Raw genomic sequence first — 57,671 nt, 5'->3', positions numbered from 1 at the left:
CCGGCGCCCAGTGCGGCGCCGAGGCCCGCGCCGATGCCGGATTTGCCGGCTTCGGATTCACCGGTGTAAGGGTTGGTGGTACAGGCCGACAGCGCGAGCGTGAGGCTCACGGCGCCGGCAATAATTGCAATGCGTTTTTTCATGTTCTTGTCCTTAATGGCATCAGAATCTGTACGCGCCGGCCCAAAACGGGGACGCAAAAAAAGTGGGTGACGCAGGGAGCCTGCGTCGCCGCGCTACCTATGACGCGCGCTTTCGCCGGCAGTTCCGGAGAAAAACGTGACAAATGATGAGCGCGGGAAAAGCTGGGGGAGTTATGCGGCAAAACGCCGGGCGGCGCTATGCAGCGGATTCCGAATTGTGCGCATCCGGGGTGCGGATGCGCCTTTTTTAAGCCTAATGGGTTGAATTTTCGACTGCCGACCAGTTCATGATCAGCGTATAGGCCTGGGTTTCTTCATTGAACAGGCGCTGTGTTATCTGAAAGCCGCGCCTGTGGTAAAACGCGCAGGCGCGCAGGTTCTGCTGGTACACCTCCAGGCTGAGCCGGCGGTAGCGCTGCTGCACGTGCGTCATCAGCGCCTGGGCGACGCCGCGACCGTGAAACGCCCGATCGACAAACAGGGCGCCGATGAACTGCTCATCCAACACGCTGATAAAGCCGACGATCTCGTCGTCATGCCAGCAGGCCCAGCTTTGTGCGCGCGGCAGGTAGTTTTCCCGCACCAGCGCGGCGCTCTCACGCCAGTACTTTTCCGCCACGAACGGATGGGCGGCGATGGTGCTGGGCAGCCACAGCGCCATCAGCCGTTCGATATCCTCCGGGCCACAGGGGCGGATCACCGTGGCTTTGGGTAGCACATGCACCCCGTCAGATGATCGTTCACCAGCCCGCTGGCCTGCATGAAGGCGTAACAAATGGTGGAGCCGATAAACTTGAAGCCGCGCTTCTTCAGCGCTTTGGACATGGCGTCGGACTGCTCGGTTTTGGCCGGCACCTGGTTCAGCGCCTGCCAGCGGTTGAGCTGCGGTTGGCCGCCGACGAAGTCCCAAATGAAGGTAACGAAATTCTCACCGGCCGCCTCCATCGCCAGATAGGCTTTGGCGTTGGTGATGATGGCTTCTATCTTGCCGCGGTGGCGGATGATGCCGCTGTCCTGCAGCAGGTTTTCCACGTCCTGTTCGGTCATGGCGGCGACCCGCTGCGGATCGAAACCGTGGAAAGCGCGGCGGTAGTTCTCGCGCTTTTTCAGAACGGTGATCCAGGAAAGGCCCGCTTGCTGCCCTTCGAGGCACAGCATTTCAAACAGCTCGCGCGCGTCGGTGGTGGGCGCGCCCCATTCCTTGTCGTGATACTCGAGATACAACGGATCGGCCGTCACCCAACCGCAACGTTCGTCTGCCATCCTGACTGTCCTTATGCTGTATTTATGAACAGTAATCATCGCTCGAAGCGCCGAACTTGGCAAGCCTCTGATTGTTTTGTCATCAGCCCGCTTGACGTGACGAAAAAGCCGACAATAGTTACTACATGGCCGGTGGAAAACCGGCCAACGATAAAAACGACATTGCCTTCATTTGCAGGCTCTCAGGAGTCGATTCATGCCTCTAAAAATAACGTGCATGCCCCGCCCGGCGGCGCTTGCAGTGGCGTTGCTTTGCAGTGTGACCCTTCCGGCTCAGGCGTACGATCAACTCTACGTCTTTGGCGACAGCCTGAGCGATACCGGCAACAACGGCCGGTTCACCTATGACGGCAGCCAGCACCTGCTGTACGACGAAGCGTTGGCGCAACGCATCGGGGCGGCGCTGGTGGCTTCGGACAACGGCGGTGAGAACTATGCCGCCGGCGGCGCCGTGGCGGTGCCGGGCCTGAACCCGGCCGGCAACACCCAGGACCAGGTGCAGAGTTACCTGAACCGGGTCAACGGCCAGGCCGACGGCGACGGTTTGTATATTCATTGGATCGGCGGCAACGATCTGGCGGCGGCGGCACTGAATGCCGCTACCGCGCCCGGCGTGGCCTATAACAGCGCCGCCGCGGCTGCCGCGCAGGTGCATTCGCTGCTGAACGCCGGCGCCGGCACGGTGATCGTGCCGACGGTACCGAATATCGGTTCCACGCCGCAGCTGATGGAATTGATCATTCAACAGGCGCTGTCACCGGTGCAGGGGGCGGCGATTCAGGCGGCGTATGCCACGCTTAATTCGGTGGCGACACCGGACAACGCTTCACGCACGCAGGCGATCCATGCGGCATTGGCCGCTGCGGCGAAGCAGGGCAGCGCCATTCCTCAGGTGCAGCAGGCGATCGCCACGCAGCTTATCGCGGCGTATGACAGCCTGAGCGCGCAGGCCGCCCAGTTGACCGATTTCTATAATCAAAGTGAAGACCGTTTGTTGGCGCAGAGCGGCGGTAATATCGTGCGGGTGGACGTCAACAAGCTGTTCGCCGAAGCGATCGCCAATCCGGCGCAGTTCGGCTTCGCCAACACCGCCGGCATGGCTTGCCCGCCGGGCATTTCCTCGGCGGTCTGCCGCTCCGATATGCCCGGCTTCGACGCCAGCCAGTCCTATCTGTTCTCCGATCACTTCCACCCGAGCCCGCAGGCGCACCTGCTGATTGCGGATTATATCCAGGCGGTGTTGGATGGCCCGGCGCAGGTGGTGGCGCTGAATCAGGCGACGGCGGCGATGGCGCGCGACAGCCGCGCCACGCTCGACAGCCGCTTTCAGCAGCTGCGCCACGGCGACAACCCGCAGGGCTCGCTGGGCGTGTTCGGCGGTTATGCCGGCCAGCACTACGACTATGCCGATAACCGGGCGGCGGGGGACGGCAACGCCACTACCCACAACCTGACCGTCGGCGTGGACTATCAGTTGACCGACGGCTGGCTGATCGGCGCGTTGATCGCCGGTTCCAACGACGATCAGCATCCTTCCAGCCGCTTTGATTACAAGGCGCGCGGGCTGCTGCTGTCGGCTTTCAGTTCACTGGCGCTATTCGAGCATGGCTGGGTTAACGCCGATCTACACTATGCGACGATGGATTATGACGACATCCGCCGCAGCATGCGGCTGGGGCCGCTGACGCGCACCGAAACCGGTTCGACCACCGGCAAGCAGTGGGGCGCACGCGTGACCGCCGGCTATGACTTCCCGATCGCTTCTTACCTGACTACCGGGCCGGTGGCGCAGTTCGCCTGGGATTACAGCCGCGTTTCCGGCTACAGCGAAGACGGCGATGACAGCACCGCCATGCGCTTCAACGATCAAACCTACCACTCGCAGATCGGCGCGTTGGGCTGGCGGCTGGATACGCAATTCGGCGTGTTTAACCCTTATGCGGAAGTGAGTTATCAGCACCAGTTCGGCGACGACGTCTACCGCGCCGGTGGCGGCCTGAAATCGACGCAAACCTCGTTCACCCGCGACAGTGCGGGCCAGGACAAAAACTGGGTGGATGTCACGCTGGGGGCCAACATGCCGTTGACGGACAGGGTATCGGCCTTCGCCACCGTCTCGCAAACCGGCGGGCTGAGCAGCGGCGAGCAGTTTATGTATAACGTCGGCGTCAGCGCGCGTTTTTGAACGACTCGGACAGAGAATGGGGCTAATGGAAGGCGGGGTGGCAAGGCGGTGCCTGTGAGTGAGACTGTACTTTAGTACAACTATCATTTGTCGCTAAAAGCTCTTATCGTTGTTGCATAACGATAAATTATAGCGCCACAAAAAAAAACTGATCCTATAAAGGATCAGGTAGCCACTTGGCCAACACCAGGGAAAATTTTGGTTATTATTGTATATCCAAATCTCCACTGTCAATGGCTTTCTCCCTTCATCCTTGGATGAGGGGCGTTTTCGCCTGCCTGCCTTATCCCCCCATCCTCAACTCGACAGAGCACTTTTTGTCAGATTCATGTCATGATGCGGAGTTGTTATGGCTTTGTTTTGTTTATGTTTATTCGCTGTACCATGCCTTCTATCGGCCCTTCTTCAGTGAAGCGCTTATTTTACGATTAAATTAATTTCCCCTCCGAAATTATTTAAATTTACTCTTTAAGACGTATGGCCATTATTAACGCTTCCTATTATGCCTGCCAGATTAATTTACTTGGCAGCGCAACCGGGTTATACTCTTCTCCGTTTTATAGTATTGTTATTTCTTGAAGAGGATGGGTGAGTGTCTAACTTTTTTTTCAATAATGAAACCATTAATGCCTCTATAAAAGAAGAGTTAGAACGTGGTCTGAGTAAATACAATAATATAAAATATGCCTATGCTATAATGAATAAAAGAAATCCGGCTAGTTTCTCAATCATTTCCAATAGAACGGAGTGGTTTGAGTTTTATATTAAGAATAACTATCAGTTTATTGATCCTGTTTTGATTACCGCCTCACATAGAATTACCCCGTTTACCTGGGATAAAGATTTGGAAATAGGCGCAGGATTAAAGTTGCCAAAGATTTTTGATATGGCTAAGAACTACAATATTATTAATGGATATACTTTTGTCTTGCACGATCATCATCATAATCTGGTGGTGTTATCCATTATGCTAGATAAGCATTGCGATGCAGATGTTGAACAGCAGATTGACAATAATAAGGCCGAAATTCAAATGCTGCTGATCACCATGCACGGAAAAATGACGACGCTCTACCAGGAAATGAGCACGCCTGCTGACTTTGAAAAGATGAATCAGCGGGAGTTTTTCTCCAAGCGTGAAAATGAGATTATTTACTGGGCGAGCTTAGGTAAGTCCTACCAAGAAATTGCGCTTATCCTGGGAATAAAACTCACCACTGTAAAATATCACATTGGCAACGCCGTCAAAAAGCTTGGCGTCACCAATGCCAAACATGCCATCAGGTTAGGTGTGGAGCTGCAACTCATCCGGCCGCTTCTCGCTGACACGGAAGGATAATGGCCATGAATCCAAAGGGTTATCCCATTTTGTGGCGTGTTGATTGATGCGTGCTAGCAATCTGTTTCGGTTGGCATCGTCTATCGGCATGTAGATCAGGTAAATATTTTTATTCTTTTCGGAACATCCGGTTTTTACCACCGAGATATGCCAACCGGAACGTTGGAAAATGATGCGCATCGGGTGACTGATAATGGCGTAAATGCCTTCGTAGCCGCAGTTTCTTGCATAATTTATCATCGACAGAAAAAGCATGGCGCTAATCGGCGCTTGATGGAGTTGAAGTGCTTGAATGCGCGCCTTATCTATAAATAATCTGCTGGCTTCAACGTAATTTCCATCGGGGAGCTTTATATCGTTAAAATAAGTGTCGAACACGCCATCGCTGATCATGTTTGGGTATTTCGTTTCAATAAATCGCAAACTGCAAATGACGTGATTTTGGTAGGTGCCGAAAATATAGGTGGCGTGACGATTATCGTATTCGTCAAACTCCATGTTATTTTCACAATTAACGAGCCAGTCTAAACGGTCTTTAAACGTTTTTTTTCTTAAAGAGAACAGTTCTTTCGATCTGTTATCTGGCAGCAAATTATAGTCTACGTCAAAGAGCTCTATCATTTTCAATCTTTTTCCTAAGCGACTTAAATGGTTTTTTAGCTGCGGCTGTCATTTGTTCTCATTATACTACCAGAGTCACTATGGCAAGTAAATTTCAGCCGGTGCGGCATCGGCGAAAACAAAGTAAATATATAACACTGAATTATGTTTTTTTTCATTCCATTCACTTATTTGAATGTTTTTCAACACGTCTGTTGTATGGCGAAGAGGCGTTAAGCTGCCGGTAGTTAAAGCATGCAGGGTATGAAGCGGCATCTCTCTCAAGCAAGCCGATACCCGAGTCTGCCTCGCCCTCTGAGGACGGTGGCGGCGGTGCCGGGGATTTACCGCACTGATGTCGCCGGCGGTTTCCGTGGCTGAAGGGTAAAAATTCAGCGCTTCTCGCCCCGATTCGCACTTGTTGCCGGATTCTGGCTGTATATCTTACGGTCAAAGGGTATACTGGCGCATTCCATCTAAATCCACTTGTATCGCGTGCGAATTCAACATGCAAAAGTTTGATACCAAGACCTTCCAGGGCCTGATCCTGACACTGCAGGATTATTGGGCGCGCCAGGGCTGCACCATCGTTCAACCATTGGACATGGAAGTCGGCGCGGGAACCTCACACCCGATGACGTGCCTGCGCGCACTGGGGCCGGAGCCGATGGCTACCGCCTATGTGCAGCCATCCCGTCGCCCGACCGACGGCCGCTACGGTGAAAACCCGAACCGTCTGCAGCACTACTACCAGTTCCAGGTGGTGATTAAGCCATCGCCGGACAATATTCAAGAACTCTACCTGGGCTCGTTGAAAGAGCTGGGTCTGGATCCGACCATCCACGACATTCGCTTCGTGGAAGACAACTGGGAAAACCCGACGCTCGGCGCCTGGGGCCTGGGTTGGGAAGTGTGGCTGAACGGCATGGAAGTGACGCAGTTCACCTACTTCCAGCAGGTCGGCGGCCTGGAGTGCAAGCCGGTAACCGGTGAGATCACCTACGGTCTGGAGCGTCTGGCGATGTACATCCAGGGCGTGGACAGCGTATATGATCTGGTGTGGAGCAACGGCCCGCTGGGCGTTACCACCTACGGCGACGTGTTCCACCAGAACGAAGTGGAGCAGTCCACCTACAACTTCGAATACGCCGACGTCGACTTCCTGTTCTCCTGCTTCGAGCAGTACGAGAAAGAAGCCCAATCGCTGCTGGCGCTGGAAAAACCGCTGCCGCTGCCGGCTTACGAACGCATCCTGAAGGCGGGCCATACCTTCAACCTGCTGGATGCGCGCAAGGCGATTTCGGTGACCGAGCGTCAACGCTACATTCTGCGCATCCGCACGCTGACCAAAGCCGTTGCCGAGGCCTACTACGCTTCCCGCGAAGCGCTGGGCTTCCCGATGTGCAACAAGAAGAACGAGAACTAAGAGGCAGCCATGACTCAACAGACTTTCCTGGTGGAAATCGGCACGGAAGAGCTGCCGCCGAAGGCGCTTCGTTCCCTGGCGGAATCTTTCGCCGCCAACTTCACCGCCGAGCTGGACAACGCCGGCCTGGAACACGGTGACGTGAGCTGGTTCGCCGCACCGCGCCGCCTGGCGCTGAAAGTGGCCAACCTGAGCGCGGCGCAGGCCGATCGCGAAATTGAAAAACGCGGCCCGGCGATCGCCCAGGCGTTCGACGCCGAAGGCAAACCGAGCAAAGCGGCCGAAGGCTGGGCGCGCGGCTGCGGCATCACCGTCGATCAGGCTGAACGCCTGGTGACCGACAAGGGCGAGTGGTTGATGTATCGCGCCCACGTCAAAGGCCAGTCGGCGCAGCAACTGCTGGCTGGCATGGTCAGCACCGCGCTGGCTAAACTGCCGATCCCGAAACTGATGCGTTGGGGCGACTCCGACGTGCAGTTCGTGCGTCCGGTGCACACCGTCACGATGCTGCTGGGCGCCGATCTGATCCCGGGCACCGTGCTGGGCATCGACTCTGCGCGCACCGTGCGCGGCCACCGCTTCATGGGCGAAGCCGAGTTCACCCTCGACAACGCCGACCAATACCCGCAGATCCTGCTGGAGCGCGGCAAAGTAGTCGCCGACTATGAAGCGCGTAAGGCCCTTATCAAACGCGATGCCGAACTGGCGGCGCAGAAGATTGGCGGCAAGGCCGATCTGAGTGAAAGCCTGTTGGAAGAAGTGGCTTCGCTGGTGGAATGGCCGGTGGTGCTGACCGCCAAATTCGAAGAGAAATTCCTGGCGGTGCCGGCGGAAGCGCTGGTGTACACCATGAAGGGCGACCAGAAGTATTTCCCGGTGTACGACGCCGCGGGCAAACTGCTGCCGAACTTTATCTTCGTGGCCAACATCGAGTCGAAAGACCCGCAGCAGATCATCTCCGGTAATGAGAAGGTGGTGCGCCCACGTCTGGCTGACGCCGAGTTCTTCTTCAACACCGACCGCAAGAAACGCCTGGAAGACAATCTGCCGCGCCTGGAAACCGTGCTGTTCCAACAGCAGCTGGGCACCCTGCGCGACAAGACCGATCGTATTCAGGCGCTGGCGGGCTGGGTTGCCGGCCAGATCGGCGCCGACGTCAACCACGCCACCCGCGCGGGCCTGCTGTCGAAGTGCGACCTGATGACCAACATGGTGTTCGAATTCACCGACACCCAGGGCGTGATGGGCATGCACTACGCGCGCCACGACGGTGAGGCGGAAGACGTCGCCGTTGCGCTGAACGAGCAGTATCAGCCGCGCTACGCCGGCGATGCGCTGCCGCAGTCGCTGGTGGCCTGTTCCCTCGCGATCGCCGACAAGATGGACACCCTGGCCGGCATCTTCGGCATCGGTCAGCATCCGAAAGGCGATAAAGACCCGTTCGCGCTGCGCCGCGCCGCGCTGGGCGTATTGCGCATCATCGTCGAGAAAAACCTGCCGCTGGATCTGCAGACCCTGACCGAAGAGGCCGTGCGCCTGTACGGCAGCAAGCTGACCAACGCCAAGGTGGTCGACGAGGTGGTGGAATTCATGCTGGGCCGCTTCCGCGCCTGGTATCAGGAAGAAGGCCACGCGGTCGATACCATTCAGGCGGTGCTGGCGCGCCGTCCGACCAAGCCGGCCGACTTCGACGCGCGCGTCAAGGCGGTGTCTCACTTCCGTACGCTGGAAGCGGCGGCGGCGCTGGCTGCGGCCAACAAACGCGTCTCCAACATTCTGGCCAAGTCAACCGAAACGCTGAACGACAGCGTGCGCGCCTCGGTGCTGAAGGACGCAGCGGAAATTCAGCTGGCGACTCACCTGGTGGTGCTACGCGACAAGCTGCAGCCGTACTTCGCGGCGGGCAACTACCAGGAAGCGCTGGTGGAGCTGGCTGCGCTGCGCGAGCCGGTGGATGCGTTCTTCGATAACGTAATGGTGATGGCGGACGATGCGGAAGTGCGCGTGAACCGTCTGACGCTGCTGAGCAAGCTGCGCGAACTGTTCCTGCAGGTGGCGGATATCTCCGTGCTGCAGTAAGCGATTAACCGCTGTGAAAAGGCGCCTGCGGGCGCCTTTTTTTATTTCCGTTTCCTGGGTGCGAAGGCAAGGTCGCCTGGCGACTTGGGGGGCGACTTGGGGGGCGACTTGGGGAAATTGAAGCGTCCGGTCGCCGACGGCAATGAACCTCAGTGCGTTTTGCGCACGATTTTCAACCGCATCCGGCCGGGGCAATGCTCATCGCAAGCGGAATCGCGTATCGGAACGCCGCCAGTTGATCTATTCTTATAGGCGCACGGAGTGCGGAAAAAGGGGCGGAGTCCAATGAAAAAGCAGGTTTATAACAGGAGTTATGTCACATGGCGGTAGGGATCCAGAGCAGAGGTTTCGCGCGTTGGTTGGCACCGGTATTGGCATTGTTGGTGGTCATGCAATTGACCGCCTGCGGCGATAAAGAGCCGGAACAGCGCAAAGCATTTATCGATTACTTACAGAATACCGTGATGCGCAGCGGGGCGAACATCCCCACGCTGAGCGAAGATCAGAAGCAGAAGTTCGGCAACTATGCCGGTGACTACGCGATTTTGGTCGGTTTTTCTCAGCAGCTGTCCAAATCGGTCGGCGCCAGCCTGACCCCGGCGCTGGATCAGATTAATCAGATCCGCACCGCGCAGGACTACCTGAACAAACGCGACGCGCTGCAGCAATCGGTTGGGGCGTTGAACCTGCTGGGCCAGCAGATCCAGTCCGCCAAATCGCAGGCGGATACTGCCCACGCGGCGCTGAAGCAGCCCGACGATCTGAAAGCGGTGTACAACCAGGCCTACGACAAGATCGTTACCGCACCGGCCAACGCCTTGATGCCGGCGATCCCGACCACTGCCAGCTTCGTGCAGGATCTGGTGCAGGTCGGCGATTTCCTGCAGAGCCAGGGCAATCAGGTCAGCTTCAACAACAACGGCGTGCAGTTCCGCACCGCGCAGCAGGTGGCGCAGTACAACACCATGATGTCGAATCTGGTGGCCAAACAGCAGAACCTGGTAAACGCGCAGAAAACCATTCAAAGCGTGACGCAATAACGCCTCCACGCACGCAGCAGGCCGGCATTGCCGGCCTGTTTTATTTCCCCTCAGCGTTTCCAATAGCTTGCTGGTTTATTGCTCAGGCTTCTGTACTACACTTCAATTAATCCATTCATTCGGCAATGTAGTTTTCTTTCATTCATCACTTCGCTAGTTCCCGGCGGGATGAGTGCTCACAGGGAAGATCAAACAGAGCGCCGCGATCGGGCGCTGCAGCCAAAAATAAATTGTGATGTTTATCACAATTTAAAAATAAACCACCAAGTTAAAATTGTGATGTTTGTCACGTTATTGTGGGTTTTGAGGCGGTTTTTTTCTCACTGTGCTTTTTTTACACGCCATAAATGTGATCTTAATCACTATAAAGGGTGGTTTGTTGGGGTGTTGTGTGTGATTTGTATCACAAAAAATTCGTGAAGTTCGCGTGACAAAAACAGCGTGATAGAGTCCGTTTCGCATACAGCGGCAACACGGCTGGATCGTCACAACAATAATCACGCGCTCTATTGTCAGCGCGTAACAATAGGGGTGTGTTTTATGTTTTCACCAGACATCAAGGTTAAAGTGCAAAACTTTGGCCGCTTCCTGAGCAACATGGTGATGCCCAACATCGGCGCCTTTATCGCCTGGGGGATTATCACCGCGCTATTCATTCCAACCGGCTGGCTACCGAATGAAACCTTAGCCAAGCTGGTCGGCCCGATGATCACCTACCTGCTGCCGCTGCTGATCGGTTATACCGGTGGGCGGCTGGTGGGCGGCGATCGCGGCGGCGTGGTCGGCGCCATTACCACCATGGGCGTCATCGTCGGCGCCGACATGCCGATGTTCCTCGGCGCGATGATCGCCGGCCCGTTGGGCGGCTGGGCTATCAAGCACTTTGACCGCTGGGTAGACGGCAAGATCAAAAGCGGCTTTGAAATGCTGGTGAACAACTTCTCCGCCGGCATCATCGGCATGCTGCTGGCGATCCTGGCCTTCCTCGGCATCGGGCCGCTGGTGGAGGTGCTCTCCAAGCTGCTGGCGGCGGGCGTACACGTCATGGTGACGAACAACCTGCTGCCACTGGCGTCCATCTTCGTTGAGCCGGCGAAAATCCTGTTCCTGAACAACGCCATCAACCACGGCATCTTCTCGCCGCTGGGTATCCAGCAGGCCACGGAAGCCGGCAAGTCGGTGTTCTTCCTGATCGAAGCCAACCCAGGCCCGGGCATGGGCGTGCTGATGGCCTACATGTTCTTTGGCCGCGGCAGCGCCAAGCAATCCGCCGGCGGTGCGGCAATCATTCACTTCCTGGGCGGCATCCACGAAATCTACTTCCCTTACGTGCTGATGAATCCACGCCTGCTGCTGGCGGTGATCCTGGGCGGCATGACCGGCGTCTTCACCCTGACGATGCTGAACGGCGGCCTGGTTTCTCCGGCTTCTCCGGGTTCGATCCTGGCGGTGCTGGCGATGACGCCGAAAGGCGCCTACTTCGCCAACATTGCGGCGGTGTGCGCAGCCTTTGCCGTCTCCTTCGTGGTGTCCGCTTTCCTGCTGAAAACCTCCAAGGTGAAAGAGGATGACGATCTGGAAGCCGCAACCCGTCGCATGCAAGAGATGAAATCGCAGTCCAAAGGCGGCGCAGCGGCGCCGGCATCGGTCGATGGCGATCTGAGCACCGTGCGCAAAATCATCGTCGCCTGTGACGCGGGCATGGGCTCCAGCGCCATGGGCGCGGGGGTGCTGCGCAAGAAAGTGGCCGACGCCGGGCTGAAGAACATCTCGGTGACCAACAGCGCCATCAACAGCCTGCCGGACGACGTGGATCTGGTGATCACCCACCGCGATCTGACCGAGCGCGCGATGCGCCACGCGCCGCAGGCCCAGCACATCTCGCTGACCAACTTCCTCGACAGCAAGCTGTACAGCGATCTGGTCGACCGTTTGCTGGCGGCCAACAAAACCAGCGACAACCAACAGAAGGTGCTGGGCGCGCTGGACGACAGTTTCGAAGCCTGTGAGCCTAACCTGTTCAAGCTGAGTGAGAGCAACGTGTTCCTCAACCTGCAGGCCAGCGACAAAGAGCAGGCGATCCGCTTCGCCGGCGAGCAGCTGGTGAAAGGCGGCTACGTCGAGGCGGAATACGTGCCGGCGATGCTGGAGCGCGAGAAACTCACCTCCACCTACCTGGGCGAGTCTATCGCCGTGCCGCACGGCACTATCGAGGCCAAAGACCGGGTGCTGCGCACCGGCGTGGTGTTCTGCCAGTACCCGCAGGGCGTGCGCTTCGGCGAGGAAGAGGATGAAGTGGCCCGCCTGGTGATCGGCATCGCCGCGCGCAACAACGAGCATATTCAGGTGATCACCAGCCTGACCAACGCGCTGGATGACGAGAGCGTGATTGAGCGGCTGGCGAATACCACCAGCGTCCAGGAAGTGCTGGACCTGCTCGGCGGCAAAAAAGCCGGATAACAGAATCATTTTAAAGGGTGCAGCTTGCTGCACCCTTCGACATTAAGAAGGTAGAGTTATGAAAGTATTACATTTTGGCGCAGGGAACATCGGCCGCGGTTTTATCGGCAAGTTGCTGGCGGACGCAGGGGCTGCGCTGACCTTCGCCGACGTCAATCAAACGGTGCTGGATTTGCTGAACAGCCGTAAAAGCTACGCGGTGCACGTGGTGGGTGAGCAAGAACGCGTGGAGAGCGTCAACAACGTCAGCGCCGTCAACAGCGGCAGCGAGGCGGCGGTGGCGCTGATCGCCGAGGCGGATCTGGTGACCACCGCCGTTGGCCCGCAAATTCTCGCCAAAATCGCCGGCACGATCGCTAAAGGGCTGGTGCTGCGTCATCAGCAGGGCAATGTGCAGCCGCTGAACATCATCGCCTGCGAGAACATGGTGCGCGGCACCAGCCAGCTGAAACAGCATGTGTTCGCCGCGCTGCCGCAGGACGAGCAGGCATGGGTTGAGCAGCACGTCGGCTTCGTCGATTCGGCGGTCGACCGCATCGTGCCGCCGGCGGACAGTAACGACCCGTTGGAAGTGACGGTGGAAACCTTTAGCGAATGGATCGTCGATCAGACCCAGTTCAAAGGCCAGCCTCCGGCGATCGCCGGCATGGAGCTGACCGATAACCTGATGGCGTTCGTCGAGCGCAAGCTGTTCACCCTCAATACCGGCCACGCCATCACCGCCTACCTCGGCCAACAGGCCGGGCTGCAAACCATTCGCGACGCCATTCTCGACCCGGCGATCCGCCGCGTAGTGAAAGGGGCGATGGAAGAGAGCGGCGCGGTGTTGATCAAGCGCTACGGCTTCGACGCCGACAAGCACGCCGCCTACATCAACAAAATCCTCGGCCGCTTCGAAAACCCGTATCTGCACGACGACGTCGAGCGCGTAGGGCGCCAGCCGCTGCGCAAACTGAGCGCCGGCGATCGCCTGATCAAACCGCTGCTGGGCACGCTGGAATACGGCCTGCCGCACGCCAACCTGATCCAGGGCATCGCCGCCGCCATGAGCTACCGCAGCGAACAGGATCCGCAGGCGCTGGAGTTGGCGGAATTGCTGAACACGCTCGGGCCGAAAGCCGCGCTGGCGCAAATTTCCGGCCTGCCGGCGGAAAGCGAGGTTGTAGAAGAGGCCGTTGCTGTGTATAACGCCATGCACAAGTAGAATCGTGATGATGAACACCCGAGCGCAGCTTGCTGCGCTCCTGCAACCCGAGTTCGGCATCGACGGCCCTCCCCACGCCTTTCGAAAAGCGACGATGGAAGAAGCACAGGCATTTGAAAACCAGGTTCTGGAAAAGCTGAACGCGGGCAAAACGGTGCGCAGCTTCCTGATTGCGGCGGTAGAGCTGCTGGCGGAAGCGCTCAACGTGCTGGTGGTGCAGGTATTCCGCAAGGACGACTATGCGGTGAAATATGCCGTCGAACCGCTATTGTCCGGCAGCGGCCCGCTCGGGGAGCTGTCGGTGCGCCTGAAGCTGATGTACGGGCTGGGGGTGATCTCCCGCCACGAATATGAAGATGCCGAGCTGCTGATGGCGATGCGCGAAGAGCTGAACCACGACGGCTCGGAATACCGCTTCGTCGACGACGAAATCCTCGGGCCGTTCGGCGAGCTGCACTGCGTGGCCGCGCTGCCGCCGGTGCCGACCTTCCTGCAGCCGGGCGAAGCGGATGAAGCGCTGATCGCCATGCAGCGCCAGCGCTATCAGCAGATGGTGCGCTCCACCATGGTGCTGTCCATTACCGATCTGATCGCCGGTATCGGCGCCAAACAACCTTCCCGACTCTCTCCTCTCGGTCGCGGCTAAGCAAAGGCCGCGCGCCACTCGTCGAACAACAACCACAGCGCGGTGGCGGCCATCAGGCCGGACATCACGCCGTTGAAGGCGCGCAGCTTCCAGGTGACCCGCAGCGCGTTGCGCAACCGGTCGCCCAGCACCGCCCACAGCAGCACGCACGGCAGGTTCAGCAGCGCGAAGCCGGCGATGACCGACAGCGTATGGACGAAAGTGGCGCCTTCGCGCGGGGTGAACAGGATCGCCACGTTGATCACCATCAGCCAGGCCTTGGGATTGACCGCCTGAAACAGCGCGCCGTTGAGCAGGCTCATCGGCCGCGCCTGCTCTTTGGCGTCCGGCGAGGCCGCCTGGAACAGTTTCCACGACAGCCACAGCAGATAAGCGCAGCCGATCACCGCCAGCGGGAGGCGGATAACGCCGGCCCAGCTCAGCGCCAGCGCCAGCAGCGGAATAATGATCGCCAGCTGCACCGCACAGCCGACGCAGATGCCAAGCAGCATCGGCAGGGTGCGGCGCAGGCCGAAGTTGACGCCCGACGAGGCCAGCAGCAGGTTGTTGGGGCCGGGGGTAATCGACATGACGGTGACGTAGCTGACAAAGGCGGAGTCCAGCATGGCAGGTTCCTTGAAAATGACGGTGATAACGAGAGGATCAGCTTAATCGCTGCGATGGGATGGTGACAGAACCACAAATCGGATATTGTCATGGTTACAGTTTCGCAAAATGTGAACTGTACCCATTGCCTGGAGAGAAATTGTGACCCTGCTCGATGAAACCCCGGATACCCGTTACCTGCAGCTGGCGGATACGCTGGCCGAGGCCATTCGCCGCGGCACGCTGCGGCCCGGCGACCGCTTGCCGTCGGTGCGGCGCTGTGCGCAAACCCATCGCGTCAGCATCAATACCGTGGTGTCGGCTTACCGCACGCTGGAGGATCGCGGGCTGATCGAAGCGCGGCCGCAGTCGGGGTTTTACGTTCGCAGCACGCTGCCGGCGCTGAAGATGGCCTCGGCGCCCAGCGGGCGCATCGAACCGCCGGCGGACGATGTGCTGGCGCTGATCGACACCGTGTTTGCCGCCCAGCAAAACCCGGCTTTCACCAACATTGCGCTGGCCTGCCCGCAGACCAGCGATTTTTATCCCGGCGGCAAGCTGGGGCGCATGCTGTCCTCTCAGCTGCGCCGTCAGCCGGATCTGATCGGGCAGTATCCGTTGCCGCCCGGCAGCCTTCGGCTGCGTCAGCAGATCGCCCGCCGCTCGATGACGCTGGGCATGCTGCTGGAGCCGGGCGACGTGGTGTTGACCCACGGCTGCATGGAAGCGCTGCAGCTGGCGCTGCGCGTCACCACCAAACCGGGCGACTGCGTCGGGCTGGAGTCACCGACCTACTTCTACCTGCTGCCGCTGCTGGCCAGCCTGGGGCTGAAAGCGCTGGAAATTCCCACCGACCCGCAGCTGGGGCTGTCACTGGACGCGCTCGAGTTGCTATTGAACGAGAAACGGCTGAACGCGGTGATCGCCATGCCGACGGTGCAAAACCCGCTGGGCTGCACCATGCCGCTGGCGGCGAAAAAGCGGCTGGCGCGGCTGATGAACGATCATCAGGTGCCGTTGATTGAAGACGGGCTGTATGCCGAGATCCAGTTCGGCGGCGCGTTGTCGCCGGCGGTGAAGGCGTTCGATCGCGACGGCTGGGTGCTGTTTTGCTCCAGCTTTACCAAAACGCTGGCGCCGGATTTTCGCGTCGGCTGGATCTGCGGCGGCCGCTTTCACGAGGCGTTGCGCAAGCTGAAAGCGGTGTCGTCGATGTCCGAGTCGCAGCTGCTGTCGGAAACGCTGGCGACCTTCCTGGAGAGCGGCGGCTACGATCACCATTTGCGCAACCTGCGCAAGCGCTATGCGGCGCAGGTGGACGAGGCGCGGGCGCTGATCGCCCGGCATTTTCCGCGCGGCACGCTGGCTACGCAGCCGGCGGGCGGGTTCGTGTTTTGGGTCGAATTCCCCCCCGGCGTGGACAGCGTGGCGCTGTTCCATCAGCTGCTGGAGGAGCAGATCTGTTTGACGCCGGGCACCCTGTATTCCCCCAGCGGGCGTTACCGCAATGCGCTGCGGCTCTCCTGCTGCTACCCGTTCAACGCACGCTACACCCAGGCGCTGGCCCGGCTCGGCGCCAGGGCCTGCGAGATGAGCGGCCTGCCGCCCGGTATTGCGCAGGACGGGTAACGGCGCGCGCCTTTTGCTACAATGCCGGTATCATTGATTAGCGTGCCATTTTGGGCACAACGGGCCAGAGACCATGAAAGAGAAAGAAAAGGCAGAGATCAAGCGCCTGAGCGACCTGCTGGACGCCTTGAACCACAAAGATGCGACCGTGATCCAACAGGGCAATCCTGAGTTGATCGCGCAGCACACCAAAGAAAAAGAGAAACTGGCGACGGAGATCGAGCGCCTGAAAGACGTGCGTGGCGAGAAGCTGAGCGCCGAAGCGCAGAAGCTGAGCAAACTGCCGTTCAGCCGCGAGATCACCAAGAAAGAGCAGGCCGATATGGGCGCGCTGAAGAAAAGCGCGCGCGGGCTGATCGTTGTGCACCCGATGACCGCGCTGGGCCGCGAGATGGGCCTGAAAGCGGTCACCGGTTACGCCAAGAAAGCGTTCTGAACCCCCGGGCGTCAGACCTTGGTGGTGAAATACGCCTTGGTCTGATAGGGCACGGTGACCGTGTCCTGGCCCCGCAGTTCCTCTTCTTCCTCCACCAGCTGGCGCAACCGCTTGATAACCTGCTCTTGTTGCGGCTGCGGCAGCGCGGCGATAAAACTGGTTGAACGCACCCGGTTGTAGATCACGTCCTCCACCGCGCCGCGGTGACCCAGCATAAACACCTGCTCCTGCAGCGGTTCAAATCCTTTGAACGGGAAGAACTTGCGCCATTCGCCGGTATAGAAACGCGGCGCATCGCCTTCGTGGCGATCGACGATCTGATTCAGTTTACGCACCCAGCCGACGCGCGCATCGCGCATGTTCCACACCAGACCGAGTTTGCCGCCGGGCTTGAGGATGCGCTGGATTTCCGCCAGCGCCTGCGGCGTGGCGAACCAGTGGAAGGATTGGGCGCACACCACCGCATCGACCGACTCGTCCGGCAACGGGATCGCCTCGGCGGTGCCCGCCAGCGTTTTCACCTGTGGCAGCGCCGCCGACAGTTTTTCCAGCATTTGCGGCACCGGTTCGACGGCGATCACCTGCGCGCCGGTTTCCAGCAGGCGCGGGGTGAACTTGCCGGTGCCGGCGCCGAGATCGATGACCGTCATGCCGGGGTGCAGGCCGATAGTCTCACGCAGCCAGGCGGCGATTTCCGGCGGGTAATCCGGCCGGCCCTTCACATAGCGATCGGCATTGGCCTGATAGCCTTCGGCGGCGGCGTGATGAATCGAATGGGTCGGGGTGGTCATATTACCTGGCTCCTGGCTGAAAAACACGCGGCTACAGTATATACCCGTCATACTTGAAGCTGCATCTGTGTTGACTGCGCAGTTACTCGGCCCATCCGTGGGCCTCACCCCTTCGGGGCCGCTGCAAGCAGCGTTTAAATCTGCTCCCGGCAGATTTTTCACCCCAGTCACTTACTTGAGTAAGCTCCTGGGGACTCCCGCTCTTGCCGCCGTGATGCAACTCCAATTATTTAGGGTAACAGGCGGAAGAAAATGTTTGGCGCGGCATTCGACGCACGTTTTTCATCTTTTCCGCCCGCGATTTCAACGGCCGAGCAGGCGGCGGTTGAAGTCTTCGAGGCGCCCTTCGGCAAGCCGCGTGAGCATGGTCTTGCTCCAGCTGGCGGAGAGGCCGGCCACCGCCAACAGGCGGCGATACTGTTCCGCGTCGAACGGCATATGCCAGGCGATGGCGATGGCTTCGGCGACCGACACGTCGCTGTTGCGCGCCGCCAGCTCCAGCGGACGATCGCCGCTGACCGCGCCCGGCGACACCACCCGATACAGCCAGCCGCAGCGGCCGCTTTGCTGCATCAGCACCGAAATATCCTCGATGGCGAAGTGATAATTGAGCTTGAAGCACGGTGAGCGCGGCTGGGTGACCTGGATCAGCGCCTCGCCCCAGCGGAAGATGTCGCCCATAAACACATTGTGTTCGGCCAGCCCTTCGGTGGAGATGTTCTCGCCGAAGGCCGGGGCGCAAAACTGCTCTGCCTGTGCCGGAAACTGCTCGCGCCAGTGGGCGTAATGCTCGCGCGGGTAGTGGCACAGCGCGCGGTCCGGCCCGCCGTGGTAGCTTTTCTCGGCCTGTTCGTCGCCCTCCAGGCCGAGCGGCGTGAGCAGGATGGCGCCATCCACCTGGCGTTTGGCGATGGCGCTGGGGCGCCCGCCCTCATAGGGTTGAATATTGCCGATGTAAACGTCTGGGTGATGCATGTGCGCCTCCGTGTCTCGCGTCGAGGGCTCAGCATAGCCTGAGTTGTGCCGGGGGGACATAACAACCCGCCCGAAAACCCTCGGGCGGGCGGCGGGACATCAGAAGGTGGTCCAGTTCTCTTCCGCTGCGGCGTTGGCGGCCGCGGGTTTTACGGCAGGGGCTTTCGGCGCGGCGGCTTTCACCGCGGCGGGTTCGGTCTGCTCCGCCAAACGGAACACCGAGACGCTCTGCAGCAGCATGTCGGCCTGTTCTTCCAGCGAGTCGGCGGCGGCGGCGGACTCTTCCACCAGCGCGGCGTTCTGCTGGGTGGTGTGGTCCATCTCGACGATCGCCTGGCCAATCTGGGCGATGCCGCGCGTCTGCTCATCGGAAGCGGCGGCGATCTCGGCCATGATGTCGCGCACGTGGGTGACCGAGCGGACAATCTGTTCCATGGTGTTGCCGGTGCTTTCCACCAGTTCGGTGCCGGTTTTCACCCGGCTGACCGATTCGGCGATCAGCCCTTCGATCTCCTTGGCCGCCTGGGCGCTGCGGCTCGCCAGGCTGCGCACTTCGCTGGCAACCACCGAGAAGCCCCGGCCCTGTTCGCCGGCGCGCGCCGCTTCGACCGCGGCGTTGAGCGCCAGGATGTTGGTCTGGAAGGCAATGCCGTTGATCAGGGTGGTAATTTCGGCGATACGCTGCGAACTGCTGGAGATATCGCGCATGGTACTGACCACGTTTTCCACCAGCTTGCCGCCCTGCTGCGCGGTCTGCGAAGCGTCGGTGGCCAGCTGATTGGCGTGGTGGGCGTTGTCGGCGTTCTGTTTCACCGTGGCGGTCAGCTGTTCCATGCTGGCGGCGGTTTCCTCGACCGCCGCCGCCTGCTGCTCGGTGCGGGAAGAGAGATCGGTGTTGCCGGCGGCGATTTCCGCAGAGGCGGTGGAGACCTGGCTGACCCCCATCTGGATCTTCTCAATCATGGTGCGCAGGTTTTGGCTCATGGCCGCCACCGCGTTCAGCAACTGCCCCAGCTCGTCGCGGCGGGTGCTGGTCTGCGCCTGGCGCAGGTCACCGCCGGCGATGCGCTCCGCCATCGCCAGGGTGCTGTGCAGCGGACGGGTGATCTGCAGCGTGATGCGCCAGGCGATAAGCACCCCGGCGATGATGGCGATCAGGGTGGTGATGCCCATTTGCAGCTGCGCCAGATTGATGTTGTTGCGCGTCTGCACCAGCTCGTCCTGCATAAAGGCGTTGACCAGCATGCCGATCGCTTGCGCGCGTTCGCCGAGCTGCCGGCTGATCTGCTGCTCGTGCTCATAGGCCGGCAGGTAAGCCGCGATGCGGTTTTTGTAATCGTCCAGGGCGGCCAGCAGCGGCTGCAGCTGCGGGCGCTGCGCGTCGCTGACCCGGCGGCTCAGCGCGTTGGCCGCGTCGCGGGCGTCGTCGATGGCCGCCATCAGCGGGGCTTCGGTTTCCTTGTTCAGGCTCAGCAGCAGGCCGCGCGCGCCGTAGCGCACCTGGGTCAGCTTCTGGTTCAGTTGGATAAAGGCCAGCTGCAGATCGCCGTTGGTCAGTTGGCGTTCCACCTGGCTCAGGCTGGCCTGCACTTCCGACATGTTCCAGCTCTGGCGCACCGCGTCTTTCGCCGTGACCGCCTGCTCAAAGACTTTTTGCTGCTGTTGATATTCCCCGATCAGCGTCACCAGACGCTGCAGATCCTTGCGGCTTTGGGCGTCCCAGTCCAGCGCCTGCCCCTGGTCTATCAGTTTGACGGCGTTCTCAATATTGGCGCGGTTGTTCTGAATGTACTCCGGCCGGTAGGTCTGGCCGTACATGGCGCGGTTGTATTTGGCCTGGTTGATCTCCTCGTTCAGCCGGTTGCTGAAGTCGATGCGATCGGCGCGGGATTCGATGATGTGCAGATATTGCGCCCCGGTGCCGGCGATGACCACCGCCAACAGCAGCAACAACGCGAAGCCGAGACCGAGCTTTTTACCTACGGTGAGATGAGTGAACTTTCCTGCCAATGCTTGCAATGCCGCCATAGCGTTTTTCCTTCTCCGGGCGAACGTCAATTGAACAAACCATCGGCAAGAAGTGGTCAAACTTTAGCGGATTTCAGGCAAAAAAATACCCGCCGGTGGCGGGCATCTTCATCAACGGGGGCGAATTACTTCTTCGCGGCGAAGCGTGCGGCGGCTTCGTCCCAGTTGACCACGTTCCAGAACGCCTTGATGTAGTCAGGACGTTTGTTCTGATATTTCAGGTAGTAAGCGTGTTCCCACACGTCCAGGCCGATGATTGGGAAACCGGAAGCACCGGCAACGGCTTCGCCCATCAGCGGGCTGTCCTGGTTAGCGGTAGACACCACGGCCAGTTTACCGTCTTTCAGCACCAGCCAGGCCCAACCGGAACCGAAGCGGGTGGCTGCGGCTTTCTCGAACTCTTCCTGGAATTTCTCAACGCTGCCGAAATCGCGCTCGATGGCCGCTTTCAGATCGCCGCCCAGCGTGGTGCCGGTTTTCAGGTTTTTCCAGAAGAAGCTGTGGTTGGCGTGGCCGCCGGCGTTGTTGCGCATGAAGGTGCGTTTGTCGGCAGGCACTTTATCCAGATCCTGGATCAGCTCTTCAACGCTGTATTTGGCCAGCTCAGGGTAGGCTTCCAGCACGGTGTTGGCGTTGTTGACGTAGGTCTGGTGGTGTTTGGTGTGATGGATTTCCATCGTCTGCTTGTCGAAATGCGGTTCCAGTGCGTCGTAAGCGTACGGCAGGGATGGCAGTGAATAACTCATAATCATCATCTCCAGTGGTGTATGGGCGGCGCAAAGGGCGAGCACCGCGTAAGCAGTCGGATCATTATAGTTAATTAAATGATATTGAAAATGATTATCAATGCCCTGTGAACTGTGTGGTTAATGAGCGGGTCGCTGCGCTAACATACTGATAGAAGAGGGCGGCGGGGGGCCGTGTCAAGCCGTCGATCCGGCGCGTGGGTTACTCTCTATACTGTAGGGAGCGCCAACGCCGAAATGTATCGAAATGTGCCAATGCGTTCACTGAATGAGCACGAGTGTGTAACAACCACAAGCACGCTGTGGTAATATGGCCGGCGTTCGTAGCAAGCATAACAACAGTGACATTCGCGTTTGCCGCGCTAGCGGGCAGGCGCATTTGAACAATGTGACAATCGAGAGTAAAGGAGACCCCCATGCAGGTCAGCAGAAGGCAGTTCTTTAAGATCTGCGCTGGCGGTATGGCAGGAACGACGGTGGCCGCGCTGGGCTTTGCCCCCGACGTGGCGTTGGCGGAAACCCGGCAGTACAAACTGCTGCGCGCCCGCGAGACCCGTAATACCTGTACGTATTGTTCCGTCGGCTGTGGGCTGTTGATGTACAGCCTTGGTGATGGCGCCAAGAACGCCAAAGAAAGCATTTTCCATATCGAAGGGGACCCGGATCATCCGGTAAACCGCGGCGCGCTTTGCCCGAAAGGCGCCGGTCTGGTTGACTTCATCCACAGCGAAAGCCGCCTCAAGTACCCGGAATACCGGGCACCAGGGTCGGACAAATGGCAACGCATCAGCTGGGACGACGCCTTCACCCGCATCGCCAAGCTGGTGAAAGAAGACCGCGACGCCAACTTCATCAAAACCAACGATCAGGGCGTTACCGTCAACCGTTGGCTGACCACCGGCATGCTGTGCGCCTCGGCCGCCAGCAACGAAACCGGTTTTCTGTCGCAAAAATTTAGTCGCGCTCTCGGCATGCTTGCCGTAGACAACCAGGCGCGTGTCTGACACGGACCAACGGTAGCAAGTCTTGCTCCAACATTTGGTCGCGGTGCGATGACCAACCACTGGGTTGATATCAAGAACGCGAATTTGATTATCGTCATGGGCGGTAATGCGGCGGAAGCGCATCCGGTGGGGTTCCGCTGGGCGATGGAAGCCAAAATACACAACAATGCCAAGCTGATCGTGATCGATCCGCGCTTTACCCGAACCGCATCGGTGGCGGACTTCTACACGCCGATCCGCTCCGGGACCGACATCGCTTTCCTGTCGGGCGTGTTGCTGTATCTGATGACCAACAACAAGTTCAACCGCGAATACGTCGAGGCCTACACCAACGCCAGCCTGCTGGTGCGGGAAGATTTTGCCTTCGAAGACGGCTTGTTCAGCGGCTACGACGCGGAAAACCGCAAGTACGACAAAACCACCTGGAATTACCAGTTCGACGAGAACGGCTTCGCCAAGCGCGACGTCACGCTGCAGGATCCGCGCTGCGTGTGGAACATGCTGAAGCAGCACGTGAGCCGCTACACGCCTGACGTGGTGACCAACATCTGCGGCACGCCGAAGGACGATTTCCTCAAGGTGTGCGAATACATCGCCGAAACCTGCGTCGCGGATAAAACCGCTTCGTTCCTGTACGCCCTGGGCTGGACTCAGCACTCGGTCGGCGCGCAGAACATCCGCACCATGGCGATGATCCAGCTGCTGCTCGGCAACATGGGCATGGCGGGCGGCGGCGTCAACGCGCTGCGCGGCCACTCCAACATCCAGGGTCTGACCGATCTCGGCCTGCTGTCGCAGAGCCTGCCGGGCTACATGACGCTGCCGTCGGAGAAACAGACCGATCTCGAGACCTACCTGAAGGCCAACACGCCGAAGGCGCTGCTGCCGGGCCAGGTGAACTACTGGGGCAACTACCCGAAATTCTTCGTCAGCATGATGAAGACTTTCTACGGCGACAAGGCGCAGAAGGACAACAGCTGGGGCTTTGACTGGTTGCCGAAGTGGGACAAAGGCTACGACGTGCTGCAGTACTTCGAGATGATGGCGCAGGGCAAGGTCAACGGCTACTTCTGCCAGGGCTTTAACCCGGTGGCGTCGTTCCCGAACAAAAACAAGGTAGTGGCTTCGCTGTCCAAGCTGAAGTTCCTGGTGACCATCGATCCGTTGAACACCGAGACCTCCAACTTCTGGCAGAACCACGGCGAGTTTAACGAGGTAGACCCTTCGCAGATCCAGACCGAAGTGTTCCGCCTGCCGTCTACCTGCTTCGCCGAAGAAAACGGCTCGATCGTCAACTCCGGCCGCTGGCTGCAGTGGCACTGGAAAGGCGCGGACGCCCCGGGCGAAGCGCTGAACGACGGCGAGATCCTGGCGGGCATCTTCAGCCGCCTGCGCGAGATGTATGCGCGCGACGGCGGTGCGGTGCCAGAACAGGTGCTGAACATGACCTGGGACTACCTGACGCCGGACAACCCGGCGCCGGAAGAGGTGGCGCAGGAAAACAACGGCAAGGCGCTGGCGGATCTACTGGATGCCGACGGCAAAGTGCTGGTGAAAAAAGGCGAGCTGCTCAGCTCGTTCGCGCAGCTGCGTGACGACGGCACCACCGCCAGCGGCTGCTGGATCTTCGCCGGCAGCTGGACGCCGGCCGGCAACCAGATGGCGCGGCGTGACAACGCCGATCCGTCCGGCCTCGGCAATACGCTGGGCTGGGCCTGGGCATGGCCGCTCAACCGCCGCATCCTGTACAACCGCGCCTCGGCGGACCCGCAGGGTAAACCGTGGGATCCGAAACGCCAACTGCTGGAGTGGGACGGCGCCAAGTGGGTCGGGGCCGATATCCCGGACTACAGCACCGCCGCGCCGGGCAGCGACGTCGGGCCGTTCATCATGCAGCCGGAAGGCATGGGCCGCCTGTTCGCCACCGACAAGATGGCGGAAGGGCCGTTCCCTGAACACTACGAGCCGTTCGAAACGCCGCTCGGCACCAACCCGCTGCACCCGAACGTGGTGTCCAACCCGGCGGCGCGCGTGTTCAAGGACGATCTGGCGGCGATGGGCAAATCCGACAAGTTCCCTTACGTCGGCACCACCTATCGTCTGACCGAGCACTTCCACTACTGGACCAAGCACGCGCGGCTGAACGCCATCGCGCAGCCGGAGCAGTTCGTGGAGATCGGCGAAAAGCTGGCGGAGAAGAAGGGCATCAAGCAGGGCGACACCGTGAAAGTCAGCTCCAACCGCGGCTACATCAAGGCCAAGGCGGTGGTGACCAAGCGTATTCGCACACTGCAGGTGCACGGCCAGGAAGTCGACACCATCGGCATCCCGATCCACTGGGGTTACGAAGGGGTGGCGAAGAAAGGCTTTATCGCCAACACGCTGACGCCGTTCGTCGGCGACGCCAATACGCAAACGCCGGAGTTCAAGGCGTTCCTGGTCAACGTGGAAAAGGTGTAACGGAGACGAATTATGGCCATGCAATCTCAAGACATCATTCGTAAATCCGCCACCAATGGTTTCACGCCGGCGCCGCGCGCCCGTGACCACCAGGAAGAAGTGGCCAAGCTGATCGATGTCACCACCTGTATCGGCTGCAAGGCCTGTCAGGTGGCCTGTTCCGAATGGAACGACATCCGCGACGAAGTGGGGCACAACGTCGGGGTGTACGATAACCCCGCCGATCTGACCGCCAAGTCGTGGACGGTGATGCGCTTCTCCGAGGTGGAGGAAAACGGCAAGCTGGAATGGCTGATCCGCAAGGATGGCTGCATGCACTGCGCCGATCCGGGCTGCCTGAAGGCCTGCCCGTCGGAAGGCGCGATCATTCAGTACGCCAACGGCATCGTCGACTTCCAGTCCGAGCACTGCATCGGCTGCGGCTACTGCATCGCCGGCTGCCCGTTCGACGTGCCGCGCATGAACAAGGACGACAACAGGGTGTACAAGTGCACCCTGTGCGTCGACCGCGTGGACGTCGGCCAGGAACCGGCCTGCGTGAAAACCTGCCCGACCGGCGCCATTCACTTCGGCACCAAGGAAGCGATGAAGCAGGTGGCGGCGGATCGCGTCAGCGAGCTGAACACCCGCGGCTACCAGAACGCCGGTTTGTACGATCCGGCGGGGGTGGGTGGCACGCACGTGATGTATGTGCTGCACCACGCCGACAAACCGCAGCTGTACCACGGTTTGCCGGACAACCCGAGCATCAGCCCGGCGGTGACCTTCTGGAAGGGCGTGTGGAAACCCCTGGCGGCCATCGGCTTTGCCGCCACCTTCGCGGCCAGCGTGTTCCACTATGTCGGCGTCGGGCCTAACCGCGTCGACGATGAGGACGAGCACGACGAGTCGCATGACGAGGAGACGCGCAAATGAGAAAGGAAAAGCCCATTCAGCGTTACAGCGCACCGGAGCGCATCAACCACTGGATCGTGGCGTTCTGCTTCGTGTTCGCCGCCATCAGCGGGCTGGGGTTCTTCTTCCCCTCCTTCAACTGGCTGATGAACATCTTCGGGACGCCGCAGCTGGCGCGCATTCTGCACCCGTTTGTCGGGGTGATCATGTTTGCCGCGTTCCTGCTGATGTTCCTGCGCTACTGGAAGCATAACCTGATCAACCGGGAAGATATCGTCTGGGCCAAGAACATCCACAAAATCGCCATGAACGAGGAAGTGGGTGACACCGGGCGCTATAATTTCGGCCAGAAGTGCGTGTTCTGGGCGGCGATTATCAGCCTGGTGCTGTTGCTGGCCAGCGGCGTGGTGATCTGGCGGCCGTATTTTGCGCCGTCGTTCTCCATCCCGCTGATCCGCATCGCGCTGCTGGTGCATTCGCTGGCCGCGGTCGGCCTGATTATCGTGATTATGGTGCACATTTACGCCGCATTGTGGGTAAAAGGCACCATTACCGCGATGGTGGAAGGCTGGGTGCCGGCGGCCTGGGCCAAGAAACATCATCCGCGCTGGTACCGTGAGGTCCGCGAGAAACGACAGGAAGATAAACCCTGATGAGTATCCGCATCGTTCCTAAAGAGCAGTTAGGGGCACAGCGTGAGAAGTCCACAACGGCGGAGAACATCCCGCCGTTACTTTTCGCCAACCTGAAAAGCCTGTACAGCCGCCGCGCCGATCGTCTGCGTCAGCTGGCGGTCGACAATCCGCTGGGCGACTACCTGAACTTCGCCGCCGAGCTGGCGCAGGCGCAGCAGCATGCGCTGCACGATAACCCGTTGCAGCTCGATCTGAGCGAAGCGCTGGCGCAGGGCGCCGCCAGCGGCAAACCGCCGCTCGATCTGAGCGTGTTCCCGCGCAGCGAGCACTGGCGCAAGCTGCTGACGTCGCTGATCGCCGAGCTGCGCCCGCAGGCGCCGGAGCATATCCTGGCGGTGCTGGACAACCTGGAGAAAGCCTCGGCGCACGAGCTGGAGCTGATGGCCGACGCCTTGCTCAACCGCGAGTTCGGCAAGGTGGGCAGCGAGAAGGCGCCGTTTCTCTGGGCCGCGCTGTCGCTCTATTGGGCGCAGATGGCCAGCCTGATCCCCGGCAAGGCGCGCGCCGAATACGGCGAGCAGCGCCAATTCTGCCCGGTGTGCGGCAGCATCCCGGTCTCCAGCATGGTGCACATCGGCACCGTCAACGGCCTGCGCTACCTGCACTGCAACCTGTGCGAAAGCGAATGGCACGTGGTGCGGGTGAAGTGCAGCAACTGCGAGCAGACCCGCGATCTCAACTACTGGTCGCTGGACAGCGAGCAGGCGGCGGTGAAGGCGGAGAGCTGCGGCGACTGCGGCACTTACCTGAAGATCCTCTATCAGGAAAAAGACCCGCAGGTCGAAGCGGTGGCCGACGATCTGGCTTCGCTGGTGCTGGACGCCCGCATGGAAGAAGAAGGCTTCGGCCGCAGCAGCATCAATCCGTTCCTGTTCCCGGCGGAGTAACCGCCCGGCCCCGTTCGCGCGGGGCCGGACCAGCAATTTCAGCACGGGCTTCTGGCATTCGCCCGGGCGAGTTGCTACGTTTAGGCCATAACGCGCCAAGCGAAAGGAACCACGATGTTAAACACCCTGGCAAAACTGACCGCGGTCGCCGTGTTGGCGGTTGGACTGGCGGCCTGCGACAACAAGGACGACACCAAACCGGCGGTGCCGCCACCGGACACCAAGCCGACCGTGACGCAGCCCGCGCCACCGCCGCCGCCTGCGCCGGTAGAAACCCCGCCCGCGCCACCGGGGCTGAACGTCTCGCTGCAGAAGGGCAAAATCACCTTCGAGCTGCCGCCGGGCTTTAGCGATCAGACGCTGAACAGCGGCATCATCAACGACAGCACCTCCACCATTCAGCGCTTTCTCGACGGCAAGTCGCGCCAGAGCGCGGTCTCGTCCGAAGTGATCCCGCCGGACGGCATGAAGCTCAACACCAGCGACAAAATGCTGAAAGAGCTGGCGCAGAGCGCCATCACGGTGCTGGCCGAACGCTATCAGAATATCCAGACCACCAAAGAAGAGAACTTCAGCGTCGGCAAACAGAAGTTTCGCCGGGTGGATACCGAGCAGACCGTCAACGGGCAAAAGGTGGTCTCCACCCTGGTGTTGACGGTGTTCAACAAGCGGGTAGTGACGCTGCAAATGCTGTCGCCGGCCAAAACGCCGGAAGTGCATCAGGCGCTGGTGCAGCGGATTATCGATACCCTGGCGGTGAAGTAAGCGCATTGCGCCGTGGCCAGGACGAAGCGGAGGAGATCGGATGAAGCTTATCGGCAGTTACACCAGTCCCTTTGTGCGCAAGATTTCCGTGATGCTGCTGGAGAAGGGGATCGCGTTCGAATTCGTCAACGATCCGCCGTATGAGCCCGGCAGCCGGGTGAAGGAGCTGAACCCGCTCGCCAAGGTGCCGGTGCTGATCGCCGATGACGGCGAGGTGTTTTACGACTCGCCGGTGGTGGCCGAATACCTTGAGCTGCTGGCGGTGGAGCCGGCGTTTTTGCCGGCTGAACGCGCCGCCGCGCTGCGCGTTCGCCAGGTGGCGGCGCTGGCGGACGGCGTGACCGACGCGGCGGCGACCCTGTTTCGCGAAAGCCGGCGCGCGCCGGAAAAACAGGACGAAAACTGGATGCTGCGCCAGCGTGACAAGCTGACGCAGGGGTTGGATGCGCTCGAGGCGCTGGCGCGGGAAAAAACGTGGCTCAATGCCGAGCGGCTGACGCTGGCGGATATCGCCACCGGCTGCGCGCTGGGCTACCTCAATTTCCGCCGCATCCTGCCCAACTGGTGCGTCGAGCGCCCGGCGCTGGTCAAGCTGGCTGAACGCCTGTTCGCTCGCGAAAGCTTCGCCCGCACTGCGCCGCCCTGAACGTTCTTTTCTCCCCGCCGCGGCGGGGTTTTGCTATGCCGATACGTCTAAACTGAAAACCGAGCGACCATGAGCACTGAATCCCACCTTCTTTACAGCCAACTGCCCGCCATTGACCGCCTGCTGCGAGAACCCGCGATTGAACCGCTGGTGGCGCAGCATGGCCAGACGCTGATCGGCGAACTGCTGCGCCGGCTGCAGGCCGAGGCGCGCGCCGCTATCAAGCAACAGCAACGTTTACCCGCCTGGTGCGACGACTGGCCGCAGGCGCTGCGGGCGGAGCTGGCCCGGCAGCAACGCCCGGCTTTGCTGCCGGTGTTCAACCTCAGCGGCACCGTATTGCACACCAACCTCGGGCGCGCCCTGCTGGCGCAGCCGGTGAAGGAGGCGGTGAGCGCGGTGATGGGAGAGGCGGTGACGCTGGAGTACGATCTGGACGGCGCCGGGCGCGGCCATCGCGATCGGGCGGTGGCAGATCTGCTGTGCCGGCTGACCGGCGCGGAAGACGCCTGCATCGTCAATAACAACGCGGCGGCGGTGCTGCTGATGCTGGCGGCGATCGCCCCCGGCAAAGAGGTGGTGGTGTCGCGCGGCGAGCTGGTGGAAATCGGCGGTGCGTTCCGCATTCCCGACGTGATGCGCCAGGCCGGCTGCCAACTGGTGGAAGTCGGCACCACCAACCGCACCCATCTGAAGGATTACCGCCAGGCCATCAACGAGCAGACCGGCCTGTTGATGAAGGTGCACACCAGCAACTACAGCATTCAGGGCTTTACCGCGGCGGTCGACGAGGCCGAATTGGCGCAGCTCGGGGCCGAACAGGGCGTGCCGACCGCCACCGATCTGGGCAGCGGCTCGCTGATTGACATGGCGCAGTACGGCCTGCCCGCCGAGCCGATGCCGCAGAGGCTGCTGGCCGCCGGTATCGATCTGGTGACGTTCTCCGGCGATAAGCTGTTGGGCGGCCCGCAGGCCGGCATCATCGTCGGCAAAAAGGCGCTGATCGCTCGCCTGCAGCAGCATCCGCTCAAACGCGCGCTGCGCGTCGGTAAGCTGACGTTGGCGGCCCTGGAGGCCACGCTGCGGCTCTATCTGCAGCCGGAAAAACTGGCTGAGCAGCTGCCGACGCTGCGGCTGCTGACCCGCCCGCAGCAGGAGATGCAACAGGCGGCCGAGCGGCTGCTGGTGGCGCTGACGCCACGGTTCACCGCCGATTTCGAGCTGCGTGCCGAACCGTGCTGGTCGCAGATTGGCAGCGGTTCACTGCCGGTGGATCGCCTGCCCAGCTATGCGCTGACCTTCACGCCGCGCGACGGCCGTGGCGCCACGCTGGAGGCGTTGGCTGAACGCTGGCGCCGCCTGCCGCAGCCGGTGATCGGCCGCCTCGGCGACGGCCGGCTGTGGCTGGATCTGCGCTGTCTGGAACAGGAAGGGGCGCTGATCGACGCGCTGAGCGCCTCATGATCATCGCCACCGCCGGCCATGTCGATCATGGCAAAACCACCCTGCTGCAGGCGATCTCCGGGATCAATGCGGATCGCCTGCCGGAAGAGAAGCGCCGCGGCATGACCATCGATCTGGGCTACGCCTATTGGCCGCAGCCGGACGGCCGGGTGCTGGGCTTTATCGACGTGCCCGGCCACGAGAAATTCCTCGCCAATATGCTGGCGGGCGTCGGCGGTATCGACCATGCGTTGCTGGTGGTGGCCTGCGACGACGGCGTGATGGCGCAGACCCGCGAGCATTTGGCGATCCTGCGCCTGAGCGGTCGCCCGGCGCTGACGGTGGCGCTGACCAAGGCCGACCGGGTGGAGGCCGCGCGTGTCGACGAGGTACGCCGCCAGGTGCGCGACGAGCTGGCGCGCCAGGGCTGGCCCGATGCGCCGCTGTTTGTTACCGCGGCGGCGGCGGGAGAGGGCATCGAGGCGCTGCGCGCGCATTTGCTGGCGCTGCCCTCCGGCGAGCACGCGCTGACGCGCCGTTTTCGCCTGGCGGTAGACCGTGCGTTCAGCGTCAAAGGGGCGGGGCTGGTGGTGACCGGCACCGCGCTCGGCGGGCGGGTGCAGGTAGGAGATACGCTGTGGCTGACCGGCGCCGACGCGCCGGTGCGGGTGCGTGGCCTGCATGCCCAAAATCAGACCGTGGAGCAGGCGCAGGCCGGGCAACGCATCGCGTTGAACATCAGCGGCGATGTCGATAAAGACCGGATCGCGCGCGGCGACTGGCTGCTGGCGCAGCGTCCGCCGGAGGCGGCGGAACGCATTCTGGTGGCGCTGGAGACGGATCGGCCGATCCGCCATTGGCAGCCGCTGCATCTGCACCATGCCGCCAGCCACATCACCGGGCGCATTTCGCTGCTGAACGACGGGCTGGCGGAACTGATCCTCGATCGCCCGCTGTGGCTGGCGGAGAACGATCGGCTGGTGCTGCGCGATATCGGTGCGCGGCAAACGCTGGGCGCGGCCCGGGTGCTCAGGCTGAGCGCGCCCAAGCGCGGCAAGCGCCAGCCGGACTACCTGGCATGGCTGCAGGCCCTGGCGCAGGCGCAAGACGACGCGCAGGCGCTGGCGCTTGAGCTGCCGCACGGCGCGCTGTCGCTGCCGGCGTTCGCCTGGGCACGTCAGTTGACCGACGACGGCCTGGCGGCACTGCTGGCGGACCGCGATCTGCTGATCGTCGGTGACCGGGCGCTGGCGCAGGAGCAGGTGCAACAGGCGGAGAGCCGCCTGTTGCAGGTGCTGGCGGAGTATCACCAACAGCACGCCGATCAGCTGGGACTGGGGCGCGCCCGCCTGCGGCGCATGGCGCTGCCTCAGCAACCTGAGGCGCTGGTGTTTATGATGATCGATCGGCTGCTGAAGGGCGGGGCGCTGCGCAATACGCGCGGCTGGCTGCACCTGCCGGAACACGGCCTGGCGTTCAGCGCCGACGAGGCGCCGCTGTGGGCGCGCATCGAACCGCTGTTTGGTGACGAGCCGTGGTGGGTGCGCGATCTGGCCAGCGAGCTGGGCGAAGAGGAGAGCCGGGTGCGAGCGCTGCTGCGCAAGGCGGCCCAGCTGGGCCATGTGACGGCGGTGGTGGTGGATCGCTACTACCTCAGCCGACGCATCGATCAGTTTGCAGCGCTGATCCGCGAGCTGGATGCGGAGCGGGGCGGCGCCAACGCCGCTGATTTCCGCGATCGGCTCGGCGTCGGGCGCAAGCTGGCGATCCAGGTGCTGGAGTTTTTCGATCGCAGCGGCTTTACCCGCCGCAAGGGCAACGAGCATCCGCTGCGCGACGGTGGGTTGTTCGGCAGCGAGTCCCCTAGCCGATAAATCTGACGGCGGCCCGGCTGACGTCGGGCGTTTGGGCGGCGAGAAACGCCTGTAAACGTTCGATCAGCGGCCGTTTCGCCGACTCCGCCGGCCAAACCAGATAGTAACCGTCGCCGGTGCGTACGGCGGCGTCACAAGGCAGCGCCAACACCCCTTCCTCAATGGTCCGCAGGCTCAGCGCCAGATCGCCGATCGAGATGCCGTGCCCGGCGATGGCCGCCGTATTGCCCTGTTCCAGCGAATCGAACACCTGGCCGCGCATGAGATCGATCGGGACTGCGGAACCGCTTTTTTGCAGCCAGCGCCGCCAGTCGCGCCGATCGGGCGAAGGATGGATCAGCGGGCAGGCGGCGAGATCGCACTGCCCGTCGGCGAGCAGCGCGGGGGCGCAAATTGGGATCAGCCATTCGTCGAACAGCTTGGCGGCGGCGGTGTTGGCGCCGAAATGGCCGTTGCCGAGCAGGATGGCGCAGTCGTAGGGTTCGCTGAAAAAATCCACGCTGTCGATGTCCATCCAGACGCTGGCTGCCTGCACCTCGAACGCCTGCGCCGTTTGCCGGAACCGGCTCAGGCAGTCCAGCAGCCAGCGCAGGGTCAGGGTGGAGGGCGCCTTCAGCCGCAGCAGATCGCGGTGGCTTCTGAACAGCTCGCAGGCTTGCTCGATGCGGCCAAACCCTTGCTGCAGCTCGGCGGCGAAGATTTTCCCCTGCGGCGTGACCTCGATACGCGGGCCGTTGCGCTGGAACAGCCGGCAGCCGAAGTGCTGCTCCAGCGTTTTAATGTGCTTGCTGACGGCGCTGGGGGTGAGATGCAGCTCGTCGGCGGCCAGCGTGAACGAGCCGGTGCGGGCGGCGCTCTTGAAGGCGCGCAGGGCGTAAAGCGGCGGAAGGGAACTGGCCATCGCGGCGTCTCTAATAATGAGTCTGATTCACAGTAAACGACAGGATTACTCCTTTTTCAAGGCGGGGGCGGCGGCATGATAATAGTGCGACGCCAACTGACTGAATGTGAGTGAAAAAAGATGAATCTGTCGTTACTGGCGGCGTATTTCGCCGCCATTTTTTTGCTGATCGCCACGCCGGGGCCGGTGGTGGCGATGGTGGCCAACACCGCGGCGCGCTTTGGCGCCCGGCGTGCGCTGTTGACCGCGCTGGGCAGCAACGGGGCCTCCTTGTTGCTGATCGGCACCGCCGCGCTGATTGTCACCGGGCTGTTCGCGGTGGATATGCGCATGCTGCAGTGGGTAGGCCTGCTGGGCTGCCTGTATATCGGCCGCTTGGCGATCGTCTCGCTGTATGAGGATTTATCCGCGCGAACCCCCGATGCGCAGCCCGTTGCGCCGCCGCAAAAACGCTCGGCGATCCTGAACGGTTTTCTGGTGGGCATCGCCAACCCCAAAGACATTATCTTCTTCGTCGCCTTTTTCCCGCAGTTCATTGCCGTCACCCCTTCGGTCGGCGCCAGCCTGACGCTGCTGACCGCACTGTGGGTGCTGGCGGACTTCGCCATTTTGCTGGCCTATATCACCCTGCTGTCGGGAACGGCGCTGCAGCGCGCGCGGCGGGCGATCTCTGTCCTGTCGGCGTCGCTGCTGTTGGGGGTGGCGGTGATAGGGGTAGGATATGCGTTGTGGGCACTGTTTGGCTGAAGCCGCATAAAAAACGCCGGTCGGGAAACCGGACCGGCGTTTTATCGTGGCATTTAAGCCGCGCCGGTCGGCTGCGGCGTGGGGTCGCCGTTGCGGCGTTTGCCGATAAACAGCGCCACCAGCGTCAGCCAGCACAGGCCGCTGATGAGGTTGAACAGGTTGAACAGCCCGCTGCCGCCCCAGACGTAGGCGACCTTGGCCAGTTCGATGCCGACGGTGAACACCATCATGCTCAGCATGCCCATGGTGGCCGACACGGTGCCCTTGCTGACATTGCTGGAGAACAGCGTCAGGCGGTACAGGCCGGCGTTGGCGAGGCCAATGCCGAAGGCGTACAGGCTCAGGCCGGCGGTCATCCACAGGTAGGCATGGCTGGAAAACTGGGTCGCCAGCGCGGCGATCAGCAGCCCCAGCAGCATCGGGCCTGCACCCAGCTTGATCAGGCGCTCCACGCTGTTTTTGCCGGTCAGGCGCGCCAGCGTCAGGTTGCCGAGGATCAGCGCGCCGAATACCGGGATTTGCAGCAGGCCGTAATCCAGCGTCGACAGCGACTCACCGCTGATCAGGATCACCGGCGACTGGGCGATCCAGGCCAGCAGCGGCAGGCTGGCGAAACCGATCGCCAGCGCGCCGCACAGGAAGCGGCGGTTGCCCAACACCTGGCGGTAGTCGCGCCACAGGTTGGCGGCGGAAAACGCCTCGCCCTGCAGCGTGGCGGTTTCCGGCATCGCTTTCCACAGGCCATAGAAGGCGATGGCCGCCAGCGCGGCGAACAGCACGAACATGCTCTGCCACGGCGCGACGTGGATCAGCGCCGCGCCGGCCAGCGGCCCGAGCAGCGGGGCGATCAGCGCCACGTTGGCCATCAGTGCGGTGATCTTGATGCACACCGATTCTTCAAACGACTCCTGAATGGTGGCGTAGCCGACGGCGCCGATAAAGCACAGGCCGATGCCCTGCAGGAAACGCATGGCGATGAACTGTTCGATGGTGGTGACCAGCAGGATCGCCAGGCAGGCGACGATAAAGAACGCCACCCCGGCCAGCATCACCGGGCGACGGCCGCGGCGATCCGATAGCGGCCCGAGCAGCCACTGCAGGAAGATGCCGCCGGCCAGATAGGCGGTCATCGAGGTGGGTACCCACTCTTCGCCGGCGTTGAAATCCGCCACGACGGCCAGCATGCCCGGCTGAATCATATCGTTGCCGATATAGGTGGCGAACTCGAACAGCACCAGACAAAGAGGGAATAAAAGCGCCTGTCGGCCCAAACGTGCCGCAGGTGGTAATGTTATTTTCATTTTATTGTACTGATAGTAAAAGAGAAAAAGTAACTGCCAGGGCGGGAGGCGCAAACTGAGCGAGTTGTGGCGGCTATTTTGCCGCCAATTGTTCACCTTCGCAATCATAAGGTGTTGTTTAAGTGCATTCTGATATTTCGCTTTTGGGTTGTCGCCGAACGCCGTGCCCGATAACCTCTTCTTAACCTATCAATATGACACAAGATCGGGCGAGCGTTTGAGCGAGAAAATCGGTTGGATAGACAATCTGCGGGCGATGGCGTGCATGATGGTGGTGATGATCCACGCCACCACCTATTACGTCACCAACGGCGCGGCGATAGGGCTGCACAACTGGGATATCGCCAACGTGCTGAACTCGTTGTCGCGCGTGTCGGTGCCGCTGTTTTTCATGATTTCCGGCTACCTGTTCTTCGGCGACAAGAGCGCCGGCCGGCGGCATTTCACCCGTATCGCCTGCTGCATTCTGTTCTACAGCGCCATCGCGCTGATCTATATCGCGGCCTTTACCAAGATCGGCTTCTGGCCGTCGCTGCGCGCCATCCTGCAAAAGCCGGTGTTCTACCATCTGTGGTTTTTCTATGCCATTGCGGTGATTTACCTGCTGTCGCCGCTGATCAGCGTCAAGCCGGTATCGCGCCGTTACCTGGCCGCCGCGCTGGTGGTGTTGGCGGCGATCGCCAACCCGAATACCGACAAGCTGACCTTCGGCAACGTGCACCTGCTGCCGGTTAACCTGTATATCTACGGCGATACCTTCTACTACCTGCTGTATGCGCTGGCCGGGCGGGCGATTGGCATGATGGAGGCGCGCGGGCGCGCCGTGGGCTGGCTGGCGGCGCTGGGATTTGTGCTGTGCGTAGCGCTGATCGCGCGCGGCACCAAACACCAGCTGTTCATCAACGGCAATTTCGCCGATACCTACTACATCTACAGCGGTCCGCTGGTGTTTATGGCGGCGGTGGCGCTGCTGGTGTGGGTGAAACACTGTTTGCCGCAGCCGATCGGCTGGCTGAGCGCGTTCTCCCGCCATTCGCTGGCGATCTACGGTTTTCACGCCCTGATCGTCAACGTGATGCGCAGCCGGCACCTGGATTTCACCGGCCACCCGCTGCTGGATATCTTCTGGGTGTTCGGCGTGGCGTTGGGTCTCAGCCTGCTGCTGTCTGTCGGCCTGCAGCGGCTGGATACCCGCCGGCTGGTGTCATAGTGGCGAGCGCTGACGCTGCTGGGCGCGGCGCAACTGCCGCCCGGAAGAAAAACCGGCCGCCAGCGCGGCCTTCTCCAACCCATATCCTTGCTGCAGGCGCTGTTGCGCCACCGCCAACCGCAGCTGCTCATGATATTCCCGCACGCTGATGCCGACGTGGCTGCGAAACAGCCGCGCCAGGTGGCGGCTGCTGACGTGCGCTTTTTCCGCCACCTGTGGCACCGACCAGTCGGCCTCCGGCTCGGCGGCCATCACGTCCTGCGCGCGGTGCACCGCCGGGTGCAGATGGTTGCGGTAGCGCAGCCAGGGCGACAGCTGCGGATCGTCGCCGGCGCGGCGGAAATAGACCACCATATCGCGGGCGACGTCGCGCGCCCGGCCGGAGCCGCAGTGGCGGTGCACCAGGTGCAGCGCCAAATCGATGCCGGTGGTGATGCCCGCGCTGGTGTAGACGCCGCGATCTTCGACGAAGATACGGTTCTCTTTCACCTGCGCCGCCGGCGCCTGCCGGCGGATACGTTCGATGACGTCGTGGTGGGTGGTGCACTGATAGCCGTCGAGCAGCCCGGCCTGCGCCGCCAGCAGCGCGCCGGAACAGATGCACACCAGGGTGATGCGCTGTCGCTGCAGATCGGGCTGCAGCGTTGCCAGCCAGCGGCGCGCCTGCTCGGCCTCTTCCCCGGCGAAATAGCGCTGCGAATCGCCGACGCCCGGCAGCACCAGGATGGCGCCGTCTTCCAGGCGTTCGGGCAACGGCTGCAGGCCGCTCAGCGTCATGCCGATGGAGCAGACGATCTGCGGCGCCGGGCTGAGATAACGCAGGCTGAACTGCCCCGCGAGACGCAGGGTTTCCGCCGGGCCGCTGACGTCCAGCGACAGCACGTTGGGCAACAGCAGAAAATAGACGGCCTGCGACATGGTTACTCCTGTGCGAGTTGCGCCAGCGCCTCATCCACGCTGGCGATGCGGGCGAAACGATCGACCAGTACGGTTTCAGTATGCCGCTTCAGCTGCGCGGGGGTAAAGACTTCACCGTCGGGATGGCGCATCGGGAAGGTCAGCGTCGCCTCGGTGACGAAGGTCACCCGATAACCGAGATCGGACGCCACCCGGGTGGTGGTTTCGCAGCACTGCTCGGTGCGGATGCCGGAGACGATCAGGTGGTTGATATCCCGCTCGCGCAGCCAGGCGTCGAGGCCGGATTCGGTCAGCGCATTGTGCACATGCTTATGCACGGTGATATCCGCCTGGTGGGTGAGGAACGGCAGGCGCTGCACGTGGCCTGATGCCAGCGAGAACGGCCCCTGCGGCGAAACGTGCAGCACGTCGACCAGTGCCGCGCCGCGTTGTTGGCAGCCCGCGATCAGGCGGGTCAGCGCCTGCTGAAACGCCGGCAGATCGTCCTCCTGCCAGAATGGACGGTGCTGGAATGATTGCTGGACATCGATGATCAATAACGCGCTCTGTGACATTTTCGGCCCTCCGCCAGTGTGTGTAGCGACCATCTTGCGCCGCGCCTTACTCTGGCAGAAGGCCAAAAACGGCCATCATGATGACAACAGCGGACCGACCTTAGGCTTTGCTCACCTGGCCGGCCACCAGACGCCCCTGATGGAAGGTGGCGCTGCGCGCCGGCAGGCGGGCGACCGCCTCGGCGGAACAGCTGGCGTTGACCAGCACGAACTCGGCGGCGTCGCCGGCTTTCGGCCAGGCGCGCTGGCCCTTATCGTCCAGCGGCAGCACGCCGCCGGTGGAGATGGCCATGGCGCGCGACAGGTGATACTCGTCGGAGCCGCGGTACAGCTGGGCATACAGGTTAGCCTTCTCCAGAATGTCGCCGGTGCCGAACGGCGACCAGTGGTCGATCACGCTGTCGGTGCCGGTCATCACGAACACCCCTTTCTCGCTGAGCTGCGGCAGCGGCATCATCAGGCCGCCGATCGGCACCGTGGAGGCGATGGTGATCTGCTGCGCCGCCAGCCGGGTGGCGGTTTCCGCCAGTTCGCCCGGCGTCAGCGTGGTCAGGGCGAAAGCGTGGCTGATGGTGACTTTGCCGCGCAGCGCCGGGTTTTGCTCCACGGTGGCGATCATATAGTTGATGGCGGCGACCCCGGCCGGGCTGGTCTCATGCAGGTGGATATCCACGCCTTTGCCGGTATCGAGGGCGATCTGGAACATGGCGTCGAGCGATTTCTCCATCGCGCCGTCGACGTTGGTCGGATCCAGCCCGCCGACGTACTGCACGCCCATCTGCATCGCTTCGCGCATCAGCGCATCGACCTTGGAGTGCAACAGCCCGTGCTGCGGGAAGGCGACGATTTCACAGCTGAAGTCCGCCCGGTGGTTTTCCAGCGCGCGCTGCAGGTGTTCCAGGCTTTTCAGGCCGCTGACCGGATCGATATTGCAGTGGCTGCGCGCCACGGTGCTGCCTTTGGACTGTAGCAGGGCGATCAGATTTTCCGCCCGCTGCTGCGAGGTGGGCAGCAGTTTCGGGATCAGCGTCTGCTCCAGCGCGATCATGTCCATGATGGTCTTGCCCTGGCGCGGGCGCGGCGCCTGCCACGGGCCGCTGTAGAAGGTTTTGTCCAGGTGGATGTGCATATCACGGAACGCCGGCAGCAGCAGCTGGCCCTGCGCCTGATAGCGGGGCACGCCGGCGGGCAGGGGGGCGTTGGCGGCGTGAATGGCGGCGATCTTGCCGTCTTTGATCTCCAGTGTGTACAGCGCGGTGCGGGTGCCGATCACCGTTTCGCCGTCGTATTCAAAGCCGTCTTCCAGCCGCACCTCACTCAGGCAGTAGTGGCGATCGGTTAGGGTCATCGGTGCCGGTGCGCACTGCCCGTCGCCCGGTGACGCGGCCTGCGCCATGCCGCCCGTCAGGCCGATCACCGCGCAGGCGGTGGTGAGTTTGCCGGTTTGGCTGAGGAAGGCTCTGCGGCCCGGTTGTTGAGGGTTTTCCACGTTCGGTTCCTTAATCCAGAGGTGAGGGGTGAAAACATCCCCCAATTTAGGAGAGGAACCGGCCGGTTGGCAGCGACATTTGCCACTGGTGACTATTCGATTTGGTAATGATCGGCGTCTGCCGGCGTTTATTTCAACCCGCAAAACACCGCCAGCCGCTGGGCCAGCGCCAGCGTGGCGGCGGGGGCGCCGTCGCGGTAGTAGAGCGCCAGTTCGAAGCTGTCTATCGGCGGCAATCCTTCGGCCTCGCCCAGCACCCGATGCGTGGGCAGACGGCAGCCGGCCGGCAGCAGGGTGACGCCCAGCCCGGCGGCGGAAGCGGCGGTCAGCGCCGCCAGGCTGGCGCTGCTGTAGCCGATGCGCCAGCGTTTGCCGAGGTTGTCCAGCGCCTGGCACAGCTCGTCGCGGTACAGGCCGCTGAGCGGAAATACCGCCAGCGGCACCGGCGATTGCTCGATGGCCGGGAAGGCCAGGCTGTCCAGCCACAGCAGCGGTTCCGGCCGCGCGGCGCGCGGCGGTTGCTGGCGGCGCTGCTTCACCAGGATCAGATCCAGCTCTTCACGCGCGTAGGCACTGTGCAGATCGGCGCTCAGGCCGCTGGCGACGTCCAGCCGCAGGTGCGGGTGCTCGCGGCTGAAGTCGGCCAGCAGCTCGGTGGTGGGTACGGCGAAATCCTCCGGCATGCCGATCCGCAGCACGCCGTCGCGCCAGATGCCGGTCAGCGCGTCGTGGGCTTCTTCATTCAGCGCGATGATGCGGCGTGCGTAGCTCAACAGCTTGACGCCTTCTTCGGTCAGCAGCACCTGATGCGAGGAGCGCTCAAACAGCGGCTTGCCCAGCATCTCTTCCAGCCGGCGCACCTGCTGGCTAACGGTGGACTGCGACAAAAACACCCGCTCTGCGGCGCGGGTGAAGCTGTTGCTGTCGCATACGGCGACGAAGCTGAGCAGCAGCTGCGGATTGAACATCGGGTAGCGATTCATTTTCCCACTGTTGGCTATTTTATTATTTAATTTCCCAATACTAGCGGCGTTGCCTACAGTAACGCAACGCTGCGGCGATCGCGCTGTGACGCCGCACTCTTCATTTTGCAGTACCAGGAATATACCGTGTTAAATCATTCTGTTAATTCATCCTCTTCGCGCCGCTGGTTCAATCCCCTGCTGCTGGCGCTGGTGTTGATCGGCCTGAACATGCGGCCGCTGTTGACCTCGATTGGCCCGTTGCTGCCGACGCTGCGCCAGGCTACCGGGCTGAGCTTTGGCGGCGCGGCGCTGCTGACCACGCTGCCGGTGTTGATGATGGGCCTGATGGCGTTGGCGGGTGGCGCCATCAACCGGCTGTTCAGCGAACGCAGCGCCGTGGCGTTAAGTTTGTTGGCGATCGGGCTGGGCGCGCTCTGGCGCGAACTGGCCCCCGGCAGCGTGCAACTGCTGATGAGCGCGGTGCTGGGCGGGCTCGGCATCGGGGTGATCCAGGCGGTCATGCCCGGCATCATCAAGCATCATTTCCTCAAAAGCATGGCGCTAGTGGCCGGGCTGTGGTCGGCGGCGCTGATGGGCGGCGGCGGGCTGGGCGCGGCGATCACCCCGTGGTTGATGAGTGCGGGGCACGACTGGCACAGCGCGCTGGCCTGGTGGGCATTGCCGGCGCTGGTGGCGCTGCTGGCCTGGTGGCCGGTCAGCCGCGGGTTGTCGCGCCTGAGCGCGGCGGGTGAAAACCGCGGGCCAAGCCTGCTGCGCAACCGGCGCGCCTGGCTGCTCGGCGCCTATTTCGGCCTGATCAACGGCGGCTATACCAGCCTGATTGCGTGGCTGCCGCCATATTACATGCAGCTCGGTTGGCAGCCGCAGGCCAGCGGTTCGCTGCTGGCGCTGATGACCTTCGGCCAGGTCGTGGGCGCGCTGCTGCTGCCGGCGCTGGCGCGCAATCATGACCGGCGGCCGCTGCTGCTGCTGGCGCTGATGATGCAACTGATCGGCTTTATCGGCCTGATTTACCTGCCGCAGACGCTGCCGTGGCTGTGGGTGCTGCTCTCCGGGCTGGGGCTGGGCGGCGCGTTCCCGCTGTGCCTGGTGCTGGCGCTCGATCACCTGCATCAGCCGGCGGCGGCCGGGCGACTGGTGGCCTTTATGCAGGGCGTCGGCTTCCTGCTGGCGGGCGTGACACCCTACCTTTCCGGCCTGCTGCGCGACTACAGCGGTGGCTTCGTGCTGGACTGGCAGATCCATGCGCTGCTGGTGGTGGTGCTGATCGCCATCACCTGGCGCTTCCACCCGCACAGCTACCGGCGGGCGTTCGCCGAATAATATTTCTGTCATTGCCGCTCCCTATAGTGACGTTGCTTTTACTTCTGGGCGATAACAACGAAAAGGGACAATGACATGCACAACACCAAAACCCGGCTGGCGCTGCTGGTCGGCTGCATGGCGCTGAGCGCCAACCTGTGGGCCGACGCGCAGCCGGTGCAAGCGACGCTGGCCGGGCATGCGCTGCTGCCGGTGAAATCCGCCGTTTCCACACCGAAGGACGCGCCGAGCGATCTGCAGCAGAGCGGCAAGTACACCAGCGGCAAACGCGTCACCGAGCTGGGCAGCGTGGCGGGCAAATCCGCCGATCGCCTGACCGGCCTCGGCCTGCCGATCGACGGTCAGCCGCTGCAGGGCCACTCCGGCATCAAACACATGCCCGACGGCACCTACTGGGTGCTGACCGACAACGGCTTCGGCAGCAAGGCCAACTCGCCGGACGCCATGCTGTACCTCAATCACTACAAGATCGATTTTAAAGACGGCACGGTCGCGCCGCTGAAGACGGTGTTCCTGCACGATCCGGATAAAAAGGTGCCGTTCCACATTATTAACGAGAGCACCGAGAAGCGTTATCTGACCGGCAGCGATTTCGATCCGGAAAGCTTCCAGTTTGCCGACGATGCCTTGTGGATCGGCGAAGAGTTCGGGCCTTACCTGATCAAGGCCGACCTGAACGGCAAGGTGCTGGCGGTGTTCGACACCCAGGTGGACGGCAAGGTGGTGAAATCGCCGGACAACCCGACGCTGACACTGCCGGGCGCGCCGGACGGCAAGCAGAACTTCCAGGTGGCGCGCTCCAAAGGCTTTGAAGGCATGGCCGCCTCGCCGGACGGCAGCAAGCTGTACCCGCTGCTGGAAGGGGCGCTGTGGGACGGCGAGCAGTTCGAGAACGTCGGCGGTAAACGCTACCTGCGGGTGCTGGAGTTCGACGTGAAACAGCAGGCCTGGACCGGCCGCAGCTGGCAGTACGTGCTGGAAGACAACCAGAACGCCATCGGCGACTTCAACATGATCGACGCCACCCACGGGCTGGTGATCGAGCGCGACAACGGCGAAGGCACGCCGGATAAAGCCTGCGCCGCCGGTGCGCCGACCGACAACTGCTTCAGCCAGGTAGCCAAGTTCAAGCGAGTGTATAAAATCGCTTTCTCGGACGCCAACGTCGGCAAACCGGTCGAGAAACTGGGCTATATCGACCTGCTGAACATTCAGGATCCGAACAAGCTGGCGCGCAAGCCGCTGAACGACGGCGTGCTGACTTTCCCGTTCTTCACCATCGAGAATGTGGACGTGGTGGATGCCAACCACATCATCGTCGGCAACGACAACAACTTCCCGTTCTCTTCCAGCCGCCAACCCAATATGGCGGATGACAACGAGTTCATCCTGCTGGACGTGAAGGATTTCCTGAAGTAGCGCTCCGCGGCCGCCGAATCGCCGGCGGCCGCCATTTCCCGCTTAGCGCAGCGAACAAACTGCGCTATAATCAGCGCCTTGCTTCTTCTCTTCTCCAAGGAAGATCCTCGTCCCCGGTGGGGCGGCCGGACTTCAAATCCGGTTGGGGCCGCCAGCGGTCCTGGGCAGGTTCGACTCCTGTGATCTTCCGCCAAAGCTTGTCCGGGTAGTTCCTGAAAAGTCCATTAAAATGCATAAAATCAATTAATTATGTGATTTTATTGTCCACTGGTGTCCGTGCATTACCGCCTGAATCCGAGAAAAATGTGTATAATGGTGCGTATAATTTTTTTATACACAGAATCCACTTATACACATGCTCCTAACTGACATACAAATTCGACGCTCCAAACCGCAGGAAAAACCCTACACCCTCAACGACGGCCAAGGCCTGTCGCTTCTTATCAATACTGATGGGAGTAAAGGTTGGCGTTTTCGCTATCGCTATGCCGGAAAAGCCAAGCTGATGTCCTTTGGCACCTACCCCTTGGTAACGCTGGCCGACGCGCGAGAAAAGCGCGGAGAGGCCCGTAAGCAGGTTGCGAATGGTATTGACCCAGTAGCCGAGAAAAAGGCGCAAAAGCTCGCTCAGAAGCTTTCTGTCGAGAACTCTTTTGAAGCCATTAGCCGCGAGTGGCACGCGAACAAGGCTGACCGATGGACTCTAGCCTACAGGGAAGAAATCATGCGCACTTTTGAGCAGGATGTGTTTCCGTATATTGGTCAACGCCCCATTGCCGAAATTAAGCCCTTAGAGCTACTGGAAGTACTACGGCGCATTGAGAAGCGTGGGGCATTGGAGAAGACCCGTAAGGTACGCCAGCGCTGCGGAGAGGTCTTCCGCTACGCCATTATTACCGGTAGGGCGGAATATAACCCAGCCCCAGATCTTGCCAGCGCGTTAGCCGTGCCCAAGCAAAAGCACCATCCGTTCCTTTCGGCTGAAGAGCTGCCTTATTTTGTTAAGGACTTGGAAGGATATACCGGCAGTATCATCACCAAGAATGCAGCGAAGATCGTTATGCTGACCGGCGTACGCACGCAAGAAATGCGCTTTGCTACGTGGGAAGAGATCGATCTTGAGCGTGCCATCTGGGAGATCCCCGCCGAACGTATGAAAATGCGCCGCCCGCACATTGTGCCGCTCTCTACTCAGGTGGTTGAACTGTTTAAACAGCTACAACCGATCACAGGTCACTATCCTTACATTTTCATTGGACGAAACAACCGCAGAAAGCCTATAAGTAAGGAAAGTGTGAATCAGGTAATAGAGCTGCTGGGATATAAGGGGCGAGCCACCGGTCACGGTTTCAGGCATACGATGTCTACTATCCTACATGAGCAAGGGTTTGATTCTGCATGGATTGAGATGCAGCTAGCGCATGTGGATAAAAATGGTATTCGAGGTACTTATAATCATGCTCAGTATTTGGAAAAACGCAGGGATATGTTGCAATGGTATTCCGATATAATCATTTGAGGTGTTATGAGCGCATCTAAGTTAGATACAGTTGATTTTAATTTTATTATGGCTGAATGTTTGCGTGTCGGCAAAAGATTATCAGGCGATAATATTATGGAGGAACATAAGTTAGAATATAATGGGCCGCATGGTGGCCTCGGCATGATGATTACTGCCCCTGCACGAATTCAACTAAAAAACAAAGAGGGTAATTATCCTCAATTGCATTTATCCTATGCGGCGCATGACAGATTTTTTGATATTGCACGTAGGCAGATAAATTCTAAACGATTAGGTAGTCATATTACAGTTAGTGAGTTTGTCAGTTTTTTGATGGATGAGTTTTACATCTATGTGATAATAGATGACGAAACTGACGATCAGAGAGGGTACTCTCGATTAGTTGATAGGACTATAAAGAATGCATTTAAAAAAATGGATTCGGAGCGTTTTTATTTTCCAATGCTTGCATTAGGTCTGGATCATGACATTGAAATAGGTAGTGCAAAAATAGTCTGTAGAAATACTATTTTTAATATGGCAAAGCCTTTTTTTGATAAAGAAATAATAAATGGAGCTGATGACTTTTGTGATTCTGGAGAGTTTCCTTATAATCATTTTTTAATTGTTAATGTTACCAAAAGATCAAATAAGCTAAGAGCGAGGGTGGCAAAAAATATCGCTGAATTTATAGTTGGAATATTTCATGTTTTTAGTGAACATTATAACATATCACATGAATTTATTTCTTTGTCATTTAACTCCGTGCCTAGATATAATGGTTTTTATTTTACTAATAAGAATGAAAAATTAGACTATAATTTTTCAAGTAAAGGCAAGGTGCTATGGAGTGATGTTTTTTGGAGTAAATTTCAATCTGACTTTAAAGATGATTTAAAAAATATTATCTCAAAGTTAATTGAAATGGCTCTTGACCCATCGAGTGATAATCTAATTTCTGATAGATTAGTTGATTCAATATATATGTTTAGTAGTTCCTTGTATGATAAAGATAAGGCCTTCCGTGTGGTAAAGTTAACAGCTGCTCTAGAAAGGCTTGTTAGTTTAACTACGGATAAAAATAGTGGGATAACTACTCTGAATTTTAAAAATAGGGTGGCATCTTTGGCTGCGGTGTATTATGGTGACCTTGATAAGTGGATGATAATAGCGCAGAAAATGTATGATATGAGATCTGGTATAGTTCATGGAAGTTCGTCTATATATAGGGGAGGTAACGAAATCAACACTAATGAGTATAGCAAATTAGCAGCTAGGGCGATTATTTCTGCTTGTTTTGGCTTTTCCAGTTTAGGTTTGGATACGCCAGATAAGGATAAGATATTATCTGATTTTTACAAAAGTTTAGAATATCATTGCGGTGCAAATACTAAAGAAAAATAACCATTAATCTGCCCTGTTTCCCATTCATATATCAAAAATAATCGCGTTCAACGACCTGTCACAGTGCGATAGTGCCAGCACCCTACTGAGTTAAATAGCAACAAATAGATACCTCAGCGACACGCTGACGCACTAAACGAAAAGTTGCTCAAACCTCTGCGCGCGCAATACTCCCTCGCCTACGCGCTCTGACTTTATCATGCACATTTCATGCATGACTCAGAGGCCCTGTAAGCCCTTGTGGCACGGGGTTTCAGCTGTTTTGAGAGGCTGGGGATTAATGCAAAATCATGCACCCTATGCATGCACGTGCAGTTTAAGGCAGGCTAGCCAGAAAAAAGGCTGTTTTTGGACTTGGGGAACGGTAAACGCCCCGCAGCAAAATCAGTATTGCAGCGGGGTCAGTTCAATCAATGAAGTGTTTGGTTTCGGCTATAACGGCGGTAACGGTTTAATGTCCTTTTTTCCGGCGGCGGTAAATATTCGCTGGTCACAGTTTCCGCTTGAATGGGCTGACATAAAATCTTATCGATGCTCTCCACCGTCTTGAATGTGCAAGAACAGGTCAGGCTCTGACATTGGTAATACGCCTCTTTCGTCCGCTCCGTGATATAGCGACTGGTGCGAGTATAGGACGCATGAGTGCACAGCGGGCAGCGCATCATGATTTGGCCCCCTTCTGCTCCAAGTGTTGACGTTTTTTCTTCAGTTCTGCGATAACCTGCATACGCTTGGCAAGACTGCTTTGCAGTTCCGGCAATGCGCCGGTTTCTTGCGGTATCGTCAGGCCAATCTCATTCAGCACCGGGTGGTCGATATTTTGCGTAGCCATAGTAGCGCGAATGCGGCCTTGTAGCGTGCCCAGTACCTGTTGCTCAATCATCCTCATCGGATTGTCCGCATAGACGCCGTAAGCCCGTGAAGCCAGTGCACAAGCCTTGATAACGTCAGGGCTGATAAGCGCCTTGCTCAGCGCATCCACCGCCTGATGCATCGCGTGAGCTGCAAAGGTCGTGAGGGCGTCTTTGTGCGCGTTCACCACCTTCGGGGCTGTGCCGCCGCAGTTGAGGTGAAGCTGCATTTTGTCCAGCTCCATCTCCTCAATCAGTCCGTCGAACTCTTTCGCCAGCTCCCGCTTGGAAATCCGGCTGTGGTGCTGCGCTTGCAGTTCCGGCGTCATCTCCCCGCGCAGTTTGCGAAACAGGGTGCGCCACTGGCTTTCTGCCTCATGGCTTTGCACTTCGGTGTCTTTCTTCTGTTGGTGGCAGCGAGCAATGCCTGTCACGACATCAGTCAACGCCTGATAGTTTTTTTCGTGGGCGGCGCGAGCGTCACGCAGGGCTTGCAGTTTATCGGTGATGTATTTCGGTAAGGTGGTGGTGCTCATGGGGTTATCTCCGGTGTCAGTCAATGTGAGGCTATTCTGCTGACCGCCGTACAACATCGCCATTCATCCCAGTTGGACTGTCCGCAGGACAACAGTCTCGAAAAATGACGATAAAACCATCAAAGCGTTTTTAGTTTTATATAAAACTATTCACAACTGTTCACTCTAATAAAAAACATAGATAAATCAGTCAATAAATCAGTGAATAGTTTCACTAAAACTCGTCACCCAGTGTTCACTACTGTTCACTTTTCTAAAAAAGACCTTTTCTCTGGCTAGCCGTGGTTAGATTTATTTTTGATGTTCCTGTCTATTTATAAATCGATTATTGATTGCTGAAAGCTATGAATTAAAAGTGAGGAAGGGTGAGGAGCGGTGGGCTAATGCAACTTAGTGCAATTCGTTGTTTTTACGTGCAATTCCTTAGCCCATCACACAACATCCCCTTGTTGCCACCCCGCAAAATATTCTCATAATAGGGCGCTACCAGACGAACCCACACAGCGCCGGTGAAATCCCACCGGGTATAAACGAGGTAGCATTCCATGTTTGCAGTTGCCACACAGACCCCTTCCACATTCCCGACCGTCCCGGTCGATTACATGCCCCGTGAGCGTTTCATTCGCCTGCCCGAAGTGCTTTACACCACCGGGCTGTCACGCTCTACCGTCTACGAAATGATGACCCGCAAGCAGTTCCCGGCCCAAGTTTCCCTTGGCGGTAAAACCGTCGCGTGGCTCGAATCAGAAGTCGAAAGCTGGATGGCTGAACGTATCGCCAACCGTCATCAGGGGGCCGCAGCATGATGCGGTTAACCTTTGGTCGCCAGCACTTTACCCTGAGCGACAACGACGCACTGTTTGTGGCAGAAGCCATCCTGTTGCAACGCAAACAGCCGGATATTGTCTTACCGGAGCACCGCAGCGAAAAACACGGCGTTATTCGTCTGGCGAGTCGCCAGGCTGAGCCGCGTCTGTTCAGTGCCGGGCCAGTACCGCTGACCTGCGCCGCCGCTGAGACCCGCAACGACCAGCTTACAGACTGTTGATCACTATGCGATCGATTGAACGTCCGGGGGCGTCTTACGGCTTGCCCCCGCGTCCGGCACTGCGCTATAGTCCCTCCGCTGTCGCACAATCGGCAGCCGGGCGTGGAAACCCGTGTAACTCAATGGCGACACCACACGCGCCTAGCGTGTTTTTTTATGTCGCGGCCTTAGTGCGCTCATTTTTTGCACAGTGGTTTTTATGCTACTGTGGCTGTCAAACAATGGTGGCTCAGGCGGGGCTGACTTCGGTCAGGCCGGTATCCATTGAGGCCGGTATTTCCACCCCCGTCTGGGCTACCACCCATAAGCGTGGAAACTTCGGTGGTAGCAATAACCATTACTCAATGGAGGCTGCCACCATGGCTACGACCCTCACCCCGACTCACCCTACATTCTGCTTTCTGTTTGCGGCCGTGCGCCGTTCTGCGCTGACGGCTTCACCGCGTATCGTGCGCACCGTGGCGGATTCTGAACACAGCGCCCGCCGCCTACTGGCGCGTGACTACATTCTGTCGTTTGCGGGCCGTCTGCCTGTTCAGGGGGTGGCATGAATACGCTGGCCGCCCGTTTCCACAGTGAAACCTTCTATCCTATTCCGCATGCTGATTTCCTGCGTCTTCAGCACGCGCATTCTACCGGCGTGCTGTTCCTCGACATGCTGGATACCCTTGAATCGACCGGTCAGCGCCCTGACGCCGCTCAAAAAGCCGCCTTTGCGTCTGTCATAGCGGTACTCACTGACCAGCTTGGACAGGTCGTCAAAACCTGTGACTCCCACATCATCGCCAGCATGGAGGCTTCCGCCGCATGAACACCCCACAGTCTTGTTTACCCGTTGAAGTCCGTACCGCCGTTTACCGTCGCGCTTTGGCCCATGCCTATCTCGATACCTGCGCCTTTTACCGGGTGAACCCCGGCTACACGCTGGATGAACTGCAAATGGCGATTGCGATGGACATTGAAGGCTACTTTGTCCGCCAGCACGGCGCAGAGGTGGGCATGGACATGGCCTGTACCATGCTCAGTGACATGGTGCAGCCGGATATTCTGGTGGCGCCGCCGCGTCTGACCACGCTCGGGCAGAAGATGATGGATGAGCTGTGCTGTGGCCGGATGGCCGTCACCTGCAACACCACCGTGCACTGAGGGAGCAAAACAATGACCGCAACAAGCGTTTCTCACACCTCACGTGCAGCGACCGGCCACTGGCCGGTCTTACTCACCGCGCTGGGCATTCACATTACTGCAGGGGGCCGGGCGCAGCCCTGCCCGGTCTGCGGCGGCAAAGACCGTTTTCGCTTTGATAATCTGCAGGGCCGTGGCACATGGTTCTGTAACCAGTGCGGCGGTGGCGACGGCCTGAATCTGGTCGAAAAAGCACTGGCCGTGACCACCAAAGAGGCCGCCGTAAAGGTGGCCGGGGTATTGGGTGAGCCATTAGGCAACGCCTTGCCCGAATACAATTCCCAGCAGGAACTGCAGGACAAAGCGCAGGCGCGAAATAACGCGACTCAGCAGGCCAGACAGCTACTTGCCAGCGCCCAGCAACAGGCCGGGAATAGCTATCTGACCGCCAAGGGCTGGCCGGATAGCGACACCCTGACATTACAGGGGCCGTCGCTGCGCGTGGGCGGTATCACTTATCAGCCCGGCGACTTGCTGCTCCCCCTGACTGACAGCGCCGGGGAGGTGGTTAACGTCCAGTTAATCAACGCCGCAGGCGACAAGCGCACGCTGGCCGGAGGACAGGTGAAAAACACCTGCCATTTCCTGCCGGGGCAGGATAATGCCGTTATCTGGCTGACCGAGGGTTACGCCACCGGCCTGACCGTGCACCACCTGACCGGGGAAAGCGTCTGCGTTGCGCTCAGCGCCAATAACCTGCCCGCGATGGCGCAGCAGTTGCGCACTCATTATCCTGATGCGCTGTTGTTGCTGGCGGCCGACAATGACGAGAACGGCACCGGGCAGGCCCGCGCCGCCGAGGCCGCGCAACTGAGCGGCGGTAAACCGGCGTTGCCGTCAGAAACCGGCGACTGGAACGACATTTACCTGCAACAGGGCAAGCTGGCCGCGCTTGCACAATTGACTGCCTTTAGCCAGCCCAAGCAACCCAGTCCGTTTGATACGCTCAGCGATGCCGACCTGAAAGCCATGAGCGCGAGTGAAAAGGCCGAACTGCTGGCGGAGCACTACCAGCACCTGCTGGCCGTGCCACAGGTCGGTGAAGACCTGTGCCGCTATGAAAACGGCGCATGGCAGGTGTTGCCGTACCGGGTGTTCAGCCGCGAGATTGCCGCCCTGTTTCAGAAAATCCGCGCGCCGTTCTCGGCGGCGGGTATCAACAGCATTCTGGACACACTCAGGCTGATGGTGTCGCAAATGGGCACGCCGGCACGACACCTGATTGGCTTTCGTAACGGGGTGTTTGATACCACCACAGGGCAATTCAGTGCGCACCAGAAAACGCACTGGCTGCGCACCGTCAACAGCGTGGATTACACGCCGCCCAAGACCGGGGAAAATCTGGCCGACCACGCCCCGCACTTCTGGCGCTGGCTGACCCGCGCTGCCGGGCAGCAATCCGACAAGCAGGCGCGCATTCTTGCTGCGCTGTTTATGGTGCTGGCGAACCGTTATGACTGGCAACTGTTCCTTGAGGTCACCGGTCCCGGCGGCAGCGGCAAAAGCGTGATGGCCGCGATAGCCAGTCTGCTGGCGGGGAAAGACAACACCACATCAGCCACCATCGATAACCTCGAGTCGGCACGCGAGCGTGCATTGGTGGTTGGCTTTTCGTTGATTATTCTGCCTGACCAAGAAAGGTGGAGCGGTGACGGGGCAGGCATCAAGGCGATCACCGGTGGCGATGCGGTGGCTATCGATCCGAAACACCGTGCCCCTTACGCGGCGCACATTCCGGCAGTGATTCTGGCGGTGAATAACAACCCGATGCAGTTCAGTGACCGCAGCGGCGGCGTGTCTCGTCGCCGGGTGATCCTGCCGTTCCCGGAGGTGATACCGGCCAGCGAGCGTGACCCGCAGTTGCTGGCAAAAATCACCGGCGAGCTGGCGGTGATCGTGCGCCACCTGATGCAGCGTTTTGCCGTGCCCGATGACGCCCGCACATTGCTCGAAGCGCAACAGAACTCCGATGAAGCGCTGGAGATTAAACGCAGTGCCGATCCGCTGGTCGATTTTTGCGGCTACCTGCTGGCAGTCAATGCGCCTGACGGTCTGTATATCGGCAATGCCAACATTACCCCGGCGAACCCACGTAAATACCTGTATCACGCGTACCTCTCTTACATGGAGGCCCGGGGACACAAGTACCCATTGAATCTGACCGCGTTCGGGCGCGCCGTGCCACAAACCCTGCGAGAGTATGAAATAGCGCTGTTGAAGCGCAAGACCAATCAGGGGATGCAGACTAACCTGATATTAAACGAAGACTGTGAAGCCGACTGGCTCCCAAAGTGTGAAATGCGCTAAGCGAATAGCATCACGATCGTTTCTGCCGATCAATAGGATTTTATTGATCTGCCGAACCCATTGGACGCTGCTGCGCGGGTGCGCTTATAGTCGAGCAGTACAAACCGCATATACCCAACACCGGGGAACCCCGTAGCGGTGACTACTCAGGCCTGCATTGCAGGCCTTTTCTCTGCCTGAAATCCCTTCCTGCCCTTCACCCACAGCGCAATAAATCACCGGTTCGGGCCAGTATTTTGCATTTTTGGGCTGACTGTTCACTGTAAGTGACCAGTCAGGACAAACTCATCACCAACCAATCACCGGTTAATTTATTGTTTTTAAACAACTAAAAACAAAAGTGAACACTGTGACCAGTTTTTCTATAAATCTTTTTTTTGGGAACATTTAGAGTATTTGGTTGTTGTGTTTGCAAAAACTCTATGGTTAATTAGTAATCACAAGTATCTCATTACTTATGCCGTATGCTGTTGCCAATTATTATTTAGAGAATAATTAAAAAGGTGAGGATATGAGCAATAAACTAAATGGATTCTATGCTTACCCTTCAATACCAAGTGAAGTAGGATTATGTATTGACTCGGCGTCTGCGAAAGTAAATAGTTCTAATGGTAGAGTTACAATAAAAACATGGAAGCAGCTAGATATAATAGGGCACTTTATATCTGGAGAGGTATTATCCGGAATTAATGAAGCGGATTTTTTAATAGCGGATATAACTGAACTGAATTTTAACGTCACATATGAGATAGGATATGCAATAGGACGGCTAAAAAGGGTTTATTTGACAAGAAATTCAAGTGTCAACCAAAAAGGAATAAAGATATCTGATGTGGGTATTTTTGATACATTAGGTTATAAAACGTATCAAAACTCCCAAGAGTTGCAGAAAATAATTAGTGATTTTGTTGACTTTAATGCTATTGATGTTAATGGTGACTTAAATATAAAGTCGCCAGTTTATATAATAAATACACCATTTAAAACAGACTGGTCTGGTAGGATTATATCCAGAATAAAGAAATCTGGTTATATTTATAGAGAGTTTAATCCAAGTGAACAACCTCGCTTGTCAGCTTTTGAAGCAATAAAGCAAGTGTCATCATCATATGGAATTGTGGTCCCCTTGCTTTCTGATTCATCTGAGGGATTTGAGATTCATAATATTAGGGCTGCCTTTATTGCAGGCTTAGCGCATGGAATGAATAAAGCTGTATGTCTTATTCAAAATGGAGATGGACCCGTCCCTCTTGACTATAGAGATCTAGTAAATGTCACCTATCACCCTGGAGACGTAAATGAGGTGATTGGAGGTTTTGCTATTGAGGTGGCTAAAGCGTTCCAAGAAGGTGATAATGATAAATCGCATAGAGAGAAATCATTTCTGAAGAGATTGGATTTGGGTGCTACATCTGCTGAGAATGAGATGCGGTATCTCGAATCGTATTATTTAGAAACAGATCAATACCTAAAAGCACTTAGGGGAGAGGCACATCTTATTGTTGGTAGGAAAGGCTCAGGAAAGTCCGCTATATTTCTCCAGATAAGAGATCATGAACGCGAAAGAAATAGAAGTAAAAATATAGTGTTAGATTTAAAACCAGATGGTTATAAATTGATAAAATTTAAGGAGAGAATGCTAGAGCATTTAGAGGAGGGAACCTATCTACATACCATTACAGCTTTTTGGGAATATGTTCTTTTGCTTGAGATTTGTTATAAAATAATAGAAAAAGATAGAAAGAGACATGTTACTGATCATACCCTTTATGACGGGTATCGAGAGCTGGTAGAGTTATATAATGTCGATGAGTATGATTCTGAAGGTGATTTTTCTGAAAGAATGTCGGTATTAATGGAGAAGATTTACTCTCAATATGATGCTGTTTATGGAGATAAAAAACATGTGAGTTTAAATGCTGCAAAGATAACAGAACTCATCCATAAGCATGATGTGAAAAAACTTAGAGAGAAATTAATTGGATACATGGGGAATAAACTATCTCTATGGCTTTTATTTGATAATATAGATAATGGTTGGCCGACGTCAGGACTTGAACATGGCGATTTAATGATAATAAGAGCCTTAATTGATGCGACGCGGAAAATAGAAAGGGAATTTAACCGTAATGAGCTGGATGTGAATACTGTAGTTTTCCTCAGGAATGATGTTTACGAACTCTTGGTCAGAGAGACTTCAGATAGAGGGAAAGAAGCCAGTGTTTTATTAGATTGGACTGATTCTGATTTATTGCGAGAGTTAGTTAGGTTAAGAATAATTTCAAATAATCTCCCAGAGGAAATGGATTTCATTACTGCTTGGCGTAAAGTTTTTATTAGTCATTATAAGGGAGAGGAAACATCGCAATATTTAATTGATCGCTCATTAATGAGACCAAGATTTTTATTAAATCTAATTAACCACTGCAAAAGCTTCTCGATCAATCTAAATCATGAAATTATCGAAGAGACAGATATTGAAAAAGGTATTTCAGCTTATTCTTCAGATCTTTTACAGGATATTGGCTATGAACTTCGTGATGTATCAAAAGACTCAGAAGATATTTTGTATTCATTTATAGGATGTAATGCTACTCTTTCTTATATGGACGTCATTGGAATAATAAGCACTCAGCAATCTGATATTGATGTTTCAGAGAAAATAATGGGCCTCTTACTTTGGTATGGGTTCTTAGGAATTAAAACAAGCTCCGGAGATGTCAAGTTTATTTATAACTTTAATTATAATAAAAATCTCTTGGATGGGGTGATAAAAAAAGAAAATGGTAATTTGAGCTATGTCATTCATGAAGCTTTTTGGCCTGTACTAATGATCACTGGAGATTTATAAGGCGTGGATATAGGCTTTGTGAGCTGCTTACGCCGTAAGCAGCTCTCCTTTTGTATAACCATATGTATATTTTTTCTTTTTATTGGATTTTTTGTATTAAATATCAGTAAGTTGATGTGATTTTATCACTCCTGTGATCTTCCGCCAAATTACTGTTTCCCTCACTTTCTTAAATTCAACAAAATCCTATCCAAGCGAGTCAGCTTGCAGATATTTTTTTGGGAAAATAACCGTTGTTCGAGTAATGAGCTTTGATGTGGTTCTCTGGCATACTGAGCGAACTACAGCGTTGTAAGTCAGATTTCAGATTAAAGCGGAGGCGACATGGCAGACAAGCACTTACCCCAATCACCGGCAGGTGAGTTTGTTATGTTTGCCAGCGATGACGGCAAAGTGCGCGTTGAATGTCGTTTTGAGCAAGAAACGCTGTGGCTGCCCCAGGCGACCATCGCGAATCTTTATCAAGTGACTCCCCAGGCGATTACGCAGCACATCAAAGCGATCTACGAAGAAGCGGAACTTGAACAAAACGCAACCTGTAAGTCTTACTTACAGGTTCAGCAGGAAGGGGGCCGTCACGTCAGGTAAGTCGCAATATCCTGCACTATAGTCTGCCCGTTATTCTTGCCGTTGGTTATCGTGTTCGTTCGCCTCGAGGAACTCAGTTCCGGCAGTGGGCAACCCAAACGCTTCAGGAATACCTGATAAAAGACTTCGTGATGGATGACGAGCGGCTTAAAAATCCGCCCGTGGGTTCATCCGCAGTGCCTGATTACTTTGATGAGATGCTGGAGCGCATCCGTGATATCCGTGCCAGTGAGCGTCAGGTTTATTTGCGGGTTAGGGAGATCTTCGCATTAGCCGCCGACTATCAGCCGTCACTTAAAGAGACAACGTTGTTTTTCCAAACTATCCAAAACAAGCTGCATTTTGCCTGCACCGGCCACACCGCTGCCGAACTCATCCATCAGCGGGCTGACGCCAGCCAGCCCCATATGGGCTTAAGCAGCTATAAGGGGGAGGAGGTGCGCAAAAGCGACGTGACGGTGGCGAAAAATTACCTCAATCAGGACGAAGTCAGTGAACTCAATCGCGTGGTCAACATGTGGTCAGATTTCGCTGAAGATCAGGCGCGGCGTCGTCAACAGGTGTTCCTGCGTGACTGGCAGGATAAGCTGGATCAGTTTCTGTAATTTAACGACCGTGACGTTCTACAAGGTGCTGGCACGGTCAGTAAGAAAGCGGCAGATGAAAAAGCGCAGGCTGAATATGTCCAGTATGCCGAGCAGCAGCGCCGCTTAAAAGAAGCGGCGGGGGAACAGGATATTGCCGGTTTACTGCAGTGGAAAACAGACACCAAAAAGCGTCCATAAAGCCCCTTAAAGGGGGGAGTTTGGAGATCGGAAATTATTGTACGGTAAGGATGTTTTTTAAACATAATCCGTTATCGCAATAGGGGCACTCCTGCACTATACGGTATTCTTAGGGGATTGATATTAATAACAAAAAACCCAACAATATTGCAATTGTTGGGCGTTATTTGTTATGGGTAAAATGTCAGATTACCAATTGCCATCCTGATAATCGAACGAGATCTGGTAGGCAAATTTTTCAGGGGAAATTTTTGTCTTGAAATACGGTTGAAGCAATGGAATCCAACCACGTTCAACATTGAACCCACCATTATTAATATTATCTTCCAATGGCAACCCTAAGCCTTCGATAACTGAGCCATCATCCCCAAAGTCCTTAGAGTATTCTTCCCCTGCAAATTGACGTGAATCAATTTCAAACCAAACAAGATTTAATTTTAGTCCCATGATGACTATCTCCTTACAGATATTTCTTTTTGAGGTTACGTTCAGGTTTCGGCTCTTCAGTTCGTTCACCGGTGGTGGGATCAAATGCGCCTAGGTGCGTACCGTCGCTGGCTCGATATCCCTCCAGCTCACCGTGCCGTGAATCCCATTCATAGATTTTACGTCCCTTGTCGCCATACCAGCGTGCTCGAAGGCCTCCTCCCCCCTGAACAGGATTCTTCGACTCCCCTTTTTTGAGTTCACCCAGCCCGTGTATATCCTCTGTTTTTGGAGGCCGATGATATCCATGCCCAAATTCTGTCAACCCTTTCCGGGGTTTGACAAGCTCAGGCTTATCCTCCTTGGCCGGTTTTTTTCGTGGTTTGTTGAACATGACATAAATCGGATCAAGACCACTTTCAACCGGTGGAACCAAAATATAGTCATGGATCTGCTGAACATCACCATTGGGCAATGCAGTCAGCGTTCCTTTCCCTGACACATCGACACTGCCCCCCGTCGTAAGCTTGCCTGCAGGCGCACCAACCGGCGTGATGGTAATAATATAACCGGATACGCCCTTGTCATTCGCCGGTGTCCAGGTCAGAGAGATAGCACCGTCATCAGTGGTAAAGCGTAACTCCCTTTTCACCGCATCCCATGATAGTGGCCTTAATGGCACCGCACCTTTTACATTCCGCTCATCAGGGCGAACGATATTGATGTGGATTTTCTCTTCCCCGACATCCCCCGTCTCACGAGAAACCAGTCGATAAGGTAACCGCACCGAATTATAGTTGCCGAGCGCATTCCTCACATCGTCTCGTGTCAATCCGAACCGACCGATACCCAGGGATGACATGACGCTCAATGCCGGCACGTCCAAACTCTCGGAAAAGACAAAAGAGAGCTGAGCAAACTCAGCCGTGGTGACCTGCCCGTTGGCATACAGTTTTTCCGCAGGTGTCTTCGTCAATGTCGTCGAGGCCCGGGCAAACGCGCCACGGATACCTGCTTCCAGTGTCTCCGTCGCCGCTACCGAATTATAGTTGCTGATAACAAATCCGCTTTCACGCCAGAAGTAGGCAGGCTGCTCCA

Annotated in this window: 50 protein-coding genes, 1 tRNA gene and 1 pseudogene (2 of these 52 cut by a window edge); 33 read left to right on the top strand and 19 right to left on the bottom strand. The window is 58.2% G+C overall.

Annotation, left to right across the window (positions count from 1 at the left end; genetic code table 11):
* The 3 genes from C9411_RS16960 to C9411_RS16950 all read right to left on the bottom strand — a co-directional run.
* Positions 1-143: the 5' portion of an OmpA family lipoprotein gene (locus C9411_RS16960; RefSeq protein ID WP_033631402.1), read on the bottom strand. The gene continues 520 nt to the left of window position 1, outside the view; 143 of the gene's 663 nt are visible here — the first part of the coding sequence; the start codon lies at positions 141-143; its stop codon lies off the left edge, out of view.
* A gap of 253 nt (positions 144-396) precedes the next feature.
* Positions 397-843 (bottom strand): N-acetyltransferase, encoded by a 447-nt coding sequence (locus C9411_RS16955; RefSeq protein ID WP_063989158.1) that lies wholly within the window; start codon positions 841-843, stop codon positions 397-399.
* The gene (locus C9411_RS16950; RefSeq protein WP_033631404.1) at positions 840-1,406 is read right to left on the bottom strand and encodes a DNA-3-methyladenine glycosylase I; all 567 of its coding nucleotides are present in this window, start codon (positions 1,404-1,406) and stop codon (positions 840-842) included. The genes C9411_RS16955 and C9411_RS16950 overlap by 4 nt, the downstream gene beginning before the upstream one ends.
* Before the next feature lie 196 nt (positions 1,407-1,602).
* On the opposite strand from C9411_RS16950, the gene C9411_RS16945 reads away from it, so the two are divergent.
* Positions 1,603-3,591 (top strand): autotransporter outer membrane beta-barrel domain-containing protein, encoded by a 1,989-nt coding sequence (locus C9411_RS16945; protein WP_107227530.1) that lies wholly within the window; start codon positions 1,603-1,605, stop codon positions 3,589-3,591.
* 592 nt (positions 3,592-4,183) lie between these two features.
* On the top strand, positions 4,184-4,930 hold the full coding sequence (locus tag C9411_RS16940; protein ID WP_063989156.1) for a LuxR family transcriptional regulator: 747 nt from the start codon (positions 4,184-4,186) through the stop codon (positions 4,928-4,930).
* On the opposite strand, the gene C9411_RS16935 is transcribed toward C9411_RS16940, so the two are convergent.
* On the bottom strand, positions 4,877-5,551 hold the full coding sequence (locus C9411_RS16935) for an acyl-homoserine-lactone synthase (RefSeq protein WP_063989155.1): 675 nt from the start codon (positions 5,549-5,551) through the stop codon (positions 4,877-4,879). The two genes, C9411_RS16940 and C9411_RS16935, sit on opposite strands and share 54 nt — an antisense overlap.
* Positions 5,552-6,038: 487 nt before the next feature.
* Between C9411_RS16935 and glyQ the strand changes: the two genes are divergently transcribed.
* The 6 genes from glyQ (at position 6,039) to C9411_RS16905 (ending at position 14,385) form a co-directional block, all read left to right on the top strand.
* Positions 6,039-6,956: a glycine--tRNA ligase subunit alpha gene (gene glyQ, locus C9411_RS16930; RefSeq protein ID WP_043140757.1), complete on the top strand. Its 918-nt coding sequence runs from the start codon at positions 6,039-6,041 to the stop codon at positions 6,954-6,956.
* 9 nt (positions 6,957-6,965) lie between these two features.
* Positions 6,966-9,035, top strand: coding sequence for a glycine--tRNA ligase subunit beta (gene glyS / locus C9411_RS16925; protein WP_107227529.1), 2,070 nt, complete (start codon positions 6,966-6,968; stop codon positions 9,033-9,035).
* 320 nt (positions 9,036-9,355) lie between these two features.
* Positions 9,356-10,075 carry a DUF3053 domain-containing protein gene (locus C9411_RS16920; protein WP_107227528.1) on the top strand — a complete coding sequence of 240 codons (720 nt, stop codon included), beginning with the start codon at positions 9,356-9,358 and terminating at the stop codon, positions 10,073-10,075.
* A 540-nt stretch (positions 10,076-10,615) separates the two neighbouring features.
* The gene (locus C9411_RS16915; RefSeq protein ID WP_107227527.1) at positions 10,616-12,535 is read left to right on the top strand and encodes a PTS mannitol transporter subunit IICBA; all 1,920 of its coding nucleotides are present in this window, start codon (positions 10,616-10,618) and stop codon (positions 12,533-12,535) included.
* Positions 12,536-12,593: 58 nt separating this feature from the next.
* A complete protein-coding gene (locus C9411_RS16910; RefSeq protein ID WP_107227526.1) occupies positions 12,594-13,739 on the top strand; it encodes a mannitol-1-phosphate 5-dehydrogenase in 1,146 nt (381 codons plus the stop codon).
* 94 nt (positions 13,740-13,833) lie between these two features.
* Positions 13,834-14,385: an MltR family transcriptional regulator gene (locus C9411_RS16905; protein ID WP_016929575.1), complete on the top strand. Its 552-nt coding sequence runs from the start codon at positions 13,834-13,836 to the stop codon at positions 14,383-14,385.
* Here C9411_RS16905 and C9411_RS16900 read toward each other — a convergent pair.
* Entirely contained in the window at positions 14,382-14,990 is a 609-nt protein-coding gene (locus C9411_RS16900; protein ID WP_063989150.1) for a LysE family translocator, read from the bottom strand. The two genes, C9411_RS16905 and C9411_RS16900, sit on opposite strands and share 4 nt — an antisense overlap.
* 142 nt (positions 14,991-15,132) lie before the next feature.
* Between C9411_RS16900 and C9411_RS16895 the strand changes: the two genes are divergently transcribed.
* The gene (locus C9411_RS16895; protein ID WP_038875970.1) at positions 15,133-16,599 is read left to right on the top strand and encodes a PLP-dependent aminotransferase family protein; all 1,467 of its coding nucleotides are present in this window, start codon (positions 15,133-15,135) and stop codon (positions 16,597-16,599) included.
* A gap of 73 nt (positions 16,600-16,672) precedes the next feature.
* Positions 16,673-17,035 (top strand): YibL family ribosome-associated protein, encoded by a 363-nt coding sequence (locus tag C9411_RS16890; protein WP_025304785.1) that lies wholly within the window; start codon positions 16,673-16,675, stop codon positions 17,033-17,035.
* 11 nt (positions 17,036-17,046) lie between these two features.
* Here the strand turns inward: C9411_RS16890 and C9411_RS16885 are convergent, their stop codons facing one another.
* The 4 genes from C9411_RS16885 to sodA form a co-directional block, all read right to left on the bottom strand.
* On the bottom strand, positions 17,047-17,826 hold the full coding sequence (locus C9411_RS16885) for a class I SAM-dependent methyltransferase (protein WP_107227525.1): 780 nt from the start codon (positions 17,824-17,826) through the stop codon (positions 17,047-17,049).
* A gap of 303 nt (positions 17,827-18,129) precedes the next feature.
* Positions 18,130-18,801, bottom strand: coding sequence for a 6-hydroxyaminopurine reductase (gene yiiM / locus C9411_RS16880; RefSeq protein ID WP_063989147.1), 672 nt, complete (start codon positions 18,799-18,801; stop codon positions 18,130-18,132).
* A 99-nt stretch (positions 18,802-18,900) separates the two neighbouring features.
* Positions 18,901-20,829, bottom strand: a complete 1,929-nt coding sequence (locus tag C9411_RS16875) for a methyl-accepting chemotaxis protein (RefSeq protein ID WP_060424318.1) — start codon at positions 20,827-20,829, stop codon at positions 18,901-18,903.
* Positions 20,830-20,954: 125 nt separating this feature from the next.
* Positions 20,955-21,575 carry a superoxide dismutase [Mn] gene (sodA, locus tag C9411_RS16870; RefSeq protein ID WP_004934003.1) on the bottom strand — a complete coding sequence of 207 codons (621 nt, stop codon included), beginning with the start codon at positions 21,573-21,575 and terminating at the stop codon, positions 20,955-20,957.
* 416 nt (positions 21,576-21,991) lie between these two features.
* Between sodA and fdnG the strand changes: the two genes are divergently transcribed.
* The 8 genes from fdnG to selB all read left to right on the top strand — a co-directional run bounded on the left by fdnG (position 21,992) and on the right by selB (position 32,243).
* Complete coding sequence (fdnG, locus tag C9411_RS16865) at positions 21,992-25,039, top strand: formate dehydrogenase-N subunit alpha (protein WP_107227524.1); 3,048 nt, start codon at positions 21,992-21,994, stop codon at positions 25,037-25,039.
* 12 nt (positions 25,040-25,051) lie between these two features.
* A complete protein-coding gene (fdxH, locus tag C9411_RS16860; RefSeq protein WP_033649532.1) occupies positions 25,052-25,954 on the top strand; it encodes a formate dehydrogenase subunit beta in 903 nt (300 codons plus the stop codon).
* Entirely contained in the window at positions 25,951-26,586 is a 636-nt protein-coding gene (gene fdoI / locus C9411_RS16855) for a formate dehydrogenase cytochrome b556 subunit (protein ID WP_004934017.1), read from the top strand. The genes fdxH and fdoI overlap by 4 nt, the downstream gene beginning before the upstream one ends.
* Positions 26,586-27,515: a formate dehydrogenase accessory protein FdhE gene (fdhE, locus tag C9411_RS16850; protein WP_033639080.1), complete on the top strand. Its 930-nt coding sequence runs from the start codon at positions 26,586-26,588 to the stop codon at positions 27,513-27,515. Before fdoI ends, fdhE begins: the two co-directional genes overlap by 1 nt.
* Before the next feature lie 114 nt (positions 27,516-27,629).
* Positions 27,630-28,280 (top strand): DcrB-related protein, encoded by a 651-nt coding sequence (locus C9411_RS16845; RefSeq protein WP_033636562.1) that lies wholly within the window; start codon positions 27,630-27,632, stop codon positions 28,278-28,280.
* 40 nt (positions 28,281-28,320) lie between these two features.
* The gene (locus C9411_RS16840; protein ID WP_063989145.1) at positions 28,321-28,926 is read left to right on the top strand and encodes a glutathione S-transferase; all 606 of its coding nucleotides are present in this window, start codon (positions 28,321-28,323) and stop codon (positions 28,924-28,926) included.
* A 69-nt stretch (positions 28,927-28,995) separates the two neighbouring features.
* Positions 28,996-30,390, top strand: coding sequence for an L-seryl-tRNA(Sec) selenium transferase (gene selA / locus C9411_RS16835; RefSeq protein ID WP_107227523.1), 1,395 nt, complete (start codon positions 28,996-28,998; stop codon positions 30,388-30,390).
* Positions 30,387-32,243, top strand: a complete 1,857-nt coding sequence (gene selB, locus C9411_RS16830; RefSeq protein ID WP_107227522.1) for a selenocysteine-specific translation elongation factor — start codon at positions 30,387-30,389, stop codon at positions 32,241-32,243. Before selA ends, selB begins: the two co-directional genes overlap by 4 nt.
* On the opposite strand, the gene C9411_RS16825 is transcribed toward selB, so the two are convergent.
* Positions 32,233-33,144 (bottom strand): LysR family transcriptional regulator, encoded by a 912-nt coding sequence (locus C9411_RS16825; RefSeq protein WP_107227521.1) that lies wholly within the window; start codon positions 33,142-33,144, stop codon positions 32,233-32,235. The two genes, selB and C9411_RS16825, sit on opposite strands and share 11 nt — an antisense overlap.
* Positions 33,145-33,264: 120 nt before the next feature.
* On the opposite strand from C9411_RS16825, the gene C9411_RS16820 reads away from it, so the two are divergent.
* Positions 33,265-33,891, top strand: a complete 627-nt coding sequence (locus C9411_RS16820) for a LysE family translocator (protein WP_063989139.1) — start codon at positions 33,265-33,267, stop codon at positions 33,889-33,891.
* A 53-nt stretch (positions 33,892-33,944) separates the two neighbouring features.
* Here C9411_RS16820 and C9411_RS16815 read toward each other — a convergent pair whose 3' ends face one another.
* Complete coding sequence (locus tag C9411_RS16815; protein WP_107227552.1) at positions 33,945-35,192, bottom strand: MFS transporter; 1,248 nt, start codon at positions 35,190-35,192, stop codon at positions 33,945-33,947.
* A gap of 217 nt (positions 35,193-35,409) precedes the next feature.
* On the opposite strand from C9411_RS16815, the gene C9411_RS16810 reads away from it, so the two are divergent.
* A complete protein-coding gene (locus C9411_RS16810) occupies positions 35,410-36,402 on the top strand; it encodes an acyltransferase (RefSeq protein ID WP_063989138.1) in 993 nt (330 codons plus the stop codon).
* Here C9411_RS16810 and C9411_RS16805 read toward each other — a convergent pair.
* The 4 genes from C9411_RS16805 to C9411_RS16790 all read right to left on the bottom strand — a co-directional run bounded on the left by C9411_RS16805 (position 36,397) and on the right by C9411_RS16790 (position 40,346).
* Entirely contained in the window at positions 36,397-37,320 is a 924-nt protein-coding gene (locus C9411_RS16805) for a GlxA family transcriptional regulator (protein ID WP_107227520.1), read from the bottom strand. The two genes, C9411_RS16810 and C9411_RS16805, sit on opposite strands and share 6 nt — an antisense overlap.
* A gap of 2 nt (positions 37,321-37,322) precedes the next feature.
* A complete protein-coding gene (locus tag C9411_RS16800) occupies positions 37,323-37,874 on the bottom strand; it encodes an isochorismatase family protein (protein ID WP_060441240.1) in 552 nt (183 codons plus the stop codon).
* Between the two features lie 100 nt (positions 37,875-37,974).
* On the bottom strand, positions 37,975-39,363 hold the full coding sequence (locus C9411_RS16795) for an amidohydrolase family protein (protein ID WP_107227519.1): 1,389 nt from the start codon (positions 39,361-39,363) through the stop codon (positions 37,975-37,977).
* A gap of 128 nt (positions 39,364-39,491) precedes the next feature.
* Positions 39,492-40,346, bottom strand: coding sequence for a LysR family transcriptional regulator (locus C9411_RS16790; protein WP_107227518.1), 855 nt, complete (start codon positions 40,344-40,346; stop codon positions 39,492-39,494).
* A 126-nt stretch (positions 40,347-40,472) separates the two neighbouring features.
* On the opposite strand from C9411_RS16790, the gene C9411_RS16785 reads away from it, so the two are divergent.
* The 5 genes from C9411_RS16785 (at position 40,473) to C9411_RS25625 (ending at position 45,996) form a co-directional block, all read left to right on the top strand.
* Positions 40,473-41,672: a cyanate transporter gene (locus C9411_RS16785; RefSeq protein ID WP_074181166.1), complete on the top strand. Its 1,200-nt coding sequence runs from the start codon at positions 40,473-40,475 to the stop codon at positions 41,670-41,672.
* Positions 41,673-41,747: 75 nt separating this feature from the next.
* Positions 41,748-43,091, top strand: coding sequence for an esterase-like activity of phytase family protein (locus tag C9411_RS16780; protein ID WP_107227517.1), 1,344 nt, complete (start codon positions 41,748-41,750; stop codon positions 43,089-43,091).
* Positions 43,092-43,189: 98 nt separating this feature from the next.
* A tRNA-Sec gene (locus C9411_RS25745) sits at positions 43,190-43,284 on the top strand.
* Between the two features lie 162 nt (positions 43,285-43,446).
* Positions 43,447-44,610, top strand: coding sequence for an integrase arm-type DNA-binding domain-containing protein (locus C9411_RS16775; RefSeq protein WP_107227516.1), 1,164 nt, complete (start codon positions 43,447-43,449; stop codon positions 44,608-44,610).
* Positions 44,611-44,616: 6 nt separating this feature from the next.
* The gene (locus C9411_RS25625; protein WP_146158884.1) at positions 44,617-45,996 is read left to right on the top strand and encodes a HEPN domain-containing protein; all 1,380 of its coding nucleotides are present in this window, start codon (positions 44,617-44,619) and stop codon (positions 45,994-45,996) included.
* A 410-nt stretch (positions 45,997-46,406) separates the two neighbouring features.
* Here the strand turns inward: C9411_RS25625 and C9411_RS16770 are convergent, their stop codons facing one another.
* Positions 46,407-46,661: an ogr/Delta-like zinc finger family protein gene (locus C9411_RS16770; RefSeq protein ID WP_107227515.1), complete on the bottom strand. Its 255-nt coding sequence runs from the start codon at positions 46,659-46,661 to the stop codon at positions 46,407-46,409.
* The gene (locus C9411_RS16765) at positions 46,658-47,383 is read right to left on the bottom strand and encodes an NAD-dependent aldehyde dehydrogenase (protein ID WP_107227514.1); all 726 of its coding nucleotides are present in this window, start codon (positions 47,381-47,383) and stop codon (positions 46,658-46,660) included. The genes C9411_RS16770 and C9411_RS16765 overlap by 4 nt, the downstream gene beginning before the upstream one ends.
* Before the next feature lie 545 nt (positions 47,384-47,928).
* On the opposite strand from C9411_RS16765, the gene C9411_RS16760 reads away from it, so the two are divergent.
* The 8 genes and pseudogenes from C9411_RS16760 (at position 47,929) to C9411_RS16725 (ending at position 56,147) form a co-directional block, all read left to right on the top strand.
* A complete protein-coding gene (locus C9411_RS16760) occupies positions 47,929-48,189 on the top strand; it encodes an AlpA family transcriptional regulator (protein ID WP_060428555.1) in 261 nt (86 codons plus the stop codon).
* Positions 48,186-48,431, top strand: a complete 246-nt coding sequence (locus C9411_RS16755) for a hypothetical protein (RefSeq protein ID WP_060428553.1) — start codon at positions 48,186-48,188, stop codon at positions 48,429-48,431. Before C9411_RS16760 ends, C9411_RS16755 begins: the two co-directional genes overlap by 4 nt.
* Before the next feature lie 5 nt (positions 48,432-48,436).
* Positions 48,437-48,982: a host cell division inhibitor Icd-like protein gene (locus C9411_RS16750; protein WP_107227551.1), complete on the top strand. Its 546-nt coding sequence runs from the start codon at positions 48,437-48,439 to the stop codon at positions 48,980-48,982.
* Entirely contained in the window at positions 48,979-49,242 is a 264-nt protein-coding gene (locus C9411_RS16745; protein ID WP_037432034.1) for a hypothetical protein, read from the top strand. Before C9411_RS16750 ends, C9411_RS16745 begins: the two co-directional genes overlap by 4 nt.
* Positions 49,239-49,577, top strand: coding sequence for a DUF5375 family protein (locus C9411_RS16740; RefSeq protein ID WP_107227513.1), 339 nt, complete (start codon positions 49,239-49,241; stop codon positions 49,575-49,577). Before C9411_RS16745 ends, C9411_RS16740 begins: the two co-directional genes overlap by 4 nt.
* 12 nt (positions 49,578-49,589) lie before the next feature.
* Complete coding sequence (locus C9411_RS16735) at positions 49,590-51,923, top strand: primase-helicase zinc-binding domain-containing protein (protein ID WP_107227512.1); 2,334 nt, start codon at positions 49,590-49,592, stop codon at positions 51,921-51,923.
* A 511-nt stretch (positions 51,924-52,434) separates the two neighbouring features.
* Positions 52,435-54,774 (top strand): P-loop ATPase, Sll1717 family, encoded by a 2,340-nt coding sequence (locus C9411_RS16730; RefSeq protein WP_107227511.1) that lies wholly within the window; start codon positions 52,435-52,437, stop codon positions 54,772-54,774.
* 324 nt (positions 54,775-55,098) lie between these two features.
* Positions 55,099-56,147 (top strand): annotated as a pseudogene (locus C9411_RS16725) (virulence RhuM family protein).
* Positions 56,148-56,336: 189 nt separating this feature from the next.
* Here C9411_RS16725 and C9411_RS16720 read toward each other — a convergent pair.
* Positions 56,337-56,594, bottom strand: coding sequence for a colicin E3-like toxin immunity protein (locus C9411_RS16720; RefSeq protein ID WP_107227510.1), 258 nt, complete (start codon positions 56,592-56,594; stop codon positions 56,337-56,339).
* Positions 56,595-56,607: 13 nt separating this feature from the next.
* Positions 56,608-57,671, bottom strand: partial view of a colicin-like bacteriocin tRNase domain-containing protein gene (locus C9411_RS16715; RefSeq protein WP_107227509.1) — the end only. The gene runs 1,468 nt beyond the window's last position; the window shows 1,064 of its 2,532 coding nt (coding positions 1,469-2,532); the start codon falls outside the window, past its right edge; it ends in the stop codon at positions 56,608-56,610.

Source organism: Serratia sp. Nf2 (assembly GCF_003028435.1).
Taxonomy (GTDB): Bacteria; Pseudomonadota; Gammaproteobacteria; order Enterobacterales; family Enterobacteriaceae; genus Serratia; species Serratia marcescens_L.
The sequence above is the reverse complement of the archived record's forward strand: the minus strand, read 5'-3'. Positions and strand labels throughout refer to the sequence as shown.

Coding starts and splice junctions, on each gene's coding strand:
- C9411_RS16750 (WP_107227551.1), top strand. CDS start 48,437: ATGCGATCGATTGAACGTCCGGGGGCGTCTTACGGCTTGCCCCCGCGT.
- C9411_RS16790 (WP_107227518.1), bottom strand. CDS start 40,346: ATGAATCGCTACCCGATGTTCAATCCGCAGCTGCTGCTCAGCTTCGTC.
- C9411_RS16905 (WP_016929575.1), top strand. CDS start 13,834: ATGGAAGAAGCACAGGCATTTGAAAACCAGGTTCTGGAAAAGCTGAAC.
- C9411_RS16765 (WP_107227514.1), bottom strand. CDS start 47,383: ATGAGCACCACCACCTTACCGAAATACATCACCGATAAACTGCAAGCC.
- C9411_RS16755 (WP_060428553.1), top strand. CDS start 48,186: ATGATGCGGTTAACCTTTGGTCGCCAGCACTTTACCCTGAGCGACAAC.
- C9411_RS16950 (WP_033631404.1), bottom strand. CDS start 1,406: ATGGCAGACGAACGTTGCGGTTGGGTGACGGCCGATCCGTTGTATCTC.
- C9411_RS16935 (WP_063989155.1), bottom strand. CDS start 5,551: ATGATAGAGCTCTTTGACGTAGACTATAATTTGCTGCCAGATAACAGA.
- C9411_RS16845 (WP_033636562.1), top strand. CDS start 27,630: ATGTTAAACACCCTGGCAAAACTGACCGCGGTCGCCGTGTTGGCGGTT.
- C9411_RS16735 (WP_107227512.1), top strand. CDS start 49,590: ATGACCGCAACAAGCGTTTCTCACACCTCACGTGCAGCGACCGGCCAC.
- C9411_RS16760 (WP_060428555.1), top strand. CDS start 47,929: ATGTTTGCAGTTGCCACACAGACCCCTTCCACATTCCCGACCGTCCCG.
- C9411_RS16915 (WP_107227527.1), top strand. CDS start 10,616: ATGTTTTCACCAGACATCAAGGTTAAAGTGCAAAACTTTGGCCGCTTC.
- C9411_RS16720 (WP_107227510.1), bottom strand. CDS start 56,594: ATGGGACTAAAATTAAATCTTGTTTGGTTTGAAATTGATTCACGTCAA.
- C9411_RS16840 (WP_063989145.1), top strand. CDS start 28,321: ATGAAGCTTATCGGCAGTTACACCAGTCCCTTTGTGCGCAAGATTTCC.
- C9411_RS16900 (WP_063989150.1), bottom strand. CDS start 14,990: ATGCTGGACTCCGCCTTTGTCAGCTACGTCACCGTCATGTCGATTACC.
- C9411_RS16800 (WP_060441240.1), bottom strand. CDS start 37,874: ATGTCACAGAGCGCGTTATTGATCATCGATGTCCAGCAATCATTCCAG.
- C9411_RS25625 (WP_146158884.1), top strand. CDS start 44,617: ATGAGCGCATCTAAGTTAGATACAGTTGATTTTAATTTTATTATGGCT.
- fdxH (WP_033649532.1), top strand. CDS start 25,052: ATGGCCATGCAATCTCAAGACATCATTCGTAAATCCGCCACCAATGGT.
- C9411_RS16875 (WP_060424318.1), bottom strand. CDS start 20,829: ATGGCGGCATTGCAAGCATTGGCAGGAAAGTTCACTCATCTCACCGTA.
- sodA (WP_004934003.1), bottom strand. CDS start 21,575: ATGAGTTATTCACTGCCATCCCTGCCGTACGCTTACGACGCACTGGAA.
- C9411_RS16775 (WP_107227516.1), top strand. CDS start 43,447: ATGCTCCTAACTGACATACAAATTCGACGCTCCAAACCGCAGGAAAAA.
- C9411_RS16815 (WP_107227552.1), bottom strand. CDS start 35,192: ATGAAAATAACATTACCACCTGCGGCACGTTTGGGCCGACAGGCGCTT.
- C9411_RS16910 (WP_107227526.1), top strand. CDS start 12,594: ATGAAAGTATTACATTTTGGCGCAGGGAACATCGGCCGCGGTTTTATC.
- yiiM (WP_063989147.1), bottom strand. CDS start 18,801: ATGCATCACCCAGACGTTTACATCGGCAATATTCAACCCTATGAGGGC.
- C9411_RS16740 (WP_107227513.1), top strand. CDS start 49,239: ATGAACACCCCACAGTCTTGTTTACCCGTTGAAGTCCGTACCGCCGTT.
- glyS (WP_107227529.1), top strand. CDS start 6,966: ATGACTCAACAGACTTTCCTGGTGGAAATCGGCACGGAAGAGCTGCCG.
- C9411_RS16780 (WP_107227517.1), top strand. CDS start 41,748: ATGCACAACACCAAAACCCGGCTGGCGCTGCTGGTCGGCTGCATGGCG.
- C9411_RS16885 (WP_107227525.1), bottom strand. CDS start 17,826: ATGACCACCCCGACCCATTCGATTCATCACGCCGCCGCCGAAGGCTAT.
- C9411_RS16770 (WP_107227515.1), bottom strand. CDS start 46,661: ATGATGCGCTGCCCGCTGTGCACTCATGCGTCCTATACTCGCACCAGT.
- C9411_RS16945 (WP_107227530.1), top strand. CDS start 1,603: ATGCCTCTAAAAATAACGTGCATGCCCCGCCCGGCGGCGCTTGCAGTG.
- glyQ (WP_043140757.1), top strand. CDS start 6,039: ATGCAAAAGTTTGATACCAAGACCTTCCAGGGCCTGATCCTGACACTG.
- selB (WP_107227522.1), top strand. CDS start 30,387: ATGATCATCGCCACCGCCGGCCATGTCGATCATGGCAAAACCACCCTG.
- C9411_RS16890 (WP_025304785.1), top strand. CDS start 16,673: ATGAAAGAGAAAGAAAAGGCAGAGATCAAGCGCCTGAGCGACCTGCTG.
- C9411_RS16920 (WP_107227528.1), top strand. CDS start 9,356: ATGGCGGTAGGGATCCAGAGCAGAGGTTTCGCGCGTTGGTTGGCACCG.
- C9411_RS16730 (WP_107227511.1), top strand. CDS start 52,435: ATGAGCAATAAACTAAATGGATTCTATGCTTACCCTTCAATACCAAGT.
- selA (WP_107227523.1), top strand. CDS start 28,996: ATGAGCACTGAATCCCACCTTCTTTACAGCCAACTGCCCGCCATTGAC.
- fdoI (WP_004934017.1), top strand. CDS start 25,951: ATGAGAAAGGAAAAGCCCATTCAGCGTTACAGCGCACCGGAGCGCATC.
- C9411_RS16805 (WP_107227520.1), bottom strand. CDS start 37,320: ATGTCGCAGGCCGTCTATTTTCTGCTGTTGCCCAACGTGCTGTCGCTG.
- C9411_RS16825 (WP_107227521.1), bottom strand. CDS start 33,144: ATGGCCAGTTCCCTTCCGCCGCTTTACGCCCTGCGCGCCTTCAAGAGC.
- C9411_RS16745 (WP_037432034.1), top strand. CDS start 48,979: ATGAATACGCTGGCCGCCCGTTTCCACAGTGAAACCTTCTATCCTATT.
- C9411_RS16820 (WP_063989139.1), top strand. CDS start 33,265: ATGAATCTGTCGTTACTGGCGGCGTATTTCGCCGCCATTTTTTTGCTG.
- fdhE (WP_033639080.1), top strand. CDS start 26,586: ATGAGTATCCGCATCGTTCCTAAAGAGCAGTTAGGGGCACAGCGTGAG.